Annotated in this window: 34 protein-coding genes; 11 read left to right on the plus strand and 23 right to left on the minus strand. The window is 55.6% G+C overall.

Going from position 1 to position 42,562, the window contains the following annotated elements:
* The first annotated feature begins 1,483 nt into the window (after positions 1 to 1,483).
* Entirely contained in the window at positions 1,484 to 2,686 is a 1,203-nt protein-coding gene (locus JRF57_08705) for an amidohydrolase family protein (protein MBW2303776.1), read from the plus strand.
* A 27-nt stretch (positions 2,687 to 2,713) separates the two neighbouring features.
* Positions 2,714 to 4,273 (plus strand): ABC transporter substrate-binding protein, encoded by a 1,560-nt coding sequence (locus JRF57_08710; GenBank protein MBW2303777.1) that lies wholly within the window; start codon positions 2,714 to 2,716, stop codon positions 4,271 to 4,273.
* Positions 4,274 to 4,418: 145 nt separating this feature from the next.
* Here the strand turns inward: JRF57_08710 and JRF57_08715 are convergent, their stop codons facing one another.
* The 11 genes from JRF57_08715 to JRF57_08765 all read right to left on the minus strand — a co-directional run bounded on the left by JRF57_08715 (position 4,419) and on the right by JRF57_08765 (position 16,882).
* Positions 4,419 to 5,717, minus strand: a complete 1,299-nt coding sequence (locus JRF57_08715; GenBank protein MBW2303778.1) for an MFS transporter — start codon at positions 5,715 to 5,717, stop codon at positions 4,419 to 4,421.
* A 21-nt stretch (positions 5,718 to 5,738) separates the two neighbouring features.
* Complete coding sequence (locus JRF57_08720; GenBank protein ID MBW2303779.1) at positions 5,739 to 6,704, minus strand: ATP-binding cassette domain-containing protein; 966 nt, start codon at positions 6,702 to 6,704, stop codon at positions 5,739 to 5,741.
* Positions 6,694 to 7,707 carry an ABC transporter ATP-binding protein gene (locus tag JRF57_08725; protein ID MBW2303780.1) on the minus strand — a complete coding sequence of 338 codons (1,014 nt, stop codon included), beginning with the start codon at positions 7,705 to 7,707 and terminating at the stop codon, positions 6,694 to 6,696. Before JRF57_08725 ends, JRF57_08720 begins: the two co-directional genes overlap by 11 nt.
* Complete coding sequence (locus JRF57_08730) at positions 7,704 to 8,651, minus strand: acetamidase/formamidase family protein (protein MBW2303781.1); 948 nt, start codon at positions 8,649 to 8,651, stop codon at positions 7,704 to 7,706. Before JRF57_08730 ends, JRF57_08725 begins: the two co-directional genes overlap by 4 nt.
* Before the next feature lie 21 nt (positions 8,652 to 8,672).
* Entirely contained in the window at positions 8,673 to 10,301 is a 1,629-nt protein-coding gene (locus JRF57_08735) for an ABC transporter substrate-binding protein (protein ID MBW2303782.1), read from the minus strand.
* 57 nt (positions 10,302 to 10,358) lie between these two features.
* The gene (locus JRF57_08740; GenBank protein ID MBW2303783.1) at positions 10,359 to 11,279 is read right to left on the minus strand and encodes an ABC transporter permease; all 921 of its coding nucleotides are present in this window, start codon (positions 11,277 to 11,279) and stop codon (positions 10,359 to 10,361) included.
* Positions 11,279 to 12,130, minus strand: a complete 852-nt coding sequence (locus tag JRF57_08745) for an ABC transporter permease (protein ID MBW2303784.1) — start codon at positions 12,128 to 12,130, stop codon at positions 11,279 to 11,281. Before JRF57_08745 ends, JRF57_08740 begins: the two co-directional genes overlap by 1 nt.
* 340 nt (positions 12,131 to 12,470) lie before the next feature.
* Positions 12,471 to 13,925: a reductive dehalogenase gene (locus JRF57_08750; GenBank protein MBW2303785.1), complete on the minus strand. Its 1,455-nt coding sequence runs from the start codon at positions 13,923 to 13,925 to the stop codon at positions 12,471 to 12,473.
* 32 nt (positions 13,926 to 13,957) lie between these two features.
* Complete coding sequence (locus tag JRF57_08755) at positions 13,958 to 15,259, minus strand: TRAP transporter large permease (protein MBW2303786.1); 1,302 nt, start codon at positions 15,257 to 15,259, stop codon at positions 13,958 to 13,960.
* Complete coding sequence (locus JRF57_08760; GenBank protein ID MBW2303787.1) at positions 15,256 to 15,765, minus strand: TRAP transporter small permease; 510 nt, start codon at positions 15,763 to 15,765, stop codon at positions 15,256 to 15,258. The genes JRF57_08755 and JRF57_08760 overlap by 4 nt, the downstream gene beginning before the upstream one ends.
* A 91-nt stretch (positions 15,766 to 15,856) precedes the next feature.
* Positions 15,857 to 16,882, minus strand: a complete 1,026-nt coding sequence (locus tag JRF57_08765; GenBank protein MBW2303788.1) for a TRAP transporter substrate-binding protein — start codon at positions 16,880 to 16,882, stop codon at positions 15,857 to 15,859.
* Positions 16,883 to 17,293: 411 nt separating this feature from the next.
* Between JRF57_08765 and JRF57_08770 the strand changes: the two genes are divergently transcribed.
* The gene (locus JRF57_08770; protein ID MBW2303789.1) at positions 17,294 to 18,943 is read left to right on the plus strand and encodes a sigma 54-interacting transcriptional regulator; all 1,650 of its coding nucleotides are present in this window, start codon (positions 17,294 to 17,296) and stop codon (positions 18,941 to 18,943) included.
* 11 nt (positions 18,944 to 18,954) lie between these two features.
* On the opposite strand, the gene JRF57_08775 is transcribed toward JRF57_08770, so the two are convergent.
* Positions 18,955 to 19,752 carry a formyl transferase gene (locus JRF57_08775; GenBank protein ID MBW2303790.1) on the minus strand — a complete coding sequence of 266 codons (798 nt, stop codon included), beginning with the start codon at positions 19,750 to 19,752 and terminating at the stop codon, positions 18,955 to 18,957.
* A gap of 82 nt (positions 19,753 to 19,834) precedes the next feature.
* The gene (locus tag JRF57_08780; protein MBW2303791.1) at positions 19,835 to 21,130 is read right to left on the minus strand and encodes a phosphoglycerate kinase; all 1,296 of its coding nucleotides are present in this window, start codon (positions 21,128 to 21,130) and stop codon (positions 19,835 to 19,837) included.
* 164 nt (positions 21,131 to 21,294) lie between these two features.
* Between JRF57_08780 and JRF57_08785 the strand changes: the two genes are divergently transcribed.
* The 6 genes from JRF57_08785 to JRF57_08810 all read left to right on the plus strand — a co-directional run bounded on the left by JRF57_08785 (position 21,295) and on the right by JRF57_08810 (position 30,210).
* Positions 21,295 to 21,636: a cupin domain-containing protein gene (locus JRF57_08785; protein ID MBW2303792.1), complete on the plus strand. Its 342-nt coding sequence runs from the start codon at positions 21,295 to 21,297 to the stop codon at positions 21,634 to 21,636.
* A gap of 275 nt (positions 21,637 to 21,911) precedes the next feature.
* Positions 21,912 to 22,973, plus strand: a complete 1,062-nt coding sequence (locus tag JRF57_08790; GenBank protein MBW2303793.1) for an HD domain-containing protein — start codon at positions 21,912 to 21,914, stop codon at positions 22,971 to 22,973.
* Positions 22,974 to 23,333: 360 nt separating this feature from the next.
* The gene (locus tag JRF57_08795) at positions 23,334 to 26,408 is read left to right on the plus strand and encodes an SPOR domain-containing protein (protein MBW2303794.1); all 3,075 of its coding nucleotides are present in this window, start codon (positions 23,334 to 23,336) and stop codon (positions 26,406 to 26,408) included.
* A gap of 266 nt (positions 26,409 to 26,674) precedes the next feature.
* Positions 26,675 to 27,946, plus strand: coding sequence for a phosphopyruvate hydratase (gene eno / locus JRF57_08800; GenBank protein ID MBW2303795.1), 1,272 nt, complete (start codon positions 26,675 to 26,677; stop codon positions 27,944 to 27,946).
* A 475-nt stretch (positions 27,947 to 28,421) separates the two neighbouring features.
* Complete coding sequence (locus JRF57_08805; protein ID MBW2303796.1) at positions 28,422 to 29,585, plus strand: AAA family ATPase; 1,164 nt, start codon at positions 28,422 to 28,424, stop codon at positions 29,583 to 29,585.
* Between the two features lies 1 nt (position 29,586).
* Positions 29,587 to 30,210, plus strand: a complete 624-nt coding sequence (locus tag JRF57_08810; GenBank protein MBW2303797.1) for a hypothetical protein — start codon at positions 29,587 to 29,589, stop codon at positions 30,208 to 30,210.
* 82 nt (positions 30,211 to 30,292) lie between these two features.
* Here JRF57_08810 and JRF57_08815 read toward each other — a convergent pair whose 3' ends face one another.
* From JRF57_08815 to JRF57_08850, 8 genes are all read right to left on the minus strand, one after another.
* On the minus strand, positions 30,293 to 31,126 hold the full coding sequence (locus JRF57_08815; protein MBW2303798.1) for a 16S rRNA (uracil(1498)-N(3))-methyltransferase: 834 nt from the start codon (positions 31,124 to 31,126) through the stop codon (positions 30,293 to 30,295).
* Positions 31,127 to 31,142: 16 nt separating this feature from the next.
* Positions 31,143 to 32,030 (minus strand): 50S ribosomal protein L11 methyltransferase, encoded by an 888-nt coding sequence (gene prmA, locus JRF57_08820; protein ID MBW2303799.1) that lies wholly within the window; start codon positions 32,028 to 32,030, stop codon positions 31,143 to 31,145.
* A 198-nt stretch (positions 32,031 to 32,228) separates the two neighbouring features.
* Positions 32,229 to 32,660, minus strand: a complete 432-nt coding sequence (locus JRF57_08825; GenBank protein ID MBW2303800.1) for a Zn-ribbon domain-containing OB-fold protein — start codon at positions 32,658 to 32,660, stop codon at positions 32,229 to 32,231.
* Between the two features lie 2 nt (positions 32,661 to 32,662).
* The gene (locus tag JRF57_08830; GenBank protein ID MBW2303801.1) at positions 32,663 to 33,832 is read right to left on the minus strand and encodes an acetyl-CoA acetyltransferase; all 1,170 of its coding nucleotides are present in this window, start codon (positions 33,830 to 33,832) and stop codon (positions 32,663 to 32,665) included.
* Positions 33,833 to 34,104: 272 nt separating this feature from the next.
* Positions 34,105 to 35,010, minus strand: coding sequence for a hypothetical protein (locus JRF57_08835; protein MBW2303802.1), 906 nt, complete (start codon positions 35,008 to 35,010; stop codon positions 34,105 to 34,107).
* A 9-nt stretch (positions 35,011 to 35,019) separates the two neighbouring features.
* On the minus strand, positions 35,020 to 35,865 hold the full coding sequence (locus tag JRF57_08840; protein MBW2303803.1) for a hypothetical protein: 846 nt from the start codon (positions 35,863 to 35,865) through the stop codon (positions 35,020 to 35,022).
* 76 nt (positions 35,866 to 35,941) lie between these two features.
* Positions 35,942 to 37,021, minus strand: coding sequence for a DUF21 domain-containing protein (locus JRF57_08845; GenBank protein ID MBW2303804.1), 1,080 nt, complete (start codon positions 37,019 to 37,021; stop codon positions 35,942 to 35,944).
* 103 nt (positions 37,022 to 37,124) lie between these two features.
* On the minus strand, positions 37,125 to 37,754 hold the full coding sequence (locus JRF57_08850; protein MBW2303805.1) for a molybdenum cofactor guanylyltransferase: 630 nt from the start codon (positions 37,752 to 37,754) through the stop codon (positions 37,125 to 37,127).
* A gap of 754 nt (positions 37,755 to 38,508) precedes the next feature.
* Here JRF57_08850 and amrB point away from each other — a divergent pair.
* A complete protein-coding gene (amrB, locus tag JRF57_08855; protein MBW2303806.1) occupies positions 38,509 to 39,732 on the plus strand; it encodes an AmmeMemoRadiSam system protein B in 1,224 nt (407 codons plus the stop codon).
* A 7-nt stretch (positions 39,733 to 39,739) separates the two neighbouring features.
* Here the strand turns inward: amrB and mce are convergent, their stop codons facing one another.
* Positions 39,740 to 40,150 (minus strand): methylmalonyl-CoA epimerase, encoded by a 411-nt coding sequence (gene mce, locus JRF57_08860; GenBank protein ID MBW2303807.1) that lies wholly within the window; start codon positions 40,148 to 40,150, stop codon positions 39,740 to 39,742.
* A gap of 177 nt (positions 40,151 to 40,327) precedes the next feature.
* On the opposite strand from mce, the gene JRF57_08865 reads away from it, so the two are divergent.
* Positions 40,328 to 40,555, plus strand: coding sequence for a cytoplasmic protein (locus tag JRF57_08865; GenBank protein MBW2303808.1), 228 nt, complete (start codon positions 40,328 to 40,330; stop codon positions 40,553 to 40,555).
* A 64-nt stretch (positions 40,556 to 40,619) separates the two neighbouring features.
* Here the strand turns inward: JRF57_08865 and JRF57_08870 are convergent, their stop codons facing one another.
* Entirely contained in the window at positions 40,620 to 42,176 is a 1,557-nt protein-coding gene (locus tag JRF57_08870) for a hypothetical protein (GenBank protein ID MBW2303809.1), read from the minus strand.
* Positions 42,177 to 42,562: the final 386 nt, after the last annotated feature.

Genomic DNA, 42,562 nt, shown 5'->3' on the forward strand with positions numbered 1-42,562 from the left:
TCCAGAGCCGGGATCAAGTAATCGTGCGGCAAACCGAAACTGATGCGCACAAAATGATCCAACCCGAAATGGTCGCCAGGTACGATGAGCACGCTCTTTTCCCGGCGCAGGCGTTCCGTAAACGCGGAAGAATTCACGTTCAAGTGATAACGGATAAAAGCGATAGCCGCGGCATCGGGCGGGGTCAGTGAAACCCAAATTGAACGATTCCTGTATTATACATCCTGGCTACTACCCTTCTCTGGGTCTCTTTTCATGTTCAATAATATCATTGAGCTAAAAGGGAGGTGGTTTTTTCATGGGGTCATAATCTGGGTTAAAACTTACAAATATTTTTTCTTGACAAGATTTCCAACAAATTTTTTTTCAACAAAATTAGTTGTGAAATTTTGGTAGCACCTAAATTGAACGATTTCCGAGTTTTCAGGACACCTGCCTGAGGCACGCGTATCCGCCAGTTGCTTGGCGGAAACGTAGAGGAAGGAACCTCTTTTATCCTTCAGCCATTGGATGCAATCAAGACACCTTAACATATCGAAATAAAAGTCAATTTCACTATGAATGCTTAATTTAAAACAATTTCTTGAATTTTTTGCTGATTCCACTCCATACCCATCAAGCTTATTACAAGATGCGGGGAACGAATGCATCCATTTTGGTTGACACCGATTGAGCCGAGTTATAGAAATCAGGATGGAGGGAGACCAGTGGGAGACCCGCCGGGTGATGGAAATCGACCCGATCATAAATCAGACAAAATCACGTCTCTCCTCACACAGCTGACACCATCAACATCAAATCAATCAACGCGGTCATGGAAACCCCAGTCAGCGAATCTGACCGGCTGTTGAAAAACGCCTCAAGCGCAGCGGCTTTTCATTTCAACAGCCTGCTTAAATGTATTATCCCGGATTATGCAATTGCCAAGTTTGCCGAAGATGCAAGGCGTAAGGTGCCCCAGACTACTTTCAGTACTTCGAGCGCCTTACAACGCAGCAGATTCGGCAAAATCGGCAATTCCGAAGGGTGACGAATTTTGATAAATTTGATGTTTCCTGACTGCACCTTTTTGGTGAATGCAATCTGATCTGGAAAGATGTCCAACAGTCCACAATCATTAAAGAAACAGCTTCCTTCAAAATTTGTCATGCATAATCTGGGATTATCTGCCCCGCTTAATCCAACCTTTTGATGAGTTACGAGCCGATTTGGAAAATCGCCTGAAATTCCGTGATTATCTCTTCACTGTAAAACGAAAGAAAGCATGGCAACCCATGACGGGACACGTTGAATCAACGAAAAGGCCGATAACCCGAAACCATGAGGGAAAAGCAGCCCCCGACTGATTCCCGCCCGTGCCTTTCCCATCAGCTGTCAAGGATGGGGTTCATTTAGGGAAAATGGTTTCAACGGGGGAAAACGCACTATTTCAATAGACTGTTAAGGACACCGGGGAAATCCGGAGCGAAACCAGGAGGAGAACATGAAATGGGCCTTTGTAAACGGCCGGATCATCGTGGGGGATGGCCGGCTTTTTGAGCGCGGAACCGTGCTGGTGGAAGGAGAAAGGATCACGAAAGTTACAGAAGGGAATACACCACCTATTCCCGGAGATGCAGAGATTGTTTCCCTGGAGGGACGGACCCTGATGCCCGGGTTCATTGATTGCCATGTCCATCTGTGCCTCGACGCAGGACCCGACCCGGTCGGATCCTGCCTGACCGATCCCCTGCCCATCATCGTGCTAAAGGCCGCGGATGCCGCCCGAAGGACCCTGATGGCCGGAGTCACCACGGTACGGGACCTCGGAGGAAAGGCAGGGATAGATATCCAGATCAAGCGGGCCATCACATCCGGACTGATCCAGGGCCCCCGCATGCTGGTGAGCGGACAGATGATCTGCATGACAGGGGGGCACGGATGGCAGGTAGGACGTGAAGCCGACGGCCCGGATGAAGTCCGGAAGGCGGCCCGGGAGCAGATCAAGAGCGGAGCAGACATTGTCAAGCTTATGGCTACCGGGGGAGTCATGACAGAAGGAGTGGAACCGGGGAGTCCTCAACTTTCGGAAGAAGAACTCCGGGCAGGCGTCCGGGAGGCCCACAAGGCGGGGAAGAAAACAGCCACCCATGCCATGGGGACTGAAGGCATTCTTAATGCTCTGCGGGCGGGAATCGACAGTATAGAACACGGCGTCTACCTCGACGAGGAGGCCCTGACCATAATGGCCGAACGAAACGTTCCCTTCATTCCCACCGTATCCGCCCTGTACAATATCGAAACCAAGGGGACCGAGGCGGGCATTCCGGACTTCGCGGTGGAAAAGACCTTGAGAGTCAAACCTCATCACCTTCAAAGCGTCAGAATGGCCAGAGAGGCCGGTGTTTCCATTGCCATGGGCACCGATGCCGGCACACCCTTCAACCGCCACGGTGAAAACTTAGGCGAACTGGAGCGGCTCGTGGAGTCAGGTTTTTCACCCATGGAAGCCATCGAGGCCGGAACCCGCGTAGCGGCGGGGGTCTTGGGGCTCGATGATATCCTGGGCACCATTGAAGAGGGCAAACTGGCCGACCTGATCGTGGTCGAGGGAAACCCCTTGGAGGATGTGAGCATTCTCCGGCAAAGGGAGGCTCTTGTCCATGTGATCAAGGGAGGAAAAGCGGCCGAGAAAAGCCCGAAGTAAAACCCATCATCAGAGAGGAGGAGGATCATGGCGAGGAACAAGGCACCCCTGAAAAGCATGGTGATAGTGGTTTCCCTGCTCATTGGGCTGGGATTCTGTCTCTCCCCGGCTTCAGCCCGGGCCGAAATCAATGAACTCCGAATCGGGATCGGGATCGATGCCGACACCCTGAATCCCCAGGAACAGACCACTTCCCTTTTCATGAACATCTGCTACCTCATCCACGACTTCCTGTTCTACCAGGCGGCGGACGGGACCTTGCAGCCCAGGTTGGCGGAGAGTTACTCAGTATCGAAGGACGGTCTCACTTACACCGTTCGTCTGCGCAAGGACGTGACATTCAGTGACGGGACCCCCTTTGATGCCAAGGCCATGAAACTGACCTTTGACCGTGCCTTGGACCCCAAGTTGAGAGTACCCCTGCGTTTCCTGATCGGCATGGTCAAGTCGGTCTCGATTGCGGACAAATATACCATCAAAATCCACCTCAAGTACCCCTATGCCCCCATGGCAGCCACCCTTTCGGCCCACGTTCTCCTTCCCATCTCTCCTGCGGCCATAAAAAAATACGGCCAGGACGTACGCCAGCATCCGGTCGGAGCCGGCCCTTACGTGCTGAAGGAATGGGTGAAAGGAGACAAAATAGTTCTGGAGCGAAACGAGCATTACTGGGGCAAGCGACCCACCGTGAAAAGACTGGTCTTCAAGGTCGTCCCCGAGACATCCACCCGGGAGGCCATGCTCAGGAGCGGCGAACTGGATATATGTTACAAGCCTTCCCCCGCCAATGTGGCGGCCCTCAAGGCCGATCCCGGCATCACGGTGGAGATGCCCTTGGACACCCGTACCATCTTCATGGGCATGAACTGCCAAAAGGGCCCGACCCGGAACAAGCTTGTACGCCAGGCTTTGAATTATGCCGTGGACAAGAAGGCCATTGTAAAGAAAATTCTCTTCGACACCGGCGTGCCCATGGACGGACCCACCTCTCCCCTCCTCTTCGGTTATCACAAAATGGCCCACCAGTACGATTACAACCCCGAAAAGGCTAAGGAACTCCTGAAGAAGGCCAACTTTGATTTCAATCAGACCCTCCACATGCGGACCCCCAACGGGCGTTACAACTTCGACAAACAGGTCTCCGAGGCCATCCAGGCCTATTTCCAGGCAATCGGCATCAAAACGGAACTCAGGACTTATGACTGGCCGACTTACGTTGCCGGCCTGCTCAAGCCCATCGAACAAAGCGAACTGGAACTCTTTCTGTTGGGGTGGGGGCCCATGATCCTGGACGCTGATATGGCCCTTTACGGGCAATTCCATTCCAGTGTCAATCCTCCCAAGGGTCTCGGCTCATCTTTTTACACTAACGCCGAATTCGATGATCTGCTCGAGAAGACCAGGAGGGAACAAGACCCGCAAAAACGGCTGGCCCTTTTCAAGAGGGCCTCTGAGATTGTTTGGGATGATTGCCCCTGGCTGTGGCTCCACGTGGAAAAATTCGTCATCGCTTACAGAAGCGACCTGACCAATCTCCTGGTCACCAACACGGAGATGTTCTTCCCGACTTACATGAAGAAAAAGTAATTCGAGGAGGTTCCGCCGGTCCGATCGCTGTTTTCGATCGGACCGGCTTCTAATGGATGAATCCGGGATGATCCGTCTGCTCTTCTACCTGGTCATTCTGGATTGGGAAGGCATGGCACGTACGTGGGGACATGTTGCCCTGAGATCATGGGGATGGGAGGCGATGTTTTTCTTCCCTGATAAGCAGGGCGCAAAGGAAGGCCATGAGGGAAAGGGCCGCCGAGATGATAAAGGCAGGATGATAACTACCCGTCCGGTCGAAGATCACACCGCCCATGAAGGCCCAGAACCCACCGCCTATGTGGTGGATAGTGGTAATGAATCCCGAGATGAGGCCCAGATTTGAAAAACCGAAAAGCCTGCCCACCAGGATCGCATTCAACGGCGCCGTAATCAGCAGGGTGAAGCCGAAGGCGCCGGAGAAAAAATAAAAACCCGCCCTGGTATGAAACCGAAGCAAGAGAAGAAAGAGGAAAGTGCGCAGGAGGAAGGTGAGAGCGATGGGAATCTTCGTTCCGATCCTGTCCGAGAGGGGGCCTGCCACAAGGATTCCCGCAAGGCTCAGGAGCCCGAGCCATCCCAGCATGTTACCGGCAATGGCCGGTGAAATTCCGTAGTCTGTCACCATAGGGATGAGATGGGTGGTGACTAAAAAATCCCCGCCGCCGCAGACGAACATTACAAACACAAAGAGCCAAAAAGAACGGGTCCTCATGGCCTGGCGAAGCCCCAGGTCCGGCAAACCCGCCTCAGCCGACCGGCTGTCGTCTCCCGCCTCCGAAGCTCCCCCTTCCACGTATCCCCAGGGTTTAAGCCCAAGGCCCTGTGGATCCCCTTTTATGACGAAAAGGGCAAGACCCAGAATCACGACCAACATCAGCAGCCCGAGGACGAAGTAGGAACACCTCCAACCATATCGAAGCACCAGCCCGGTGAAGGCTGGAACCAGGATGAACTGCCCCAGACAGCTCCCTGCCAGGCCCAGGCTGACGGCCAAGCCCCGGTGTCTGTGGAACCACTTGCTCAAAAGGGCGGCGACCAGGGGAACGGTGGTTCCTCCCATGCCGACGGCGGCCAATACCCCGTATAAGAGAAAAAACTGCCAGAATCGCTCAACCAGGGCCAGGCCCATGAATCCGGAGGTAAGGAGCACGGCTGAAAAGGCGATAACCCACCTTGGTCCGTATCGGTCATAGGCTCTTCCGGTGACAAGGAGGCTCAGGGCAAATACCGTCATGTTGGCGAAAAATGCCAGGGAGACAGCGCTCCTGTCCCATCCGAATTCAGCCATGAGGGGCTTGAAGACGACCCCAATGGTGAACCTGGCCCCACTCGTCAGAAACAAAATCACGAAACATGCAGCCAGCACATACCAGCCGAAAAATAACGGACTTCGAGTGTTCGAAGCGAGAGGGCTTACCGCCCCTTTCTTATGAAAGACCATAAGGTTTCACCGACACTGGACCTAGGAATAAAGATGGCATCGAACCATGTGGGTCCGTCCGCCCCCCCCAATCCATCGGATCTCCGGAGGGACCTCTCTGCAGTGGTCTTTCGCGAGGCGACAGCGGGTATGAAACCGGCAACCCAGGGGAGGATCTTCCGGGCTCGGAATGTCGCCGTTCAGGACGATCCTCTGGTTGCCCCGGTACGCCGGGTCAGGCCTCGGGATTGCGGAAAGCAGGGCCTCGGTATAGGGATGCTTGGGGGAAGAGAAGAGGATTTCGCAATCGGTCATTTCCACGACCTGGCCGAGATACATGACGGCGATCCGGTTGCACAGGTGCTCCACGACCGCCAGATCATGGGAGATGAATATCATGGACAAGCCCAACTGCTTCCTGAGATCTACAAGGAGATTCAATACCTGGGACTGGATGGAGACATCCAGTGCAGAGACGGGTTCGTCTGCGATAACGAGCTTGGGTTCAAGGGCAATGGCCCTCGCGATTCCGATCCTCTGGCGCTGTCCCCCGGAAAACTCGTGAGGATAGCGGGAAGCGGCCTCCGGTTCAAGCCCTACCATCTTGAGAAGCCGGGCTACCCTTTCACGCCGCTCTTTACGGTTTCCGACTTTATGGACTATCAGGGGTTCCGCAATGATGTTTCCGACCTTCTGCCGGGAATCAAGAGATGCATAGGCGTCCTGAAAGACGAGTTGCATCTCCCTTCGCATGTGCCTTAGTTCCCCGGGCCTCAACTCGCAAAGATTCTTTCCTTCGAGGAAAACGCTTCCCGATGTGGGCTCGATCAGCCGAAGGAGAAGCCTGGCCAGGGTGGACTTCCCACATCCGGATTCCCCCACCACTCCCAGGGTTTCTCCGCGCTCAAGGGTGAGATCCACATCTTCAACGGCATGGACCGTACCCTTTCCGCCCCTGGCCGGAAAGTATTTGGTCAGGTTTTGCGCTCTCAACAGTTCACTGCTCATAAGGATTCCAACAGGCCAACAGATGGCCGTCTCCGCAATCCACAAATGGAGGAGTCTCCCGGGAACAGGAATCCTGTGCCCGTTCGCAACGGTCTACGAAATAACATCCCTTGGGCCGCTGGTCCGGACTCGGGACCACTCCCGGAATGGTGGGGAGATGGGCGCTCTTGTTTCCGATCTTGGGTATGGAGGCCAGGAGTCCCTTGGTGTAGGGGTGCATCGGGCGAAGGAAAAGCTCCTCCGTGGCGGCCTTTTCCACCATCTTTCCCGCATACATGACCACCACATCATCACAAAAACCCGCCACGACACCCAGATCATGGGTGATCATCAGGATGGACATCTCCAGCTCTTTCTGGAGCTGGAGAAGGAGATCAAGGATTTGGGCCTGGATGGTGACGTCCAAAGCGGTAGTGGGCTCATCGGCGATCAACAGGCTCGGCCCGCAGGCCAAGGCCATAGCGATCATGACCCTTTGCCGAAGCCCGCCGGAGAGTTGGTGGGGATATTGATCGAGCCTGCTCTTTGCAGCGCCCACCCCCACCATCTCCAGCAATTCCACTACCCTCTCGCGGGCCTCATCCTGCCGAAGACCGCGATGGAGCCGGAGCACTTCGGCGATCTGAAAACCCACGGAGTAAACCGGGTTGAGGCTTGTCATGGGTTCCTGGAAGATCATTCCGATTCTGTTTCCCCGGATCCGCCGCATCTCCGCATCACTCAGAGAAAGAAGGTCGGTGCCATTGAAAAACACCCGCCCTCCCTCCACGTGGCTGGGCGGGGAAGGGAGAAGGCGCATGATGGACATGGCCGTCACGCTCTTTCCGCACCCGCTCTCCCCAACCAATCCCACTGTCCGTCCCCGTTCAACCGTGAAGGACACATTTTCCACCACCCGGACCCTTCCGGTCTCTGTGGTAAAACTGACCGTGAGATCTTCCACCCGGAGGATCTGTTCCGCTTCCGGCACCGCTCTGGACTCCTTGAAAGAGAAGGCCCTCAAACGAAAACCGCCTTGGGAAAGTAGAAGGAAACGATCCAGTTCGGCGCATCCACGATCTCGCTGATGCGTAAGTCGCCGCAGACGCTGGAGAGCATGTAGGCCTCCTCAGGGGAGAGGTCATGTTCCCGGCTGAGCAAATCCACCATGCCGCTCACGGCCTCCCTGGCCGCTTCCATCAGATCCGGACCGATCCCCGTTGTTACCTCGTAGCCCTTTTCGTCAATGTGACGAGTCACCGGACCGGGAGTTGAAAAGCGGGGGTAAGGCAGGGACATCCCCTTTTCCACCTCCAATCGAACCGTGACCTTCATTGGGCTTTCGATGGCCGTGCCGCAGACCTCACCGTCTCCCTGGGCCGCGTGGGCGTCTCCCATGGAGAAAAGGGCCCCGGGCACCTCTACAGGAAGGTAGAGCACCGTACCTTCTCCAATGTCCCGGGTGTCCATGTTTCCGCCCACCCTTCGGGGATTCACGACACTGTGCTCACCCCTCTCACCGGGTGCCACCCCGATGGTTCCGGGAAAGGGTTTAAGGGGAACCCTGATCCCGGGCCGGAATTCCGCGGGCGCCAGGGTTTTAGGGTCATATTCCCAGATATGAAGGGCCGGGTTCTTGAAACGGTCGGCAAGCAACCCGAAGCCCGGGATAACCGCCGTCCATCCCCAACCCGAAGGGTCGAAGGAGAGGATGGTCACCTTGAGGGCATCACCCGGTTGGGCCCCATCCACGAAGACGGGACCGGTTACAGGGTTGACCCTGGAAAAGTCCAGGGCGGCGACCTCCTCAAGGGTGGAACGGGCAGAGAGCTGCCCTCCCGAGGCGTCCACCGTCTCGATTTCCACCACGCTCCCGGGGGAAACCGTCAGGGCGGGGGAAAGGGAAGGGTTCCACCCAAAGTGGCTGCTCTCCTTATGAACCGTGTAATCCGGTTGAATGGAAGTCATAACCTTTCCTTTCTCTTTACACTACTGGACATCCTTGGCGTAAACGTACTCGTAGTTAACCGGAATGTGGACGGGATCCACGAAGATGGCGTCGGGTCCTCCCAGGCGCCTGGCCCGCATGGTAAACCGCTGCTCATTGAAGATGGGGACCCAGGGTGCGTCATCCATGATCTCGATGAAGATGGACCTCCACAGTTCCTCCCTCTCTGCGGCCCTGGAGGGATCGCTCATGGCATCGGCCTTGGCAGCCTTGGCGTCCAGTTCCTTGTTGCAGTACCAGGACCAGTTCCAGCCGCCCTTCACAGCCCCGCCGCAACCCAGGATGGGTCCGTAGAAATTGGAGGGGTCCGGGAAATCGGCGATCCAGGCCATGCCCCCGGACCAAATCATGGGAGCCTGGTCGGGCTCACCGCCCGCGGCGATGACCGTGGACTGGGCCAGGGTCTTGATTTCGGCCTTGATTCCGATCTCCGCCAAGTCTCTCTGAATGGCTTGGGCGATTCGGGGATTGGGATCCGTGTTGTTGGCGTAAAGTTCGGTCGTGAAACCGTTGGGATATCCGGCCTCGGCCAGGAGTTCCTTGGCTTTCTTGGGATCATAGGGATATCCCTTGTAGTTCTTGTCATAACCGGGCATGGCCGGGGGAAGGGGCTGGTTGGCGGGCACGGCCCGGTTGTTGATGATCTGGCAGATGCGCTTCTTGTTGATGGCCATGTTGACGGCCCTGCGGACCTTGACGTTGTCAAAAGGTTTCATGCGGACGTTCATGGCGATATAACCGGTGTGGAGCTGCCCACCCTCGACAATCATGCCCTTGTTTTTTGGATCCTTCATGACCTGGAGAAATCGGGCCGGGGGAATTCCGTCGCCGAGGATATCCACTTCCCCGCGCTGAAGTCTGAGGAGCGCCACGGTGGGTTCCTGTCCAACTTCAAAGACGATCTCGTCCAATCTCGGCAGGCCCGGTTTGTAATAATAGGGGTTACGGACAAAGACGACCCTTTGCCCGAGCTTCCATTCTTTCATTTTGAATGCGCCGGTGCCGACGGGGTTTTTGCCGAAGTCCATACCGTACTTCTCCACCTCTTCCTTGGGCACGGCAAAGGCGAAGTTGATGGCCATCACGTGGAGAAAGGTCGCATCGGGTTGGATCAGTTCGAATTGAACCGTGTAGGGATCCAGTACCGTGATCCCCGAGAGGTGTTCCGTTTTCCCGGCCACCATGTCATCATAACCCTTGATGCTCCAGAAAAAACCCTGCCCCGGGCTCTGGGTCTTGGGATTCACGGCCCGCTCAATGGAATACTTGATATCCTCTGCGGTCAATTTCCGACCGTTATGGAATTTTACGTCCTTTCTGAGGTGGAAGGTATAGACCTTGCCATCCGGGGAGATCGTGAAATCCTTTGCAAGGTCCGGCTCAAGGATATAGGTGCCGGGCTTGTAATCCATAAGACCGTTGAAGAGGCTCTTGATCATGGACCAGTTTTGCCAATCATAGCCGATGGCCGGGTCCAGGGTGCTGATGTCGTCCTTGTAGGTGACCACCATCTTGCCACCCTGTTTGATCTCCGCGGCGACGCCTTGGCCTAAGACTGCCAGCAAAACCGAGGCGGCCAGCAATGGTATCCAAATCCATCTCCTTTTCATTTCTTCCCTCCTCTGTTGTTTTAGGTTTTCACCAATAGGGCATCCTCCATCCGGTCGTTATCGAAGATATACACGGGGATCGATGAAAGGGATCACCAGGTCCGCGAGAAGATTCCCGAGGACGATCCCTATCGCCGCCACCAGCGTAACCCCCATGATGACCGGGATATCCACCATCTGAATCGCCTGCCACGCCAGTTGCCCGATGCCGGGCCACCCGTAGACCGATTCCACCACCACGGCCCCTGCCATGAAGATCCCGATATCCAGGCCTACCATGGCGATAACAGGCAGGACGGCGTTCCGGAGAGCATGGACGATCACGACCTTTCGCTCCCCCAGTCCCTTGGCCCGTGCCGTGCGGATGTAGTCCTGCCTCAGGACGTCCACCATGCTGGATCTCATCATCCGGCTGTACCAGCCCCCGCCGGAGATCCCCAGGGTCAGGGCCGGCAGGACGAGGTGGTTGAGGGAACCATAGCCTCCCATCGGGAATATCGGGAAAATATGGGAAAAGAGGTAGAGAAGAAGAAGTCCGAGGACGAACTGAGGGATCGATACACCCGCGAAGGATAGGGCCATGATCCACTGGTCCGCGGGTCTGCCTCTTCGGGTTGCTGAAAAGATCCCCGCCGGGAGGCCGATGAGAAGTTCGAAAAAGATGGTTCCGCCCATTAGCAGGAGCGTCGCGGGTAGACGGCTCAGGATCAATTCACTTACCTGGGTCTTCTGCTTGTAGGAGCGGCCCAGATCCCCCTGGGCCAGGCGGCTGAGGTATTTGATGTACTGGACGGGCAAGGGCTTGTCGAGACCCAGCTCCTTGCGGATCGATTCGACCGTGGCCTGGGTGGCGCTCCGGCCGGCGATCATGCGTACGGGATCGGCGGGCATGAGAAATGAGAGACAGAAGGTGATAAGGGTCACCCCGAGAAGGATGAAAACGGATTGGGCCAGTCTCTTACCAAGAAAAACCAGCATTATTCACGCCCCCTTTGCGTCGGGTCCAGGATGTCCCTCAGGGCGTCCCCCACGAGGTTAAAAGAGAGGGAAAGGAGCATGATGGCTGCCCCCGGGAAAAATACGAGCCATGGAGCATCCAGGAAATAGGACTGGCTCTCATAAATTATTCCTCCCCAGGAGGGCGTGGGCGGCCTGACACCTACCCCCAGGAAGGACAAGGTCGCTTCCAGAAGAACCGTGGTGGCGATTCCCAGGGTGCCCCAGACGAGCAAGGTCGGCCAGAGATGTGGAACAATATGGACGAAGAGGATTCTGGGCCAGGCCGCACCAATGGAGCGGACGGCCTCGATGTATTCCTGGGCCGAAAGGGCCACGGTCTGGCTGTAAATCACCCGGGCGATCTGGACCCAGTTCACCAGGGCGATCACCAGGGCGACGATCCATAGGCTTGGTTTGAAGATTGCGGCCAGGGCAATGGCCAGGAGCAGGGCGGGAAAGGCCATCATGAGATCCGTGAAACGCATGATGACCGTGCCCAGCCATCCCCGGACATAACCGGCTACTATGCCCAGAAAGGCCCCTATGAAAACCGCGGCCCCATTCGCTGCAATCCCGATGAGCAAGGATGTCCGAGCCCCGTAAAGCAACCTCGAAAACAGCCCTCTCCCCAAAAGATCGGTACCGAGCCAGAATTCCGAATTGGGAGGAAGGGGCGCCCCTTCGGGAGTCAGCCCTTCGAAATATTGCTCGTCCGGAGGATGCGGCGCAAGGGAAGGGGCAAAGATCGCCGCAAAGGAAAAAACCAGGATGGTGAAAAGACCGAAAAGGGCGAGCTTATTTCCGAAAAATCGCTTAAGGGCGTAATTCATAGTCTAATTATCAGACAATATATAATAAAATCAATATTTCATTTCCCTGTTTGTTGAATGGGACATTACCTGCAACGGGGCGTCTTTTTAAGAAGTTCCTCCCTTTGAAAAATTCAAAAAGAGTTCCTTTTCAAGATCGCCACCGAGCCTAGATTTTTTGGAAAAAGGTAGGGGCGGTAATAATCCAGGCCGAAAACGAACCCTAGCGTAAATGTCTCCCGCTTTAACAGGCCGTTAATACAAAGAGAGTTTAATAAGGCAAGTTTCCGTGTATCCAGTCTGTATCCCAAGGGGAATATAGGGAAATCCATAATCACTGTCAAGGAGAAAGGAGGGGGTTTCAGCCCCGCAGGCCGTTCTTCACCAAGCCGTAAGCCTCTTTCCTGGCCTCCTTACCTTTCGGATATTCGAGCCACTTGGGTACCGGTTTGGGCCTCCACACCTTACCGTAGAGGAAATTATCGATGGCTGGAAACACCTTTCGAGCCACAGGGGACCTGGCGACAAACCAGCGGACCATTTTGTGGAGAAACGTGTTGGGGCGGCTGAACGGGCAGATGGCCATGCAGATGGAGCAGTCCGTTCCCACCTTGGACCAATACTCAAAACAGGTGTCTTCGTTGAGCTTCCACTTCAACGCCCCCCTGTGGACCGTCTTCTCTTCCATGGGAATGGAACTGGAGGGACATGACTCCGCACATTTCTTGCATCGCTTACAAAACTCATCGGCGCCGATGGAAATGGGCTTGTCCGGCACCAGGGGCATGTCAGTAAGGGTGGCGAAAATGCGGACCCTGGCCCCGAATTTGGGAGCCATCAGATACCCGAGGCGGCCCACTTCCCCCAGACCTGCATCCACCGCCAACGGGGGAAGGGCGATGTCATATCGGCGGGTGTTCTGTGCGATTCCCCTGTAGCCCATATGGGCGAACCACCTGGCTAAAAGGGTGCTAAGATACGCCCCCCTGGAATACCCCCGGGCGCTCTCGGCCACGGTAGGGGTATGGGGTGCGCCGTATACATGGTCGGAATCCATCTCCGTAAGCATCACCACCGCAAAAGGGGGAAGGGCCGCCGGGTCGATCTCCTTCCCCCAATCCTCCCACCGGTCGTAAAAGATCTCCCCCCGATGGGAGTAAACCCAGTTTGGATTGACCTTGCAAATCCCCACCATGTCGGCCCCGATATGGAGGGCATACTCTTTAACGATCTGAGTTGCTCTCTCCGGCGATATCTTGGCGGGCGGTACGCCGGGTTCCGGTTCAGCTACGGCATAGGGTCCCAGGAAATGGGGCATATCAAAGGCCGCCTCCATCATGGATACGTTGGGCCGGTATCCTCCGTCGATGCCGCCGGGTTCTCCCAGGAGACCCTTTTCCCTGCGCTTGGCGTCCGCCTCTTCTTTTTCGGGATGCATGGCATAGTACTTCCTGTAATACTCGGTCCCGGGAGGCACGCTTCTTACCCGCGCAAATGGGATGTCCCGCTCGTCGGGACGTACGGGCTCGGATACGAGGTGACCATCTGCACCCTTAAGGGCCTTGGGATCGGGCCTCCCCGGAATAAGAAGGATCCCTCCGAATACCGCCCCCATCCCAAACCCCAGGGCGATAATGATCCGAAGCCCCGGGACCCAAATAATGAGACCGGCCAGAACCAGGGAAACAAGGGCCAGGCCGGCCCCTACCTTGGGGGCGCGGGGCTCCCTTTCCCGTATGGATTCGTAAGTGAAATACAGGGCCGAGACGAAAAAGACGAAATCGGCCACCAGAAGCCCTGCCGTGAGGGTATTCATAGGCAAATCTCCATTCTTTCTTTATTCACAGGCTACATCATCCGATTAGGCAGAAAGAGCACGATCTGGGGAAATGCAGTCAAAAGGATGATGCAGATGATCATGGCAATCCAGAAAGGCACGATTCCCCGGAAGATGGTATACATGGGGATATCCTTGGCAACGCCGCTCAAAACGAACACGTTTACGCCCACCGGCGGGGTGATCAGGCTCATCTCCATGGTCAGTGTGATGATAACCCCGAACCAGATGGGATCAAAACCCAGTCTCACCACGATGGGATAGACGATGGGGACCGCCAGGACCATGATGGAAAGGCCCTCCATAAAACATCCCAGCACCATGAAACCGCAAATAATGGCTGAGATAACCACGTAGCGCCCCACCCCTATGTTTACGATCCAGCCCGCCAGTTGGTCGGGGATCTGGCTGAGGGTGACAAAATACTGGAATATCATTGCCCCGATCAGGATCCCAAAAATGAAGGCCGTGGAATGGGCCGTGTCCTTCAATGCATCCAGGAAATTGCGCCAGGTGAGTCTTCGCTTGAGGATGGTTACCACAAAGGCCCCGAAGGCGCCTGCGCCGGCCGCCTCCGTCGGGGTGAACCATCCCGTATAGAGCCCTCCGATTACCAGGACAAACAGGGCCAAGAGGCTCCAGGTGGACCGGAGGGAAGCGACTTTTTCCTTCATTTTAAACTTCGGACCCGCTGCGCCGATCGCGGGGTTGATTTTCGTGGCCACCCAGATAGTGCCCATGAAAATCAGGGCCAGGCAGATGCCCGGGATCATGCCTGCTATGAAAAGCCTGGCGATACTCTGCTCTGTGAGGATGCCGTAAAGGATAAGGACCGAACTCGGCGGGATCAGGATGCCGAGGGTCCCCCCGGCCGCAATGCATCCTGTGGCCAGGGTATCGGCGTAGTTGAGCTTTTTCATCTCGGGCAGGGCGATGGCCCCGAACATGGCGGCAGTCGCCAGGGAGGATCCGGAAATAGCGGCAAAACAGGCGCAGGCCCCTACCGTGGCCATGGCAAGACCGCCCGGGAGGAAACCGATCCACCGGTAAAGCATATTATAGATCTCTGTACCCATTCCCGATTGGTGGGCGAACTGTCCCATGAGCAAGAAAAGAGGGATAACGCTCAGGGTATAATCGGCCGTGGTCTTGATGGGATCTATCCCCAGCACCCCGATTGCCGATTCGAAAGAATTGAGGGCAATGAAACCCAAGAAACCCACCAGGGCCATGGCGAAACCGATCTGCATGCGCATGGCCAGGAACAGGAAAAGGAGTAAGATACCCAGGATACCGATCGTAATGGGACTCATGATTCGACTACCTCATGTAAGGCCGCCAACGCCTTGGCCAGGAGGACCAGGGCGAGCAGCCCGCAACCGACCACCGCCACATATACAAAAGGATACACCGGAAGTGCGAGGTCGAGGGTCACCTCACCCCACTCCCGCATGTTGTCCGCATGGCGGTATATGGCCCAGGTCATCAGGGAAAAAAGAACAAAACAGATGAATTGCGTCACAATATCAAAAATGGACTGGACCCGCGGGCTGAACTGCTTGAGAATCAGATCCACCTTGATATGCCCGTCGTGGACCTGGCATTCCGCAAGGGAGCAGAAGACCACCATGATCATCATCATCTCGGTAAGTTCCACCGAGCCGAGAACGGACCAGGATGTGAACTTACGTAGGAAGACGTCCGTTACCGTGATCATCATCATGATAAAGAGAAGCAGCCAGGTGATACGGTCCAGGTACTTGGCGAGAGGAAACAGGATTTTCTCCAGGATCCCTTTTTTATCACTAGATGTTTTCATCTTGAATAACCCCTTGTTTAAAGACCGGGCCGGCATCGCCCGGCAGGGGCGAGCCGACCCGGAGACGGACCTCTGGGGTGAAAGGAGGGTCTTACTGGTTCGCCTTGGCGGCGGCCAGGGTGGCCTCCAGGATCTCCTTCGCGGGGATTCCCTTCTTGGATTTTTCCCTGACCCAGTTGTCCCAAATACCCTTGAGGGCCTCTCTCATCTTGGCCTTCTCGGCCTCCGGGAGCTTGTGGAACTGGATCCCCTTGGCCTTGCCCGCCTCGATGTTCTCGGCGTCTTCTTCGTCAAAGGCAGCGGCCGCCTTGATACCGAAATCCCTGTTGGCTACCTGATCAATGGCCTTCTTGGCGAAGTCCGGAAGGCTGTTCCACTTCCGCTTATTCATCAAGATGCACATCAGGGCGCCGTTATAGTTGATCTCAGTGATATGTTTGATAACATCGATGAGTTTGTGGCTCAAAAGGGCAGCATAAGGGGTGACTGCACCGTCGACCACACCCTTCTGCAAGGATATTGAGAGCTCTGAGATGGGCATGCCGATGGGATTGGCCCCCAGCAACTTGAGGCCTGCGGTCTCGGTAGCGCTGGCGGAGCGGATCTTCATGCCCTTGAAATCGTCCATCTTGGTGACCGCCTTCCTCACGGTGTGCAACTGGCTCAAGGGTGCTGAGAGGAACCACAACACCTTGAACTGTTTGTAATCCTCTGCAAGGTAAGAATCATAGATGTCGTAAACCGTCTTGGTCACATGGACGGCGTTGTTGAAAATAAAGGGCAATTCAAGGACGCTGCTTCTCTTGAAACGGCCTGGGATGTACTCGGGCAGGACGAAACCGATGTCCGTGATTCCCGTTGTAATGGCATCGACCATGGTCTTGGGGTTGGCCAGGGTCGCCCCGGGGTAGATCTTGATCACCACCTTGCCGTTCGTAAGCCGCTTCACTTCATCGGCAAAGGGCTTAAAGGCCTTCCGGTGCTGAACGTGCATGGTGGGAACAAAGTGGGCCAGTTTCAGTTCTATGGTCTTGGCCGCCGCCGGAGTCGCCATGATCCCCGAAAACAGGACACACGCAAAGACCAAAGCCATTCCCACTAAAATAACCTTCTTCATACGATACCTCCTTCTTCCAGGGGCCCGGCCCCCGATATGAGAGTTAAAGATGAAAAACGGACTCCATCGTCCGCATCACCCACATCCCAGGGGAAACATACAAACCGTTTAATCGTCAATGTTCCTGATTATGTATCTCATTTTTGCCTTCCCATGGCGGCGAGAGGAGGACGGTTATCCATATAGATAACTTAAGGAATTTTCCGATCAGATTCAAAGGCAATAAACGTACCCCTTTCCCCCCAATTTTAAATTGAAATAAATGAGCAATTCACGTGCCAAATACACGACAAAAAAAACCCTATGATTTCAAAATGTTTTACAAAAACCGGTTTCCCTGAAAACCCCAAAATATTGGTGACAATAAAATATTGTTGCCCGACAACAAAAAATTGACTATCATTTCTTTCCATGAAACTGAAGCCCAACTATGCACCTGAATTCGAATCCATGAGGGACCTCCTCCTGGACATGTCCCAGGAGAGGGATGTAAACGTGCTCCTCAACATGATCGTAACCCGGCTGGCCGCTCGGCCCCATGTCTTAATGGCGCGGATCTGGCTGGTGGAGGATGGAGACCGCTGTGATTCCTGTGCCATGAGGAGCCAATGCGAAGACCGCGGGAAATGCCTCCATCTGGCGGCCAGTGCCGGAGAGCCCGAAGCCGAGGAGTTGCTCGACTGGAAGCGGCTCCCTTTGGGGGCGGGTATATTGGGGCACATTGCAAACATGAGGGGCTGTTGGAGGAAAGACGATATAACGGTTGATTGCAGCCGTGTTGAGCAACAGGAATGGGCTCAGCGCCTCGGGATCAAGTACATAGTGGGGAAACCTCTCCTTCACAAAGGGGAAATTCTCGGAATATTAGGGCTCTTCCTCCTTATTCCCCCGGTTCGGGAAGGCCCCATCTGGTTGCGGATGATCGCCAACCACGCGGCCATCGCCGTGGCCAATGCGCGGGCCTTCGAGGAGATAGAACGTCTTAAGAGGGGGCTCGAACTGGAAAACGCCTACCTCAGGAAAGAACTCAACAAGATCCAGGCCTTCGGAGATATCATAGGAAAGAGCCCTGCCCTTCTTAACGTCCTTGAACAAATCGAACTGGTCGCCCCCACAGATGCCAGCGTGTTGATTCTAGGCGAATCAGGGACGGGCAAGGAACTGGTCGCTCGGGAGATTCACCGGAGAAGCCTCCGCCGGGAACGGCCGATGATCAAGGTGAACTGCGCCACCATTCCAAGGGGCCTTTATGAAAGTGAGTTTTTCGGGCATGTGAAAGGGGCCTTTACCGGCGCCCTGAAAGACCGGGCCGGCCGGTTCCAGGCCGCCGACGGCGGCACCCTGTTTCTGGACGAGGTGGGAGAGATCCCTTGGGACCTCCAAAGCAAGCTCCTTCGCGTTCTGCAGGAGGGCCGCTATGAGCGGATCGGGGAAGAGGTGACCCGGGAGGTGGACGTCCGTATCATATCGGCCACCAATAGGGATCTAAAAAAAGAGATCAGGGAGGGCCGTTTCCGCCAAGACCTTTTCTACCGTCTAAACGTTTTCCCCATCGAGGTGGTACCCCTCCGCAACCGAAAGGAAGACATCCCCCTCCTCGCTGCCCATTTCCTGAAACGGGTATGCGAAAAAATGAACCGTCCCCTGCCGATCCTTTCCAAGGAAAATCTCGACCAATTGCAACACTACTGGTGGCCGGGGAATGTCCGCGAACTCCAGAACGTCATAGAAAGGGCCGTAATCACCTCCAGATCCGGCACCCTCAGCTTCGACCTTCCAAGGGAATCCCGGAGGCCCGTTCCCCTCCGCCGGGACCATGGAGCCGGAGAAAAGGAACCAATGGAGGTCATTTCCGAGGAGGCAATCCAGAAACTGATCCGGGAAAACACCCTTTGCGCCCTGAAAAAAACCGGGTGGAAGGTTTACGGACCGGACGGGGCGGCCGCTCTGCTGGGTGTGAAGCCCACAACCCTTTCGGCACGGATCAAAAAAATGGGCCTGCAAAGGCCCACATCCCACTCCTACGAGACACCTTTTCCTCCCAGGCGCCGGTATGCCTAAAAGAGAAACCTTTATTCCCGGAACCCGTCAGGAACGGGTTCCCCGTCCACATAAACCCTCCCTTCGTCGTCCAGGGCAAAACGGCCCCGGGCGACCATCTCCAGGGTTCTTGGGAAAATCCTCCAGTCACCTTTTTCCTTTAGGAGGCGCTGATGCTCCCCGGCCACTTCGAGCAATCGTTTCCTGTCCTTTTCAAGCACTTCGAGGGGAGCGGGAAGCTCCACCTTCAGGGGATTGGAAACCATCAAGAGGGGCCCCGTGTCCACACCCTCATCGGTCCAGATGGTGGAGGATCGAAGATGGGTCTCCCCGGCCAGGATAGCATCCAGGACAGCATGTTCCCCGACGTATTTCCTTTTCCCCTGGGGAGTCAAAATGGAGAGATCAGCAGGGTGCACGTTGATACACCGCCCTAAGGTAATGTAACTCATGTAACCCCCGAGGGCCACGACATCGATCTCAAAGCAATGGATGAGTTTCCGGGCGACCTCGTCGTAGGCCTTCCGGGCCGCCAGACCTTCCGGTGTCGAGACGGTTCTCTTGAGGCCCCGCCGGGAATGAAATGCCCTGATATCGTAACTGAAATAGGGAATACCTTGCGCCCGGGCGATTTCCTCCCCCCTGGAGGTTCCGTCCGAACGGTCGCTGAAGATGAAGACCACCTCATAAGGAGGGCGGCCTTCCTCATCCTCCAAACGCTTCTGGGCCTCAAGGAGTTTGACGATATTGGTGCCCGAGCCTGACATGAAGGCCGCAACCCTCATCGGGCGGCCTGCCTTCTCAGGATCAAAGATGGGCTTGGGGGTCATGGTATCCTCGCCTCCCTTCCCGAGGCCTGCTGGGCCGGGAAAGAGTTATTATTGACAGAGCCCTTGGAACACGAAGCATTTCTTACCGATCCATCAGGACTTCTACGGGTTTGATTCCATAAGGACTTCCTTCCTCAATGGCCGCCAGGACACTCCCGCCCCCCGTGAAATAATAGGTCAGGGGATCGTCGAGGCCGGAGAGGTAGACACCTGGGCAAAGGTTCTTGAGTTCCTGGAGCGTGTCTCCCCCGGCGAACAATTTGCGGGCCGAGGAATTGGAGGCGATGAGACGGTACAGGGCCTCTGATCCCTCGTAAAAGTCCGGCATGTACCCCATGACGGCGTTTACGAAAAGGGTTCCGGCCGAGCCGATGGCCTCTCTCACCCTTTCCTCCTCGAGGGAGCGGGGGTGGATGTCCAGTATGTAACCGTAAGAGCCTCCTTCTTCAAGATCCTTGATTTCAAGGGTCCTGAAGCGGCCCTCCCTTTTGCCTTCCATGGTCTCGGACTCCACAAGGAAGGGCATTTCGAGGATCTTGTTTTCCTTGCGATCCCTTTCAACGAGGACGGATGCCTGGGCCTTTTCCTCCTCGGAAACACCCCGGATATTCACCCCGTACTTGGCCGCCAGAAAGGCATTGTAAAGAAGCCCTCCGAGGATGAGGTGGTCGGCCCTTTCATAAAGGGCCTGCAAAGGGCCGATCTTGGTATCATACTTGGACCCTCCAATGATCCCTACAAAGGGCCTCTGGGGATTGAGCACCCGATCCAGGCCGGACAGCTCCCTCTGGAGCAACAGGCCCGCATAGGAGGGGAGCCGGGTTGCAATATCATAGGTGGAGGCATGGGGCTGCCAGGAACCAAAGGCGTCGTTCACGAAAAGGTCGGCAAGGCCCGCCAGCTCCCCGGCGAACTGTTCCCTTTCAGGGCCCGAGGACTGTTCACCCTGGAACCACCTGGTGTTGGGAAGGTAGATCATTCCTATTTTCCCGGACAGCAATTCCTCCACCGCGGACCGGATGGAAGAATCCAGGTGGAGGATACCCCTTTCAGGGTCCTTCGGAAATTCCGGGACGTGGATACGGATCGGCAACTTGTTCCTGAGGTACTCAACGATGGGAAGGATCGATTCACCTTCCCTGCATTGAATCCGCCCCGTCTTCTTGTCCCGCGGCCGGCCCACATGGGTCATCAATATAGGCCGCCCACCCTTTTCGGCGATTCCGTAAAGGGTGGGAAAAGTGGCTTCGATCCGGTAGGGATCCTTGATCCGGCCGTTTTTTACCACGTTGTGATCCACCCGGACCAAAACGATCCGGTCCTTTAATTCCGCCTGCTGCATGACCCTGAGGTTTGGATTCTGTCCTATTGATTCCATTTGACAAGTCCCCCGGTTTCTTCCATATTGAAATTTTCAGACCCCGAAATGGGACACCTACCTCTAGTCAGTATTATTACAGCTATAGTCCAATTGTCCGGCCGAATCAACGCCAAAGGCATGACCACCCCACGAGGAAACCACCAGAAGAGGAGTAAAAAATCATGATCGTCAGGAACCTGCGTGATCCGGAGGTACTGGAAACGACTTACATCGCCCATGGGGGCGCCGTCGCGCAAATGATCCTGGACCGGCGGACCCTGAAGGAGATAGGATTCCTGGCCGTCGCCCAACTGGCCCCGGGAAGGACCATAGAAACGCACCAAGACCCCATGGAGGAGATCTATTTCATCATGCAGGGGGAAGGAGAGATGACGGTGGACGAAGAAACCCGTCATGTGAAACCAGGCGATGCCATCTGGATCCCTACTGGATCCTCCCACGGCCTGACCAACTCGGGAAAGGAAAATCTTGTCATCCTGGTGACGGCCTCCCCGGCCTGGTAAACGTGGGGAACGCTCCGCAATGACTAAACCTTTGCATTCCTCCGACCGATAAGCCCTTAAGGGGGATCTGGATCTCAGTGATTGTTTGGGCATCGAAAGAGGAAAAAAACGCCGGCGACGGAGATGATACGGAAAAGAGGACTGGTGCCTCGTCAGATATACCTTCACCCGCTGGGACTCCCGGAAACGGATCAAACGGTCCTCGAACAGTTTCCCTTCATTTCAAGGACGGGCAAACACCCCTTCCTGTCCCCGCCACCACCGGAGAGGGAAGGATGGAGCGTTTTTCAGATATCGTGAGGTTCAGGGAGAAGAAGCAGATGGATAAGGATTCTTCTCGAAGCAGGAACAAGGATAAGGACCTGTGGTTCCGCGAGTTCGACATCCGGAAGGTGGAGGGAGATCAGCCATCCCAGACCTCGGAGGCATCTGAGGCTTCCGGAGAAGAGCCCAATGCCCGCCGGGCTTATGAAAGGCTTCGGGAAAGGGCACGGGAGACGAGAAAACGGGTTCGGGAGGACCAGGATCTTGACGCCGCCGGGATCCTGTCCGATCTCGAATATGTCCTGGAAAATCACCTCCTCGAGGATCTTTTTGAGTATGCCATGATGAGCCCCGAAGATCCTGAACAGATCCTCTCCCAGATCCTTGACGTGACCATCGTGGCCCTCAAGCTGGGAGCCGGGTTGGGTTACGGAAAGCAGGAACTCCTGGATCTGGGGCTCGCAGCCTTCCTTGAAAACATAGGCATGTACAAGATTCCCGAATCCATCATCGAGAAGCGGGGCCGGCTGGATGAGCGGGAAATGGCCCTGATGCGGGAACATCCCATTTTGAGCGCAGAGATCCTTTCCCGACTCGGTGAGCCGTTCCAGTGGGTTTCCGATGTGGCCCTCCAGGTTCATGAGCGGGCCGATGGATCGGGCTATCCGAAGGGACTGAAAGGGGAAGAGATAGGAGAACCGGCATCCATCATCGGGCTGGCAGACACCTATGTAGCCATGATCAAGCGCAGGCCGCACCGTGACAAGTTCCTGCGCGCCGACGCGGTCAAGCTGATCCTCAAGGAAGGAAAAACCCTGTTTCCGGAAAAGGTGCTGAAGGTCTTCCTGGAGCACATTTCCCTCTTCCCCCTTAACACCTTGGTACGACTGAACAACGATTTCATAGCCAGGGTCATCGCCACCGACCCCGGACAGCCCCTGCGGCCTACCCTGGAACTCCTCCAGGACGGGCGGAACGCTCCCCTGAGGGACAGGAAGGTCATCCGTCTTGTTGACCATCCCGAGCTTTCCATCCTGGAGGCGGTGGATGAGAGCGTCCTGGCAGGACATTGATTTCCTCTCCATCGGGCCCCCCGAAGACCCTTCGAGGAGGCGGCTTTAAGACGGCTTTTTCCGGGCGGGGATTCCCCGGAGACCTTTGAAAAACGTTCGTTTTTGTTCAAGATCAAGGAAGGCGAAAATTTTAACCGCCCCGCTTGGGGGCCAAGCGGGACAGGCATCCATACATTGGAGTATTTCGAGGATTAAAATTTGAGTCTGACCTGTCTGCCGTGCCTGCCTGTCCTGTCGGAACGGCAGATAGGCCCGGCACAGGCAGGCGCAGAGATTGGGCAAAAGGGGGCGTTTTTCAAAGGTCTCGCCTGTAGACCGGGCTTAGGGGAGGAAACATCAAAAAAAGAGGGGCGACACAACTTGTCTTGGAAAGAACTCTACGGCCTGGAGATTCGACACGCCGTCAGACATAGAGTATTTCTGCTGGTGCTGATCGTTGTGGTCTGCCTCCTGTCGTCTCTCCTATACTCTTTCCTGACGGCCCCGTCCCCTCATTACGTATCCCGCTGCACCCTCCTCTTTGAAAAACGACCTCTTCTTCCTTCATCACTTTCCTCAGGGCCGCTTCTCCAAGGGGAAGAATACCTGTTCTCCCAGGTCTCCGTCATCAGGAGCCCCGGCCTCATCCTGGATGCCCTGGCGGCCCTCGGAGAGATCCCCGAGGCACCTTCAAGGGGCAATGGGCGACTCGATCCCGGATCGGCCTTGCGGGCCGAGGAACTTCTCTCCCGCCTTTCGGTGAAAGCAGACCCACGGGGATCCACCCTAGGAATCGAGGTCACGGCTGATGATCCCCGCCGTTCCCGAAACATGGCGGAGGCCCTGGTCCGGGCCTATCTCAGGCACCGGGAGAAAACGGCCAAGAGCTCCTTGCAAAAATCCCTGGAGGCCATCGAAAAACAAATAGAGGAGGTAAGCCTCGAGGTTAAAAAAGCCCGGGAATCCCTGGAAAGTTACCTTCTGGAAAACGGGGTGTTTGACCCTGAATTGCGCGGGAAAAGTCTCTCCAGGGAGAGGGAGCGGATAAGGGAAAAATCTCGGGGCCTGCTCCTGGAAAAACAGCGACTTCAAGCCGTCTTGTCCCGTCTCCAGGTCTTCACTCGGCATCTTGAGCCGCCCTCCGTGGATTTCCATACCGACAAGGCGGGCCCGGAATATGCCAAGCTGAACCGTACCCTGCTCGCCCTGCTGAAGGAGAGGGCGAAGGCCCTTGGAAATCCACCAATTCCCAAAAGAAGCAAACTCGAACGGAAGATAAAGGCCATCTCTCAAAAAATGACGAACCTCCTTTCCCGGCGGATTCGGGGAATGGAGGATGAAATCAAAGGGCTCCAAGAAAAAGAGTCGGAATTGTCCTTTGAGCTGGAATCCCTCCTGAAGAGGAGGTTGGAAGTCGAGGGACTGAAGCTTGAACTGAAAGGCCGCCGGGAAACCCTCCTCCTTTTGGAGAAGAAAAAGGTTGAAATGCTTGCGGGAGGTTCGGGAGACGACTGGAGCGTGAAGATCCTTCAACCCCCGTCTCTGCCGCGGGAGCCGGTGAGTACCCCGAACCATGCCGCTGCCGGCATCCTGGGGGCCATGGCCGGCCTGGTGATCGGCCTTGCCACGATCTTCTTTCTGGAACACTTCAGTTTCCCATACAGAATCCTGGAGGCAACGGAGAAGGCCTTGAAGATCCCGGTCCTCGGAGTCATTCCCCGGGCGGGGTCCCTCCCCGACCATCCCGGGGAGATGGGTGAACGGTCTCGGGGAGCCCCTGATCTCCGGTCTTATCTGGCCGATCATCTCTCCCGGGACTCACAGGTGGCGGAGAGTTTTCGGGCCCTCCAGGTCAATGTCCTTCAGGGAGGAAAAGGTATCAAGAAAACCTTACTGGTTACCAGCGCCTCTTCAGGGGAGGGCAAGACCTTTACGGCCGTCAACCTGGCACTTGTATCGGCCCAGGCGGGGATCAAGACCCTCCTGGTGGACGCTGACCTGAGAAGGCCCCGTATCGCAAGGCTCTTCGGCATCAAAGAAGAACCCGGCCTCTCCGATGCCTTGCTCGGAGCCATACATTGGCGGGATGCCCGCAGGACGGTGACGGATCTCCTCATGGGATCCTTGACGCCTGATGACCTCATAAGGGTCCGGGGCCTGGACCATCTGGATCTGCTGACGGCCGGACGCCCCGTTTCCAATCCCATCGGGCTCTTTCAATCCGGGCCCCTCGGGACATTAATGAAAGAAATCCAAGATTCCTACGATCTGGTCATCCTGGACACTCCCGTCTGCCTCTCCTCGGCCGAAGTGTTTCTCCTGGGCGACATTGCGGACGAGGTCCTCCTGGTTCACGGGATCGGGGTGACAGCCGGGAGGCTGCTCAAAAGGGCATCAAGGGTGCTCGGGCGGGCGGAATGTCCGCCTCTGGGCCTCGTTCTCAACGGGATCAGGGGGCGGCTCGGGTCTTGGAACGGAAATTGGAGAGTCACGAAAACTCCCTTTCCATCGGAGCCTGGAGAGGAAAGCCTCCGCACGGGGAAAGAATATTTCTCCCGTGAAAAGGATAGAACTGTTCCTCTGAAAGGGGATGGGAGTCTTCTTGGCGCCTTACCCTCCCCCAGAACACCCCATCTTATCGTAGGACTCTTCTTCCTGGGAATCGGTCTTCTCTGGCTTGGGGGGCAACTCGATCATACTCCTGTTCCGAATGATTCCCTCTCATCAAATCCGGCTGCTTTCCGGGAAAAGCAGGAAATCGATAAAACACACCCTTCCGAAACCGATAAGGCCGGATTAACACTGAAATCATCCGGCACTTCAACCGAATCGCTTCCAGCCCTTCCGCCGGTAACCGCCTCTTCATCCGCCCCGTCTGCTTCCCGGGAAAAGGCAAAAAATCCGCCCAAGGTCCAGACTCTTCCCATGGCAAAGGAAAAAACTCCTTCTCCTCCCATCTCTTCCAGTCCTCCGTCCCTACTGCCCTACTCCCTTTACCTGGGATCGTTCAAGACCCTGAAACGAGCTGAAAAGGCCGTCTCCATTTACAGCAGGAAAGGATTGTCTCCTTACTGGACCCGCGTGTATTTCAAGGAAAAGGGCTGGTGGTATCGGGTCTATGCCGGCACCTTCAGGGACAGGATGGAGGCGGAAGCCGTCCTGAATGGATTGGACCTTAAGGAAGCGGAGATCAAGATGACCCGGTATGCCAACCTGGTGGGGGAGTACTCGGATGCCGGCGAGTTGAAGGATCGCATGGATCAACTGAGAAAACTCGGGTATTGCCCTTACACCCTTCCCGAACCGGGAGGCCGAACCAGGCTTTACGTGGGTGCCTACCTGACGCGGATCGGAGCCGAAAGGCAGAAGAGAAGGCTTCGAGCGGACGGAATCGAGTCCAGGGTCGTGGAGAGATACACGAGACGGGGCTTTGTTGAGAGAACGGTCTTACCTTAAAATATGGGAGCAGAATCCGCGGGCCCCGATTTTTACTCCTTGTCAATGGCTCCGGCTTCCACTATGATTTCAGGTATGTGATTTCCCCTATCGGGCGAGACCTTTGAAAAATGCTCAATTTTGGTCAAGTTCAAGGAAGGCGAAAATTTCAACCGCAGGAATACATTTAGTATTTTGAGGATTGAAATTTGAGCCTGACGCCGCAATTCCGCGGGCCCAAAGGCCGCCTGCGGGCAACTTCGGTCTCACAAGCAAGGAGGATAGACATGGAAACGATAGAAGCTATTGTGGCCCGTGAAATCCTTGACTCCAGGGGCAACCCCACGGTGGAAGTGGAAGTTCGACTCGAAGATGGAGCCATCGGGCGTGCGGCCGTCCCCTCGGGCGCTTCCACGGGAAAGTATGAGGCCGTGGAGCTCAGGGACAAGGGAAAAAAGCGTTACGGAGGAAAGGGAGTCGAGAAGGCCGTCAGCAACGTGAACAAAATCATCGCGCCTGCCTTGGTCGGGATGGATGCGACGGATCAGCGCCTGATCGACGGCACGCTTATCGAGCTCGACGGGACGCCCAACAAGGGGAAACTCGGGGCCAACGCCATTCTCGGGGTTTCCCTGGCCGTGGCCCGGGCGGCCGCCGATTCTCTCTTTTTGCCCCTTTACAGGTACATCGGGGGCACCAACGCCTGCCGGCTGCCCATGCCCATGATGAACATCCTGAACGGGGGTCTTCACGCTGCGAACAACGTGGACTTCCAGGAATTCATGATCATGCCGGTTGGAGGGAAGACCTTCCGGGAGGCCCTGCGTATCGGGGCCGAGGTCTTTCATGCACTCTCCGCGGTGCTAAAGGAAAAGGGCCTTTCCACCGCAGTAGGGGATGAAGGTGGATTCGCCCCGGACCTCAAGTCCAACGAGGCGGCCCTGGAGATGGTGCTCGCCGGGATCCGAAAAGCGGGATACAAGCCCGGAAAAGACGTCGTGCTGGCCTTGGACCCGGCCTCCTCAAGCTTTTACCAGAAAGGAAAGTACGTCTTCTGGAAATCCGACGGCTCCAGGCTCAGGGCTGAGGAGATGATCGATTTTTACGCCGACTGGGTGGATCGTTTCCCCATCTTCTCCATTGAGGACGGACTCGCGGAAAACGACTGGAAGGGATGGAAAAAGTTGACCGAGAGGCTGGGAGACCGCGTCCAGATCGTGGGGGATGATCTCTTCGTAACCAACACGAAGCGGATTGCAAGGGGTATCAAGGAGAAGTCCGCCAACGCGGTCCTGATCAAGCTGAATCAGATCGGCACCTTGACCGAGACCATCGAGGCCATCGAAATGGCCCATAAGGCGGGCTGGCGGGCCGTAATCTCCCATCGTTCAGGGGAAACCGAGGACAGTTTCATTGCGGACCTAGCCGTTGCAACAGGGACCGGCCAGATCAAAACAGGATCCCTTTGCCGTTCAGAGCGCATCTGCAAGTATAACCAGCTCTTGAGAATCGAGGAGCAATTGGGAGGGGCAGCGGAATTCGCCCGGCCTTTCATTTGAGGTAGGGCCGAAGGGATTCCCAACGCTTCCTCCCCGCGGCATTTCACTGCAGAAAACGAGTCTATCCGCGATGATCTCATCTCCCGGAAGAACCAAGCGAAAAATCCGTGGATATCTCGCAGCTGGAACACGGGTCGAGATCTTTGAATCCGGATCTCGCAAGGGTGTCTCTACCAACGGCCCGGGCCTACCGGCTGCTGGCTCGGAAATTCAGCTTCGCTCAATCAGGGAAAGGATTTCGTCTCCATAGCTGCAAGTGGCAGGGCTTCTCCATGTACTTGCAAGATTCGGGTTGAAAAACATTCAATTTTGTTCAAGCCCAAAAAAGACGATAATTTTGGCTGTCTTACGCAGAATGCCAAATGGAACAGGCATCCACGTTGTTGAATAGAGGGCCGGAATTTGTCCGTGTGTAGCGACGACTCCTTACCTCCCTGACGGGTTCCCGGTTTGAGCCTGACTTGAAAGATTGAATATGAACAAGAAAAAAAAGATTGCAGTGAGATTTATCGCTATATCGCTTGAGAATTGGAAAAATTTCGCCCACGTGGAGGTCCCTCTTCAAAGGCGTGTTTTTCTTGTGGGCCCTAACGCGTGCGGCAAGTCCAATTTTCTTGATGTGTTTCGATTCCTGCGCGACCTTGCCTCTTCAGGCGGAGGATTTCAAGAGGCCATAAACAGACGAGGAGGGGTAAGTGCCATTCGTTGTCTCGCTGCACGGCGCAACCCCGACATTGCCATCTCCGTCGTTGTAAAAAGCGGACAGGATGAACCTCGTTGGGAATACGAATTGCGTTTTCACCAGGACAGCCAGCGTCGTCCATTAGTTCGTAAAGAAAAAGTAATTTGTGACGGCCGGACAATTCTTGAGCGCCCGGATAAAGATGATCGCCAAGATACCGAGCGATTGACACAGACATATTTGGAGCAAGTTAACGTAAACCGTCAGTTCCGTGAACTCGTCGAGATTTTTCAGTCGATACGATACCTTCACATAGTTCCACAACTCATTCGAGAACCGGACCGTTCTATAGGTAGGACCAGCGATCCCTATGGAGGTGATTTTCTGGATCAGATTGCGAAAACTGCGGAGAAAACGCGCAATGCGCATCTGAGAAAAATCCAGGAAGCCCTTCGCGTGGCTGTGCCACAATTAGGAAAGATAGAGATTTGGCGCGATGAAAGAGGTACTCCACATTTACGCGGCAAACATGAACACTGGAGGCTCAAAGGAGCATGGCAAACCGAAAAGGAGTTTTCCGATGGAACTTTACGGTTAATGGGCCTTCTGTGGGCCACACTGGCTGGAACAGGACCACTACTTCTTGAGGAGCCAGAACTTTCCCTGCATCCCGAAATCATCCGCTTTTTGCCACAGATGTTTGCCCGGCTCCAACGTCAAAGCAAAAGACAAATCATTGTCAGCACCCATTCCTCAGACTTATTGCGGGACGAAGGAATCGGACTGGATGAAGTCTTGTTATTGAAGCCCACGACCGAAGGAACGGATATAAAAACGGCGGATGCTTTTGAAGAAATTCCCGTGCTCTTGGAAGGAGGGATAACCCTCGCCGATGTTGTTATGCCCAAAACTCGGCCAGAGAACCCGGAACAACTTATGCTCTTTGGAGATGCATGAGATGTCAGGAGTGGTTGTTATTTCGGCTGCTGTTGAAGGGATGGTTGATGAGGCAGTGATTCGTAGGCTCTTACATAATATGAACGCGTCATTGGGATCTGTCTATGGAAAGAACGGCAAACCTCGACTTCATAAAGGCATTAAAGGTTATAATAATGCAGCCCGTTTTTCCCCATGGCTTGTTCTCGTAGATTTGGACCAGGACTTTGATTGTGCACCGCTTTTGCGAAATACGTGGCTCCCCGCACCAGGATCACATATGTGTATCCGCGTTGCAGTACATGAAGTAGAAGCGTGGTTGTTGGCAGACCGTGAGAGCATGGCTGATTTCCTTAGTGTGTCATACTCAAAAATCCCGAAAGATCCTGAAACCCTGGGCAATCCCAAAACAACGATTGTCAATCTTGCCCGTCAATCTCGACGTCGTAATATCCGTGAGGATATGGTGCCAAGACCAGGCAGCAGCAGGGAAATTGGACCTGCCTATTCTTCACGTTTAATCGAATTTGTCTCTAAGCATTGGCGACCTGAGGTGGCCCGCAAGCGCTCTGACAGCCTTGACCGAACAATTCATCGCTTAAAAAACCTTATTAGCAGATGGCAAGCAAAAGGTGGTCGTCAATGAATATCTCGTGCCCACACTTCATTCAAGTGGCAGCGCCGATCCGGGAGATATCGGCTGAAAGCCTGGTGTATAGGGACTTAAATCACGGGCATATCTCCTCATCTAATCCTTTGCGGGCAGGGGGGCCAAGGACGCCTTGGTGCGCCATTGCATTCGTTTCGTTGGCCACTGACCCCAAATCTCCCCTTTCATACTGAAGAATGGCCGCAAGGACCAAACCGGCCGTCTCGGCCCGGAGAATCCTCCTTCCCAGGGAAACCGCTATGATACCGCTCTTCCGGGCCAAGGCCGCTTCCTGCTCCGTGAAGCCGCCTTCCGGGCCCACGATGGCGAAAAAACTCCGTGAATCCGGATGGCGGGAGAGAACCGCCTTGAGATCCTGATCCTGCTCCCCTTCCCAGAGCATGAGCTTCAGGTCACTTCGCTTTCGCCCGTAGGCAAGCAGTTCCTCGAAACCGAGAAGCGGGCCGATCTCCAGGGGCCTTTCCCGGTCGGACTGCTTGGAGGCATTACGGGCGATCTCCTTCCAGCGTCGGCTTTTCGAGGCGAACTGCTCTCCCTTGAGCCTGATCACGGTCCTTTCGCTGGCAAAGGGAACGATCCTGTGTACCCCCAGTTCCGTGGCCTTCTGAACAAGGAGATCCATGGAACGGGACTTCAGGATGGCCTGGCACAGGGTAATTTCGGCCGGCGAGGTCGCGGGGGAGGGGATGGGCCTCTCGAGGAGGACCGTGACCTCCCTTCTGCTGCAGGATTGAATGGAAACCTGATACCGGGATCCTTTCCGGTCCATAAGGACAAAACGGTCCCCCGGCCCCATCCGAAGGACCCTCAGGATGTGCCTGGCCTCACTTCCCCCGATGACACAAAGTCCATTTTCTTCCTCCTTGATCTCTTCCACGAAAAAGCGTCTCACGAGAGAACCTCCACCATCAGGGTCTACAGGCCACGAGGCAGGCCCATTCTTCTTCCAGGAAGATCTCCTCTTTTCGGTAACCGAGCCGATAAAGGGCCTCTTCCATCCTCGATACCTGCTCCTCGAGGATGCCTGAAAGGATGAGGATTCCCCGGGGTTCCTGTACCCTTGGAAAATAAGGAAGCAGCTCCAGCAGGGTATCCAGGAGGATGTTGGCCGTAATCAGGTGGAAGGGTTCCCGGATTTCTGACAAGGGGAGGGGAGAGAGTTCGATGGAACGAGAAACGCCGTTAAGGGAGATGTTCTTCTCCGCCCAGCGCAAGGCCTCCGGGTCCATGTCGAGAGCCAGGATCCTCTCGGCCTTAAGCAGGGCCCCGTAAACGGCGAGAATCCCGCTCCCCGTGCCAACGTCCAGCATGGACCAGGGGTGATCGGGGGTGAATCGTTCCATGGCCCTCAGGCACATCCGGGTCGTGGGATGCTGTCCCGTACCGAAGGCGGGTCCCGGGTCGATATGGATGATATGGCCTCCGGGATTCTCCGGAACCTCCTCCCAGGCGGGGAGGATGGTGAGGCGGGGAGAAATTCGTTGGGATTGAAAAAAACGCCGCCATGAGTGGTTCCAGTCCCCCTCAGGGAGATCCTGGACCCTCACCCGGCAGGTGCGTGCTTCCGGGAAGATTTCAGCGAGTTCCCGGTAAAAGGCATGGATGCGCTTCTTCAGAAGGCCGGGCTCTTTGTTCCTGGGCCAGTAAGCCTTGAGAAGGGGACTCCCTAAGTCATCCGTCACCATACCCCGGCATCCGAGATCGAAGAGAAAGTTCCCGAGGGCCTCATGGGTGTCGGGGTGTGCTTCGATGGAAACTTCCAGCCATCCCGGTTTTTCGTCCGTCGATGGAGACATCCCTGACGACCCTCTTTCCGGCCCGCCGTTTCCTGAGATTGAGATACCTGCGGCGCACCTTGCACAGGGATAAGTGGAATCCACAGGCTGCTGTCGGCAGGCAAACGGATGGTTGGTTGGGGTGGGGGTGAAAACCGCCGCTCAGGCCCCCCGCCTGGAGGCGGGGGGCGAAGATCATCCAGGACAGGCCGCCCGCGGTTAAGCCTTTTCAAAAACATAGTTGAGTTGCCCGCCGGGAAGCTTATTCACCACGGTCTTCATCTCGAGTCCCACGGAAAGCTCTTCATCCTTGATGCCGTCGGCGATCCTTCCAAACACCTTGTAATCCCCGTAATCCAGGAGCGCAATGGTGTAAGGCAGATCACCCTCGAACCCCACGGGGCCGTATTGCAGCTTACTGAAGGTCAGAAGTTTCCCTGTTCCCGTGATCTCAAACCATTCCATATTGCTGGAAAGGCAATGGTAGCAATCGGCCCTGGGAGGGAAAAAGGTAAGACCGCAGTCCTTGCAACGAGTACCGGCGACCTTTCCGTCTTCCAGGAAACGGATGAAGTCGTTAGTTTTGGTGATGGCGGTGAAACTCACCGTGCCGAACTTCTTGAATCGATCGTCTACTTCTCTCTTGGCCATTTCTATTCCCTCCCGAGAATCGTGACGTTTCCGTACAGGCCCACTCCGCCGATGTTATGGATGAGCCCAATCGCGGGGTCCTTGACTTGCATCTCGCCGGCCTCGCCCCTGAGCTGCAAAACGATGGTGCGGATCTGGGAACCGCCCGTCGCCCCGATGGGGTGTCCCTTGGAAAGAAGTCCGCCGTCCACATTTACCGGGATGCTCCCTTCCTTGTAAGTCTCCTTGCTCTTGATCAGTTCCTTGCCCTCGCCCGGTTCGGCGAACCCCAAATTCTCGTAAGCCATCATCTCCGCGATGGTGAAGCAGTCATGCACTTCCGCTACATCTACGTCCTTGGGGGTGATCCCCGCCATCTCGTAAGCCTGTCTCCCGGCCTCAATACCTACGTTCAGGCCTGTGAACATGTCTCTTCCCGCCATATTAACGGGTGCAGAGGCCGCGCCGATTCCCAGGATCCAAACCGGTTTCTTTGAAAAGGCCTTGGCCTTTTCCTCATTCGCCACGATGATACAGGACGATCCGTCCGCGTTGGCACAACAGTCTCCAACCCTCAGGGGGCTGGCTACAGGGCTCGACATGGGGCTTTCCGGATCATTGAACATGTCCATGGTCACCGGCTTGCGATAAACGGCCTTTTCGTTGATTTGGCCGTAGGTGGCCGACTTGACCCGGATCAGGGCGAGATCCTCAGGGGTCGTTCCATACTTTTCAAAATGAGCCCTGGCATGAAGGGCGTAATAGGCGGGCATCATGGTTCCAAAAGGGCTTTCCCATTGAATGTCCGCCCCCCGACCCATTCTCTCCTGGGACTCGGCTGAGGTGATCTCCGACATCTTCTGGAAGCCAAGCACCATCACCACGTCATGGAGGCCGGACTTCACGAGGGAATAGGCCAGCTTGAGTCCCGTGCTACTGGATGAGCACAGGGTCTCCACATAGAGGGTCGGCTGAGGCGTGAGCCCCAGGTACTCCGCGATGACCCCTGCCGGGGACCTCTGTTTGTCATATTCCGGTGCCGAACAGATGACGGTGGCATCAATATCTTCCACGCTGATCCGGGCATCCGCCATGGCCTCCTTGAATCCTTCGAAGGCCAGCTCCCTGATCGATCCGGGATATCCCCGCACAAAGGCGCTCTGGCCGACGCCGATAATTCCTACTTTTCCCATTGGTTACCTCCCCGTACACATCTTTCGGTGTTCTCGTGACAGGCGGGCCCCTGGAGGCATCCATGGATCCCGGATCGTTTCAGGCCTTCCGGGCAAGACGCTGTTCCTAGGGGGCCTCCCTTTCAAATGAGTTTTGCTTCTCCACAAGGGGCATAAGATCGACGACCATTCCGCTTCGGAATGAGACCTTTCCCAAATGAGGCGAGAGAGAGTATAGGAGATGTAAAGGAGGGGGTCAAGCAAGAAAACCGCTACAATATGGCTACAATGTCTCACTCGAACTCCTCCGATTCCTCAGCAGGATAGAAAAGATAGAGAAATTCCTCCTCAATCCGTTCCAGATCTTCCCTGAGCAGTATCTCCTCAGCTTTCCTGCGAAAGGCCATCGATCTCCTCTCCATGTTTCGTAGCATTTCTTCCACCCCATACTCCCTGAGCAAGGCCTTGACCTCCCTGAAGAGGGCTTCGCTCCCATAGAGAAAAAGACCCTCGCTCAGGATCTTGCAGGCCACCATCCGCTTGAAGGTGTCAAAACGAAGCTGTTCTCTCACCCTATCCAAATCTTTTACCACATAATCAATTTCCTCACGGAGGTGTGGAGTCATGAGGAGACGGGTCTTTTCCCGGTAGATAGCCTCATCCAGCCGCTTCGCCATGGAATCCGGGAAGAGATCATCCACGATTACAACTATATCCATATCGCTTCCCCGGACCATCCTCCCCGTGCTCCTCTCGGGCCGTGGAACGTCGTGGGCCATGTTGTAGACGATATCCCCGGCCAAGATAAAACAGGCCCGCTCCTTGATATCGGTCTCGTCCCGGAAACGGCTCGCGAGGGAAGAGACGATATTGTAAGCCAGGTCCAATTTCGACCTGCTGATCTCCTCGATCCGTGAGATAAGAGCGGCCCCCTTACGGGCAAGGGCCGCGGGATCCCCCGGGAGACCCACTACTGAGTAAGTGAGGAACTCTCTCAGGATGGAGGGAGAGAGCCGGGCGTATCCTTCGATCCTGGAATCGAGGCGCAGGTACCGGGTTCCCACGTTTCGCACCACAATACGGCTGGATCCCTTGCAAGAACGCCACAGAACGATCCCGCTCATCGAGGTGGCCTCCAGGAGTTCTTGGCCTGTCATGGGCCCCTTTTCTTCGATCAGCTCGATGATCTCCTTTTCCATCAATGGGCCTTACCGGGAAGAAAAAAAGGATTGCACCATCCGGTCCACATCGGCCTTAAGGCAGAGGGCCGCTTCCACCGGTATTCGGGAGCGCCGCAGGAAAAGCCTCAACAGATCCCGAAAGTGTTCGTCCATAGATAATCGAAAAATGGGTATACCTTCCGGTGTCTCCGGGGCTCCCCCGGCCAGGGCCGCGGCCACGTTTCCGGAGAAATCCTCGAATTCCATTCGGAAACCTGGCTCCTTAAGGAGATGAAGGGTATCGGGGGTCATCCCCCTGTATAAAAGGTAGGCGTTGGCCCTGGGGGAGAGGGTTGTCTTGAAAAAGGGGTAGGTCTTAAAAAACAGATCGGCCGTGAAATGTTTCCCTCTCTCCTTCCCGGCAATCCACTGCAACAGGCGGGGGCCCCACCCCAGCAAGGTGAAGAGGGGATTCCTCTTCCTGCTGGAAAAGGAGAAGCTGTCCAGGTCATCGGCCAGGTTCATCCAGAATGATTTCTCCCTCTCGTCCAAGAGGGAGAAGGTTTTTGCCTCGGGGCAGGTCTCCCGCCTGCACTTCTCGCCGTAGTCCACCCGGTAGCGGAGGTCACGGCCGCCGTTTCGGGCCGGGTGGAGCAGGCAACCGATCCGCCTGTAGTCCGGATCCAGATACCCCAAGGCCCAGCAACTGAAACCGGTGATGGGGACGACGTCCCTCCCGGCCTTATCAAAGGTCCGGGTGTTCTCCCTGAGCATCCTCTGGACCATGCCGCGGTATTGGACATGCTCGTATCCGGGGGGCCGAATCGGGGGGCAACAACCAAAGCAGGTCTTCCGATCATCCGGAGAACATAAGGTTATGGTGTCCTTTTCCATGGCGGTGGATTACTCCCGGAAAAACCCGGACGGGAAATCCCCAAACCCTTCCCCGTCCGACAACGGGGAACCTGGCTTAAGGCCACCGTTCCGGCTCTTCGCTTCCCGTGGAATCAAAATTTTTGGGGGACTTTGAAACGAGGCGGCTCTTTCTCCTCCTGGCCAGTTCCCGTTTATCCACCACCTCGTCGGACTCATCCACGATTTCCCTTCCCAGGATCTCTTCCAGGATATCCTCCAGGGTGATCAACCCTGAGAGCCCCCCGTATTCGTCGATCACGATGAAAAGCTTCTCCCTGGTTCCCATGAATTCCATGAGGACATTGTTCAGGGTCGCGTTTTCCACCACGAAATGTACGGGCCGCATGATTTCCGTGAGCCTCACATCCCGCTTCCCTTCCGCGAGGGCGATGAAAACCTCCTTGGTCAGGACGATACCCACGATATCTTCCTTGTCCTTGTCGTATACAGGCACCCGGCTGTGTTCCCATTTAGGGGCTTGTCGATGGGCCTCCTCCAGTGTCATGTGCTCGCTGAGCGAGAAAACGACTGTCCTGGGAGTCATGACATCCTTGACCCTTCTGGTTTCCATGGAAAGGATATTGTCGATCACACTCTCTTGATAGGGTTTGATAGCCCCCGCCCTCATGCCCAGGCGGGCCATGATCCTGAGTTCCTCCGGCGAAACGGATTCCTGGGGCCGATTTTTTGCCAGGAGGCCTGTGATATGCCCGCACAACCAGATAGCCGGCCACATGAAGATAACGAGCCATTTCAGGGGAAGGGCGATCAGGGGTGCCAGGGAGCGGGCATAGACCACCCCGGCGGTCTTCGGTATGACCTCCGAAAAGATCAGGATGGTAAGGGTGAAAAAGGCCGAAAAGTATCCCAGCCATTGATCACCGAAAACGGCCGTGGCCGCCGATCCCGCAAAGGCCGCCCCGGCCGTGTTTGCGATCGTATTCAGGGAGAGGATGGCCGAAATGGGCCGATCGACCTTCTCCCTCATCTCCTTCAATATCCTCCCGCTGCGGCGCTTCTGATTAACCAGGGCCTCTATCTGGCGGATAGGTGTGGAGTAAAGTACCGCTTCGAGGAGGGAACAACTCGCCGAAACGATGACGGCAAAGCTCACGGAAACGATCAGTTCTATCATGGCTCACCTGGACTCCTGAATGAACGGGTTCGTGGTTGGCCCGGGAAAAGGGCAGGCTTTCATAACCGCCCCACAGGAAAATCCCTGTACCACGCCCGGACCTTCAACGTGCAAGCCTTGCGGCCCGGGTCAACTCCTCCGGCTTGTTGATGTTGATTAGGGTTAGCAGGTGGGGGTCAAACCGGCGGATCTCTTCCTCACGGACATACCGCACCCGGATTTCATCAAAGAACCTGATGATCTGATATCTCTCCTCCTCTATGGCCTTTTCGATGAGAGGGAGGCAGGTCTTGTGGTAGAGGGCGTGAAGCGGCTCTATCTTCCAGTCGACCCGCGGTACGACTGCATCAAACTCTTTCCCGGTCTCTATCATGTGACGAATCAGGCTGGAATTGATGAAAGGCATATCACAGGCCACGAAAAACCCGGCCTCGTCCGAAATGGTCTTGAGACCGGTGTAAAGCCCCCCCAGAGGGCCGAGTCCCTTGATCAGGTCTTCCACCATGGGAATATGGAGGTAGGCATATTCCTCCGGGGTATTGGTGACGATGAGCAGTTTATGAAAAATACCTGACATAACCCCCACCACCCGATCAATGAGCCTGACCCCCTTTATTTCGACAAGGGCCTTGTTCCTGCCGTAACGCAGGCTCTTGCCTCCTGCCAGGATCACTCCCGTAACACTGTGGGGGGAGAGTGATTTTTGTCCCTTCCTTGTTTCAAGATCAGACATTGTTAAAAAGATATGGAGGAGACTCCGTGGGGCCTAGGTTTCCACATCCCCGGGGAACACTCCTAAAAAGGGTTTCGCTCCCAGGGCAAATGCCTGTCTCCCGCCATTTCGTCGCAGGCCTAAAACACAGGAGTCTCCCTGTTACTTGAAAATCCGGAGTTCCAGGGTATGTCATTTATACATCAATCCCCACGAATCCGTCACCAAAAATAGATGAAGAACTGAAAATCCACCTCTATGCCATCATCCGTTGACAGGAGAGGTGATCGATGAAAATATTGATGGGCGGTCGTCATTTCAAATACCCTTTCAGCGGTGAGGCGAGACCTTTGAAAAACGTTCAATTTTGTTCAAGGTCAAGGAAGGCGAAAATTTTAACCGCCCCGCTTAGGATACCAAGCGGCAGAGGCACCATACATCGAAGTATTTCGAGGATTAAACTGCTATCGGCTGAACCCGTAAGCTTAGGGGCCAAGGGGTCGAGGGTTCAAGGGGTCAAGTGGAAAACATCTTTCTTTAAATCCCGGTTTCTCACTCGAACCCTGGGCCCCTTGAATCCTTGAACCTTACTAAAAAAACGATCCAACTAAAGTTTTCGCCTGGAAAGCCCAAGGTTCTCCCATTCACAGACTGGGACATTAAAATCTAACCCTGACGCCGCTTGTCCGCCGTTGTCTGGCGGACTTGTCACGCCGTAGCCATAGCGAAGGCGGAAGATTGGGCAAAAGGGGGCGTTTTTCAAAGGTCTCGAGGCATGATGGAAGGAAAACTGCCCGGCATCAGAAAAGATCTGGAATGTTTTCCGGTTTTCCATGAAGGACGACAATTTGTCCTTTTCAGGGATCCCCTGGGGCTGGTTCCCGAAGGTACCAGTGTGCCCCTCTCCCTTTACCGTTTCATGAGCCTCCTGGACGGCACAAAGAGCCTCAGGGATCTGCAGACGGATCTAATGCGTCAGCAGGGAGGCGTGCTCGTGGGGTCAGATGAGGTCATGGGCTTGCTCGCCCGGCTCGATAAATCTTACATCCTGGACTCACCCCGCTTCCGGGAGGCGCGGGACCGAATCATCGAAGAATTCCGTTCAAAGCCCGTAAGGCCGTGCTCCCACTGCGGTGCGGCTTACCCGGCGGAGGGCCCTACCTTGATGCAAACCCTGGAAGAAATCCTGAATTCCGGACCGTCGAGTGAGGCCATCCAGGGAAAGGTCCTCGCCCTCGCGGCCCCCCATATCGACCTTTCCGTGGGCAGGAACGGATATGGGACGGCCTACCGGACCCTTCGCGGGAGGGAATATCCCAGGGTCGTGGTCCTCGGCGTAGGGCACCGGATGGAAGACGGGATGTTCGCCATCACCGAAAAGGACTTCGAGACCCCCCTGGGGAAAACCGAAACCGACCGGATCCTGGTTCAAGACCTCCGTCACGCCGGGGCGGAGATCCTGGCCGATTCGGACATCGCCCACCGATCAGAGCATTCCATTGAATTTCAGCTCCTCTTCCTGCAATATCTTTTAGGGGCAGGTGCCTTCAAGCTGGTTCCCATCCTTTGCGGATCCCTGCTGGCGGGTCTTCCCAGCTATTCGCGCCAAGCCTACCTGGATCGGGCCGGCCCTTTCCTGGACCGGCTCAGGAAGGCCTTTTCGGGACCAGGGGGGCAGACTCTTTTCATTGCAGGCGTTGATCTCTCCCACGTAGGTCCGAAATTCGGCCATGACGCGCCCGCCCCGGCGCTTCAGAAAGAGGCCGGAGAACACGACAGGGCACTGCTTGAGGCATTTTGCATGCTTGATGCTGACAGGTTGTGGGAAGAATCAAGCAGGGTTCAGGATCGATTCAATGTCTGCGGATTTTCGGTCATGGCCTGCTTTTGCGAAATATTGCCGCCATGCAAAGGCAGGCTCCTCCACTACGAGACCTGGAACGAGGAGGCGACCCGCTCATCAGTAAGTTTCGGGGCTGTGCTTTTCGAGGCCGGGTGAATTTCGCTCAGCTCTTCTCTCTTTCACACAGTTCCACAAGGACGCCTCGGGTCTCCCCGGGATGAATGAAAGCGATTTTCGCTCCGCCGGCCCCCTGCCGTGGCTTCTCATCTATCAAGCGAACTCCCTTCTCCTTTAATTCGGAGAGGGCCGCCTCAAGGTTTTCGACCCGGAAGGCGATGTGCTGAATCCCTTCTCCCCGGGACTCGATGTACTTCGCAACCGGACCATCAGGCCGGGTGGATTCGAGAAGCTCCACCTCCGTGTCCGTGACGGGGATGAAGGCGACCTTCACCTTTTGATCGTCCACCGTCTCGATCCCTTCAATCTTCAGCCCGAGAATGTCCGTGTAAAATGAGCCCGCCTTTGAGATCTCCTTGACCGCCACGCCGATGTGATCAATACAAAGAACCTTCATTTCTCCCTCGATACCTTGCTCCCCCTTGATGGGATGATTATAATAAATTCATTATCAGCGACTCTGATCAAAGACAAAAATCTCTTCTTTTGTCTCAACAGTCGATTGCCGATTATTTTCCTTAATCCAAAACAATCCGGGAGCGTAGCCATGGCTGATAGAGGGCGTTTCGGTTTCATGCCTCCAGATCCTCCGATAAATCGGAACCAGAGGGCTGATTTCGATGAATTCGAGGCCACGGAACTCTATTGCCCGGAATGCCGTCGTGCCGTACCCGTTCGAAAGTCCCTCCTCCTGATCCTTCCGGAGGGAGACAAATACGAATACCGATGCCAATTCTGCGGGAGCACGGTGGGGGATAAAATCGACCGCAGGGGCCAATTCCACGACTTCACCAGGGGGTGACGGCCGGTCTCCCATGAGCGCCATTGCGAAACAACCTGCGGCCGAACCTGCCCCTCTATAAGGCTTATTCGAACCACATGATCCTTCCGTAACCCTCCCCGATGTTTGAAAGACGCGGCTTTTGGGCGGCGAGGTACAGGGTCTGCCCTTGAATTTGCATGTCCATGAGGCAATAATTCATCTTCATGCTTGAAAGGGAGGGGACCAAGTCCGTTCCCTTGATCCGATATACGATCAACTTGGACTTGACATACACCTGAAATTGCTCCAGGTGCCCGATCATGGGGATGTTCTTTATTGCCAGGACATCCATGTTGCCGTCCTTGTCGATATCCGTGACAAGGACCCGGCTGTTGAAAAGAATCAGGGGGATAAAACTCATCTCCGATCTCTGGCGAAGCTTAATATAATTGTTGGTGCCCCCTACCTTGTCCGTGGACTTCCACAACACATCTCCGTCCCGGCTCCAAACACACAGATATGAGTCATTGTCCAGTCCCAGGAATTCAGGGATCGTGTCCCGGTTCAGGTCATAGAGGGTAAGGGTATAAAACTGTGCCTTTTTCAGGCCCTTGAGGGCCTCTTTGCGGACCAGCTTCCCCGGGGAGGCGTATTCCATGACATACTTCTTTCCGTGAAAAAAGTCATCGGTCGCGGTGTCCTGGAAGAGGATAAGGGCCAGGCCCCTGTGGGGTACCCTGATCACCTGAAGGTGTCCATAGATTGTAAGGCGTTCCCTGAAACCCCCTTTCCACTCCCATACCCTGCTCCGGGCCCTGAGCCCGTACTGGCTTGTGAGATAGATCTCCCCTCTCCCGTCACCGTCACCGTCCCCGATGCTCACCTTCAGAAAACTTTCTCCCATGCCCGGTTCCAAGGTACCCTTGAGGGCGAATGAATCGCCTTCCTTCTTGTAAAGGAGCAGTTTCCGGCGTCCCAGCACCACCATTTCCGTCTCCCCGTCCCCGTCAAGGTCACCCATGTCGAAGGCCATGACCTCTACCCTGAGGGGCATCCTGCCCGTTGGGGTAATCGATGCCATTTCCGCGTCAGGCCTGAAAAAGAGGCCCCTGGTAGCCCTTTCATCGGCCGACAACCCGCGGAGGCGGGCCATCCGGAGTGCCCGGATGTCGATCCCCTCAACGGCCGCCCTGAACTGGTAGGCGACGTCCGCAAGACGTGTGATGAGCTGGTCTTCTTCCGTGGACTCGGAGACCCTGGTAACCTTGCCCTTTTTGACGTCCAATATGGAAAGATCCAGGCTGTATGCAGGTCCCATGGCCGTGACGCTACCATACACCACGAAATCGACCTTCAGTTTAAGGGCAAGTTCCTTGGCCCTCTTGGGATCAGATACCCCCTGCTCCTTCTCCTTTGCCCCCAGGAGGGCCGAAACCTCATCATCCGGCACCAACTCGATCCCTTCTCCCGAAAGCCTGGAGACGAACATGCTCTTGAGGCCCGGTCTGAGGTATGCCTTGGATGCGTCCGCATAAAGCACAAATGGAAGAAGGGCCAGGGTCTTCTTCTCTCCCGTTTCCGCCCGGACGGGTGACTGGCACAGGAGTGTAACCAGAAATGCGGCAATAAAACCAAGGAAGCAGCCTTTTTTCCATCCCATGGTGTATCGTCCCTTCATGGAGGCCGTTGGCCCCGGATATTTCCAATGGATCCTATGCCATATCCCGTTAAATGTCAAAAGCAATTGATATGGACCCGGGGGGCCCTCCTGTCCCGGATCCAGGCATGTACGACCGGCAGATCTTCGGCTGCGTTACACTGAAAGCGGCCCCATGCATCCTTGAACCAAGGGCGGGAGGAGGCACACCTGAAGGGCGGTCCAGGCACAAAGGGTTCTGCCGGCACCGACGAGGGCAGGGGTTATCGATGGGCAATACGGATGAGGAAGGGGCGAAAATCCTCTGGGGTTTACAAAAAGACCCGCGGGCCTTAAAAGGCCCGCGGGTCTGCTTGAAGTTACATCAAGTTTTCCAGGAGAAACTAGAA

Source organism: Deltaproteobacteria bacterium, assembly GCA_019310525.1.
Classification (GTDB): domain Bacteria; phylum Desulfobacterota; class DSM-4660; order Desulfatiglandales; family HGW-15; genus JAFDEE01.

What these genes read in the sequence shown, in the direction of transcription:
- JRF57_08770 (MBW2303789.1), top strand. Translation starts at nt 17,294, where the DNA reads ATGAAACTGAAGCCCAACTATGCACCTGAATTCGAATCCATGAGGGAC.
- JRF57_08785 (MBW2303792.1), top strand. Translation starts at nt 21,295, where the DNA reads ATGATCGTCAGGAACCTGCGTGATCCGGAGGTACTGGAAACGACTTAC.
- JRF57_08735 (MBW2303782.1), bottom strand. Translation starts at nt 10,301, where the DNA reads ATGAAAAGGAGATGGATTTGGATACCATTGCTGGCCGCCTCGGTTTTG.
- JRF57_08780 (MBW2303791.1), bottom strand. Translation starts at nt 21,130, where the DNA reads ATGGAATCAATAGGACAGAATCCAAACCTCAGGGTCATGCAGCAGGCG.
- JRF57_08740 (MBW2303783.1), bottom strand. Translation starts at nt 11,279, where the DNA reads ATGCTGGTTTTTCTTGGTAAGAGACTGGCCCAATCCGTTTTCATCCTT.
- amrB (MBW2303806.1), top strand. Translation starts at nt 38,509, where the DNA reads ATGATGGAAGGAAAACTGCCCGGCATCAGAAAAGATCTGGAATGTTTT.
- JRF57_08765 (MBW2303788.1), bottom strand. Translation starts at nt 16,882, where the DNA reads ATGAAGAAGGTTATTTTAGTGGGAATGGCTTTGGTCTTTGCGTGTGTC.
- JRF57_08710 (MBW2303777.1), top strand. Translation starts at nt 2,714, where the DNA reads ATGGCGAGGAACAAGGCACCCCTGAAAAGCATGGTGATAGTGGTTTCC.
- JRF57_08775 (MBW2303790.1), bottom strand. Translation starts at nt 19,752, where the DNA reads ATGACCCCCAAGCCCATCTTTGATCCTGAGAAGGCAGGCCGCCCGATG.
- JRF57_08730 (MBW2303781.1), bottom strand. Translation starts at nt 8,651, where the DNA reads ATGACTTCCATTCAACCGGATTACACGGTTCATAAGGAGAGCAGCCAC.
- JRF57_08835 (MBW2303802.1), bottom strand. Translation starts at nt 35,010, where the DNA reads ATGGAAAAGGAGATCATCGAGCTGATCGAAGAAAAGGGGCCCATGACA.
- prmA (MBW2303799.1), bottom strand. Translation starts at nt 32,030, where the DNA reads ATGTCTCCATCGACGGACGAAAAACCGGGATGGCTGGAAGTTTCCATC.
- JRF57_08865 (MBW2303808.1), top strand. Translation starts at nt 40,328, where the DNA reads ATGCCTCCAGATCCTCCGATAAATCGGAACCAGAGGGCTGATTTCGAT.
- JRF57_08715 (MBW2303778.1), bottom strand. Translation starts at nt 5,717, where the DNA reads ATGGTCTTTCATAAGAAAGGGGCGGTAAGCCCTCTCGCTTCGAACACT.
- mce (MBW2303807.1), bottom strand. Translation starts at nt 40,150, where the DNA reads ATGAAGGTTCTTTGTATTGATCACATCGGCGTGGCGGTCAAGGAGATC.
- JRF57_08825 (MBW2303800.1), bottom strand. Translation starts at nt 32,660, where the DNA reads ATGGCCAAGAGAGAAGTAGACGATCGATTCAAGAAGTTCGGCACGGTG.
- JRF57_08705 (MBW2303776.1), top strand. Translation starts at nt 1,484, where the DNA reads ATGAAATGGGCCTTTGTAAACGGCCGGATCATCGTGGGGGATGGCCGG.
- JRF57_08810 (MBW2303797.1), top strand. Translation starts at nt 29,587, where the DNA reads ATGTCAGGAGTGGTTGTTATTTCGGCTGCTGTTGAAGGGATGGTTGAT.
- JRF57_08720 (MBW2303779.1), bottom strand. Translation starts at nt 6,704, where the DNA reads ATGAGCAGTGAACTGTTGAGAGCGCAAAACCTGACCAAATACTTTCCG.
- JRF57_08845 (MBW2303804.1), bottom strand. Translation starts at nt 37,021, where the DNA reads ATGATAGAACTGATCGTTTCCGTGAGCTTTGCCGTCATCGTTTCGGCG.
- eno (MBW2303795.1), top strand. Translation starts at nt 26,675, where the DNA reads ATGGAAACGATAGAAGCTATTGTGGCCCGTGAAATCCTTGACTCCAGG.
- JRF57_08850 (MBW2303805.1), bottom strand. Translation starts at nt 37,754, where the DNA reads ATGTCTGATCTTGAAACAAGGAAGGGACAAAAATCACTCTCCCCCCAC.
- JRF57_08745 (MBW2303784.1), bottom strand. Translation starts at nt 12,130, where the DNA reads ATGAATTACGCCCTTAAGCGATTTTTCGGAAATAAGCTCGCCCTTTTC.
- JRF57_08805 (MBW2303796.1), top strand. Translation starts at nt 28,422, where the DNA reads ATGAACAAGAAAAAAAAGATTGCAGTGAGATTTATCGCTATATCGCTT.
- JRF57_08790 (MBW2303793.1), top strand. Translation starts at nt 21,912, where the DNA reads ATGGAGCGTTTTTCAGATATCGTGAGGTTCAGGGAGAAGAAGCAGATG.
- JRF57_08870 (MBW2303809.1), bottom strand. Translation starts at nt 42,176, where the DNA reads ATGGGATGGAAAAAAGGCTGCTTCCTTGGTTTTATTGCCGCATTTCTG.
- JRF57_08750 (MBW2303785.1), bottom strand. Translation starts at nt 13,925, where the DNA reads ATGAATACCCTCACGGCAGGGCTTCTGGTGGCCGATTTCGTCTTTTTC.
- JRF57_08760 (MBW2303787.1), bottom strand. Translation starts at nt 15,765, where the DNA reads ATGAAAACATCTAGTGATAAAAAAGGGATCCTGGAGAAAATCCTGTTT.
- JRF57_08755 (MBW2303786.1), bottom strand. Translation starts at nt 15,259, where the DNA reads ATGAGTCCCATTACGATCGGTATCCTGGGTATCTTACTCCTTTTCCTG.
- JRF57_08840 (MBW2303803.1), bottom strand. Translation starts at nt 35,865, where the DNA reads ATGGAAAAGGACACCATAACCTTATGTTCTCCGGATGATCGGAAGACC.
- JRF57_08830 (MBW2303801.1), bottom strand. Translation starts at nt 33,832, where the DNA reads ATGGGAAAAGTAGGAATTATCGGCGTCGGCCAGAGCGCCTTTGTGCGG.